We start from the raw sequence: 57,671 nt of genomic DNA, 5'->3' as shown, positions 1-57,671 counted from the left end.
TGGGGGCTGTGGGGTGGCGACGTCGCCATCCAGATCGCCGCCGGCTCGTTCTTCGTGATCTGCCTGCTCAACTTCATCTGGTGGCTGCTGCGACGATTCGGACTGGTGCGAGCACACGGTCCGCAGCCGGAGGACGGGCTGGTCGACGCCGCCGTCCGGACGCCGGCCGCCGAGGCGAGCTGACCGCCTACTCTGGACTGTCGTGACTGCTTTCACCGACCAAGCCAAGGCCGCGCGCGTCGCCGCCCGAGCGTTGGCCCTCGCCGACCGTGCCCGCAAGGACCAGGCCCTCAACGCCATGGCCGATGCCCTGCTCGAACACACCGCGATGGTGCTCAGCGCCAACACTGCCGACGTCGAGGCCGCGGAGGACACCGGCGTCGCCCCCTCGCAGATCGACAGGCTGCGGCTCACTGTCGACCGCGTCGCCGGTATGGCGCAGGGGCTGCGCGACCTCGCTGGGTTGCCCGACCCCGTGGGCGAAGTCGCTAGACAGTGGACGACCACCACTGGCCTGCGCATCAGCCAGCAGCGGGTGCCGTTCGGGGTGGTCGGCATCATCTACGAGGCCAGGCCGAACGTCACCGCCGATGCCGCGGGGATCTGCCTGAAGTCCGGCAACGCCGCACTGCTCCGGGGCTCCTCGTCCGCTCTGCGCAGCAACCGAGTAGTCGTCGAAGCGCTGCGGGCGGGGCTGTCAGCCAGCGGGATCGACCCGAACTCCATCCAGTTGGTGGAGGGGGGTCGTGAGGTCACCACCGAGATGATGACGGCCCGCGGTCTGGTCGACCTGCTCATCCCGCGTGGGGGAGCGGGCTTGATCGAGGCGGTGGTCACTGGTTCCACCGTGCCCGTGATCGAGACCGGCACCGGCAACTGTCACCTCTACGTCGATCGCGACGCGGATCTCGAGGTGGCCGCCAGGATCACCATCAACGCCAAGGCGCAGCGCCCCAGCGTCTGCAATGCGCTGGAAACGGTGCTGGTGCACCACGACGTTGCCCGTGACTACTGGCAGGCCCTCGCTCCTCTGCTCGCGGAGGCCGGGGTCACCGTCCACGGCGACAAGGCCACCCTCACCCTCGTTCCGGGTGCGGTCCCGGCCACCGATGCGGAGTATGACGCCGAGTACCTGAGCCTCGACCTCGCTGCCCGCGTGGTCGACGACATGGACGAGGCAATCGAACACATCCAGACCCACAGCAGCGGTCACTCCGAGACCATCGTGACCACAGACCAAGCGGCTGCCGCCGAGTTCGCCCGACGCATCGATGCGGCCGCGGTGCTGGTGAACGCCTCGTCGAGGTTCGTCGACGGTGGCGAGTTCGGTTTCGGCGCCGAGATCGGCATCTCGACGCAGAAACTGCACGCCCGCGGTCCCATGGGGTTGGCCGAGCTGACCTCGACCAAGTACGTGGTGGTGGGGCAGGGCCAGACGCGCTCATGAGAAACACACCAGTGCCACCGACCCGGCTAGGCTGTCCGCCATGATCGCGCTCGTCACAGCATCCTCTCTCATCGTCGGCGGCATCGCCCTTGCGTTGCTGCTCGGTGCCCTCGTCCTCGTGAAGACTTTCGGGGACTCACGTCCCCACAGCTGATGAGCGCCGTCCCCACCAGCCCCGTCACGCCCCCGTCGACCCGCACGTCCGGTTCAACCCCGGGGATCAACCGCCAACCGGGTCATCGACACCGGTTGGGCGTCATGGGCGGCACGTTCGACCCCATCCACCACGGGCACCTGGTGGCAGCGAGCGAGGTGGCAGCGCGCTTCCTGTTGGACGAGGTCGTCTTCGTCCCCACCGGGATCCCGTGGCAGAAGGCGGGACGGATCGTCTCCCTCCCCGAGGACCGTTACCTGATGACCGTCATCGCCACCGCTTCGAACCCCTCGTTCTCGACGAGCCGGGTCGACATCGAACGGGCCGGTGACACCTACACCGTCGACACCCTCAAGGACCTGCGAGCCGAGCGCGGGGACGACACCGACCTGTTCTTCATCACCGGCGCCGATGCCCTCGCCAAGATCCTGACGTGGCGAGGCGCCGAGGAACTGTTCGACCTGGCGCATTTCGTGGGAGTCTCCAGGCCCGGGGTGCCGCTGGGTCCGCAGGACATCGCACACCTGCCCAAGGACAAGGTCACCCTGCTGGAGGTGCCCGCCATGGCGATCTCGTCGACCGCCTGCCGTGAGCGCGTCTCCGAAGGCCTCCCGATCTGGTACCTCGTGCCCGACGGAATCGTGCAGTACATCAACAAGCGCGGCTTGTACGCGCAGGGGTTCGCGAACGCCGAAAACGACGCCGAATTCCCCACGGACTTCCCACCCATCCCTCTCTCAGGAGCGCAGTGACTGCCACCGACATCGCCATCCACACCACCCAACTCGCCGCCCAGGCGGCTTCCGACAAGCGCGGCAAACGGATCGTGGCCTTCGACGTCTCTGACCACCTCGCCATCACCGACGTCTTCCTCGTGATCGGCGCCTCGTCCGACCGTCAGGTGGGAGCCATCGTCGACAACATCGAGGAGCAGCTTCTCGAGGCCGGCCTGAAGCCCGTGCGGCGGGAGGGCGAGCGCGAGAACCGGTGGGTGCTGCTCGACTACATCGACGTGGTCGTGCACGTGCAACACGACGAGGAGCGCGAGTTGTACTCCTTGGAGCGCCTGTGGAAGGACTGTCCCCGGATCGACCTGGTGCTCGACGAGCCGCCAGCCGACGCCGAGACCTTCGAGGACGACGACCGGGGCTGGTGATGGAGGCACGGTCGGGTACGACGGTGACCACCACGCTCCTGCTGTGGCGCCACGGTAGAACGGCATGGAACGCGGGTGGCCGCTTCCAGGGCCAGAACGATGTCGAGTTGGACGAGGTGGGCCTTGACCAGGCCGAGACTTCCGCGGGGGCGCTCGCGGCCCTGCACCCGCAGGTGCTCTACTCGTCCCCGTTGTCTCGCGCCCGCCAGACTGCTGCGGCCCTGACCCGGCTCACGGGCCTCGAGGCGACGCTCGTGGACGAACTGGCCGAGATCAATGTGGGGTCCTGGGTCGGTCTGACCCCTGCCGACCTCGGGCACGATCCCGAGTACGTCAAGGCGGCTCGGGGAGTCGACTTCCGCCGCTCACCCACCGGTGAGACGGCAACCGAGGTGGGGCAGCGGATGGCCGGCGCGGTGCGCGGCATCGCCGACACCCACGTCGGCAAGCGGGTCGTCGTGGCCTCGCACGGCTTGGCGATCCGGATGGGGGTGGGCGCCCTGCTCGGCTGGGACTTCGAGTCCACCTGGTGGCTGGGAGCCCTGCGCAACTGTCACTGGGTCGAACTCACCGTCAGTGAACCGTTGCAGGAGCACGGCCGTCGTCGATGGCGACTGCAGGCCTACAACGTCGGGGTCTGAATCCGGCCCCGGCTCGTCCGCGGATGCCGCAGACTCTCGCCTCCGGCGCAGACTTCACCGTTGGAACCATGCAGTTCGGTCCCGAAGGCGAGAGTGTGCGGGCCTGTGGGGCTGAACGAGTGATGGCGAGCGAGAACGCTGGGTGATGGTCAGCGGGGGGTGAGAGCGAGCGATGGTCAGCGGGCGATGGTCTGCAGCGAGCGTCGCAGGGTGTCCGCGGAGGCATGGAGTTTGGTGGTCTCGTAGGGATCCATCGCCGGGGTGAGCACCTGCTCCACACCCGCGGCCGAGACCACGCAGGGAAGGCTCAGGGCGACGTCATGGATGCCGTACTGGCCGTCCAGCACCGTCGACAGCGGCAGGATCGAACGCGCGGGAGCCAGCAGCGCCTCCACCAGTCGCGCGCCCGCGATGCCGATGGCGTAGTTGGTCGATCCCTTGCCCTCGATGATGCGGTAGGCGGCCGTTGCCGCCTCGTGGGCGAGTTCGGTGAGGTAGGAGTCGGTGAAGATCTTCTGCCCGTCGACGGACCACTGGCGCAGGGGGACCTCGCCGATCGTGGCGGAGCTCCACAGGGGGAACTCGGTGTCGCCGTGCTCGCCTGCGATGGTCACGTGCACGTTGCGCTGACTGATGTTGAGTCGACGTCCGACCATCCAGCGAAGCCGAGAGGTGTCGAGCATGGTGCCGGTGGAGAACACTCGTCCGCGGGGGAGGCCCGACAGGCGTTGTGCCACGACGGTGAGCACGTCGCAGGGATTGGTGACCAGGACGAACAACGCCTCGGGGGCCTGCTGGATCAGCTTGGGCAGCAGATCGGCCAGGATGCGCGCGTTCGTCTCGGCCAGGTCGAGCCGGGACTGGCCTGGGTGCTGCTTGGCTCCCGCAGTCACCACCACCACGTTGGAATCCTTGACGGCGGAGATGTCGGCACCGCCCATCACGATGGACGAGGTGAACTGCGTGCCGTGCGCGAGGTCGGCCACTTCTGCCTCGACCTTGGCACGGTCGATGTCGTAGAGGGCGATCACGTCGGCTGAACCCCTGATCAGGGCCGCATAGGCCAGCGAGGTTCCAACGGCGCCCGCTCCGACGACGGCCAGCTTCGAGTTCATCCTGCTCATGCTCTGAGGGTACTGGCAGGCGCGATGTGACAAGGGTGCGGTGGGTGCGCTAATGTTTCGGAGTCCCAAGCGGCAACGTACGGGATCCCACAAGGGGCTATGGCGCAGTTGGTAGCGCGCTTCCATGGCATGGAAGAGGTCAGGGGTTCGAATCCCCTTAGCTCCACCACAGCGGTGACGTTGGCCGAGCAGTGATGCTCGTGGCGTCCGGCGCACCGGCCACCCCGTCGCTGACACGTCACCCCACGCAACGTGGGTCAGCCTCCCACTGCTCGGGGCGCAGGGTCTCGAGGAAGCTGACCAGATCCGGCGCTCGTGCGCCGAGCGCTGGCTTGTGTCGGAGCGTGTTAACTCTGTTGCATGAAGCAACCGCCGCTCGACTCGGTCAGCACCGGCTCTGACCACACGTTGCTCGACCGGACCTTCCGAGTCAGCCTGCTGCTGAAGGGGCTCAATGGTGTGCTGGAGTTGGTGGGCGGTCTGGCGCTGCTCCTGGTGGGCCCCGGTCAACTCCACGCGATTGCGACCGCGCTCACCCACCGTGAGCTGATGGAGGACCCCGGCGACTTCCTGGCGAATACGCTCGTGCGGCTCGCCTCCCGGCTCGACCTGTCGGCCCAGCTGTTCGCCGCCATCTATCTGCTGGTGCACGGGGTCGTGAAGGTCGTGCTCGTGCTGGCCGTGCTCCGAGACCGGCTCTGGGCGTACCCGTGGCTGATCGCCACCCTGATCGCCTTCATCGGCTACCAGACCTTTGAGCTGTTCCGTTCGTTCGGCTGGGGCCTTCTCCTGCTGACGGCATTCGACATCTTCATCGTGGTGCTGACGTTCCGCGAGTACGGACTGCACAAGCAGCGCGTGGAGGTCCCGGACACGGGGCCCGATCCCTCACCCTGAGTCGCCGGGAGTGCCCTGGAGGCGGGTAGCAGAGTCTCGCTTGCATACCCCCCCGGGTATGACATACTTGAGACGTGAAGACCTCAGACCAGCAGCTCGGTGTCTCGCCCGGACTCATTCGACGCACCAACGCGACCCCCGTGGGCCGCGTGGCGGTGCCGGCGTCGGGGCCGAGGTACTGGAAGTCGGTGTGGTCGTCGCGACACACCGTCGCTGCGGTGATGGCCTTCCTCGTGCTGGCTCTCGCGCTGTTCTCAGTCCGGTCCACGGCTCTGGCCGGACAGCTCCCCAGCGCGTTCGACCTGTTGTTGCTCGCGCCCGCCGCTGCCCTGGGGGCGGTCACGTTGGCCACGTACGTCCCTCCCGCCGGGGTGAGCATCTCGCCGGAGGATCCTGCGCCATCGTCCCGATCGCGCTCGTCGTCGGATCGCCACTCCTGGTGGCCCAGTCGGCTGGGACGACCTACCCGCTGGTGCTGCTGCTGGTCTTCCTGGTGGCGGCGGCCGGCAAACGGATCACCGATCACGCGTCCTGCTGAGCACCCTCGCCCCCGGACCAATCCGAACAAGCCCGTCCGAACACCCCCTATCCGAACAACCCCGTCCGAACCCACCCACACCAACCATCGACAGGAGTCCCCGTGCCCACCCTTGAACTGACCCACGACAACTTCGAGTCCACCGTCACCGCCGAAGGCATCACCTTCGTCGACTTCTGGGCGGAATGGTGCATGCCCTGCCGCGCCTTCGCCCCCGTCTTCGAGAAGGCGGCGCAAGCACACCCGGACGTCCGCTTCGGCAAGGTCGACACCGAGGCACAGCCCCAGCTGGCGGGAGCGGCCGAGATCTCGGCCATCCCGACGTTGATGGCGTTCCGAGACGGGGTGCTGGTCTTCCGCCAGTCCGGAGCCCTGCCGGCCAAGGCACTGGAAGAAGTGCTCACCGCCATCCGGGAGCTCGACATGGACGAGGTCCGGCAGCAACTGGCCGAGTCTCCCCAGGCACAGAACCGCTGATCACATCGTGGGGCCGGGGCATGTCCCGGCCCCTCGCTGGCACGGCCACCTGTCAGAGGCGGGCGCCGAACCACCATCCTGCAGCGGCTGCCGCAGCAGCTCCGACCACCGTGCCGCTCGCCTTGGCGAGTGCGGTTCCCGGGCGCCCCTCCTGGGCGAGGCGGACGGTCTCGAAGCTGGCCGTGGAGAACGTGGTGTACCCGCCGAGGAGGCCCGTTCCCAGCACGGTCTGCCAGTGCTCGGGGAGAACGCGGGCTCCGGCCAGTCCTGCCAGGACGCCGAGCAGGAACGATCCGGACAGGTTGATGAACACGGTGCCCCAAGGCACCACCCCGTCCACCCTGGAGCGGATCAGGCCGTCGACCACCAAGCGGGTGGCAGCCCCGAACCCGCCAGCCACGGACAGGGCGAGGAACAGCGCCGGCGTCATGCACCCTCCCCGGACCCGGCGAGCCGCGTGAGCCGGCCCGCGTGGGAGTGCAGCCGGGCGGCGACGGTGATCCCGGACCACGTCGCCATCACCCCCAGCACGGCGGTACCCACCGCGAACGCCACCGCGCGCGCGACGGCCCCTGCGTCGAGGAGGCGGACGATGTCGAGCGCGAAGGTGCTGTAGGTCGTGAAACCGCCCAGGACGCCGGTTCCCAGCAGCAGTCTGACCACGCGGCGTCCCCCTCGGTCAGGGCCGAGCCGATGCAACACCTCGAGCAGCACACCCAACAGGAATGCCCCGACCACATTGACGGTGACGATGGCGACGGGTAGGTCGGCGACCGAGGGCACGACCAGCGAGACGCCCTCACGCAGGGCAGTCCCCACCATGCCCCCGGCCGCGACGACGGCCACCAATCCGGGTCTCATATGGGCCGGCCGATGCTGGGGGACCGTGGGCTCGTCCGGATCTGACTCGCTGTCATCGATCGGGTCGGGGTCGACGGGCAGATCGTCGAAATCGGCCTGGCGGGCACGCCACCGGCCGAGGGCGCGAAGTCCGCTGGTCTCAGGTTTCGTCACGAGGGATCTCCCACCGTCAGGGCCTTCCCATCATCAGGGCAGGGGTGCCGTTCGGGTAGGGACTGTTGTCGGATGTCCGAGGTTGGGAACGGCGAGCCCCACCGCCGCGAGGAGCCCGGGGGCTTCTCGCGCACCAGTGTGGCACAGGGCCGTCGTCCCGCCACGGCAGGTCCATCGGCGAGCTGGGCGGGTATCGTGGATCCTCGTGCACCACCTGCCTCGCGACGTCTGGACGGCCCGGGCGGCCGAACACCGCGAGCGGGCGCTGGCGGTGCTCGCCCCCACGATCGAGCGTCGGCAGAGGGGGGAGCGGCACCCCGTCTGGGACTTCCTGTTCGACTACTACCGGCTGCGCCCGGCCGAACTGGTCGCGTGGAGTCCGGGGGCGGGGGTGGTTCTCGATGACGCCCCCGAGTTCGCCGAGCGGCGTCACTTCCGGATGGACGAGGACGGTTCGGCCTCGGTCGACGCGGCTGCCCTGGTGGCTGCGCGCCGGACCACCCTCGAGTTCACCGGCCGGCTGCTGTCGGCCGTGTCGCAGCGTCCTGCGCAGTTCGGGTGTTTCGGGCTCCACGAATGGGCCATGGTGTATCGCCAACCGGCAGATCGGGTGCGCCACGGGATCGCCCTGAGGTTCTCGACCGACGAGACCGCCGCCATCGTCGAATCCCACGAGCTTCGTTGCACCCATTTCGATGCCTTCAGGTTCTTCACCCCGCCAGCCGTACCCCTGAACCACGTGGCACTGACGCGTGACGATCAGGTCGACAGCGACCAGGGTGGCTGCCTGCACGCCAACATGGACCTCTACAAGTGGGCCGGCAAACTGCATCCGCTCACCTCGTCGACGCTGCTGTTCGACTGCTTCGAACTGGCGCGGGACGTGCGGGAGCTGGACATGCGCGCCAGCCCCTACGACCTGCGCCCGTGGGGGTTCGAGCCCGTTGCGGTCGAGACCGCAGCAGGGAAGGCCGACCACGTCCGCCAACAGCGCGGCTTCGCCGAGCGCGCACAGCTGTTGCGTGAGCGGCTCCGGGACGAGATCGACGTGTCAGGCCTGACCGGCTCCCGTCGATCGTGAACCCAGGACCCTCGGGCCGAAGTAGCACAATCCCGCAGTCGTGACGCTGGCGCCCAGAGCCGCCAGGAAGGCCACCGGGAACATGGCGGTGCCGCTCATGCCCAGCACCGCCAGCAGCAGGATGGTGCAGACCAGGGCCGACACGCTCACGAACCCGAACAGGGCGATCGCCATCGAGCGGGCCGGTTCACTGGTCGACGCCCGGGAGGGGGAATGGGCTGACGCGGCCCCGGCGACGGCGGCCGGAGCGTTCGACCCCACACCGGGCAGGTCGGCGCACAGCGCTGCCAATTCTCGGGCGGTGCGTGCCCGGACGGCGAGGTCGGTTCGTTCGTCCACCTCGGCGGCGGTCAGGCGACCGGCTGCGTAGTGCTCCGCCAGACAGGCGCAGGTGCGGTCACGCTCGGCGTCCCCGATGCGCAGTGACCCGTCATCCCAGCGTCGACGTGGGCCATCGGCCTGCACGGGGCGGAGCGCGGGGCGCTGGTTCAGCTGCATGATCGGGTCCATGGCCCGACTCTGACGTCCGGTGCCCACAAGAGGGAAGTGGTGCGACCCGATCTCGGCCCCCCGGCGTGGTGCGAGGGACCAGGGTGTGGTCCCGGATGGGTAGGAGGTCGGTCGCAAGTCGCAGGGGAGCCCTCGGCGGACTTCTCAGGGAGTTCTTGGTCACGATCAGGCAACCAGCCGTGGGCCACTGCGCGTATCCGAGATGACCGCAGTTATGGTGTTCCAGCGGTCCATACCCCAGATCGCCCTTCCGTGAGGATCCGCCGCCATGAAGACCGCCTTCCACCGCGCTGCCGCCGCCACTGCCGTACTCGCCCTCGCCCTGACGGCAGGATGTGCCAAGGACATCGGTGCCGCGCACCCCTCGAGCCTGCCCACCCTGCAGAGCAGCGTCCCGTCGTCGCCGGCAGCGCCCAGTTCGACGGCCACCCCTGACGACCAGCCCAGCGACACCCCCACGCCGTCCGTCGAGCCGAGCAGTCCGTCCGCGCCGGCCGTCCCGTCCTCGCCCGCCAGTGCTCCGACGCCGTCGGCGGTACCAGCGCTTCTGAAGTCCGGTGACAGCGGCGACAAGGTGCGCGAACTCAACCACCGACTGCTGCAGCTCGACTGGTACGCGGGCAAGATCCAGGCCGTCTACGACGCCGCCACCGTCGAGGGCGTCTCGGGCTTCCAGCGCAAGCGCGGGTTCCCGGTCACAGGGGAACTCGACCAGCAGACCTGGGACAAGCTGGTCTCGATGACCTCGACGCCCACGCACGACCAGATGTACAACATCCTGCGACCCGGTCCGGCGCTCTACCGACAAGGATCGAACGGCGACGCGGTGCGGCGTATCCAGGTGCGGCTGAAGGAGATCGCCTGGTACGAGGAGAAGCTGATCACCGGCACCTACGGCTCGGCGACGGTGGCCGCGGTGAAGGGCTTCCAGGACAAGCGTGGCATCCCGGTGACCGGTGAGGTCGACCAGCGCACTCTCGACCTGCTGGTCGCGATGACCTCCACTCCGACCCAGGAGCAGATGTACAACAAGCCGCCCAAGCCGGTGGCTGCGGCGAAGCTCGACCCGCGTTGCCTCACCGGGCGCGCCATGTGCATCGACAAGAACACCCGTCGTCTGGTCTGGGTGGTCGACGGCAAGTCTCAACTGACCGTCGACGTGCGCTTCGGCTCGGAGCTGACCCCGACCCGCGAAGGATCGTTCTCGGTCGGCTGGAAGTCGCGCAACCACGTCTCGAGCATCTACCACACCTCCATGCCGTACGCGATGTTCTTCTCGGGCGGCCAGGCCGTGCACTACTCCTCGGACTTCGCAGCCCGCGGCTACAACGGCGCCTCCCACGGGTGTGTCAACGTTCGCGACCTGCAGGGGATCAGCTGGTTGTTCGACCAGGTGCACGTCGGCGACAAGGTGATCGTCTACCGTTCCTGACCCGGACGACCGCGACGCCCGGCTCCCGTCAAGGGGGCCGGGCGTCTCCGTGTCCGGGCTCAGCCGCGTACCACCAACGCCGTGACCTGGCGTCCGCTCCCGGCAAGGTAGACGGTGGTGTCGCTCTGGGGTTTGTCGAAGATCACCACGCCGGTGACCTTCTCACCCTCACTGGCGGTGCCGTGCGACAGGGTCTCGGTGCTGCCGGGCGCCGGGTCGTAGTCCTGGGTGGTCGCGTTGTCGAGCGCGAAGAATGAGTAGTCCATGGTGCCGGAGGTGATGGTCAGTTCCATGGTGAGTTCCAGCCCGGAGCTCGACCACCGCTGGCTCGTGATCGTCCAGTAACCGTCGGCATTGTCTCGTTCTGAGTGGAAGGGCACACCGTTGCTGGACGCCGCGGTCGGCCCTTGGGGGCTCGACACCGGCGGCGTCGGGGAAGGGGTGGTCACCGCCTGGGGAGGCCGTCCCACGGAGAAGGCGGCGGCGACCAGCCCGGCGACCACCACGGCCACGGCCGCCGCCACGCACCACACGGCCCGGCTGCGGGGCTCGCGGAACTGGTCGATCGAGACGCTCTCGGGGCGTTGCCTGCCCAAGGGGATGCTCCCTGGCGTGGGCGGGGGAGCCGGAGGCAGGGGACGCTGGTAGGGGTTCGTCTGGTGGAAGGCGCCCGGCGCCTGGCCTGGTGGCGGGCTCCCCTGCGGACCAGTCGGCGGGCGCCACTGGTTCTGCGGGGGCTGGTTCGTCTGGCTCATCGTTCCCCATCGTACGTGCGCTCTCCCACAGGAGACCGCCACCCAGCGCCACGGTCCTCATCCACAAGGCGGCGATGGCGCAAGCGGTTGTCCACAGATCCAGCCGGGGCCGGAGCATGGTCGCATCGGCTCCGCACAGTGCAGACATGAAGAAGACACGTCTGCGCGCCGGGAGCCCCGCCGAGCTGCTCGCCCTCGGGCCCTACCTGCTCGGATTCGAGCCGACCGAGTCGATCGTGGTCGTCGCCGTCTCCGAGGGCGAATCCGCAGGCGTCGCCCGCGCGGACCTGGAGGCTTTCGAGTCCGATCCCCAGTTGGCCCGGCGCACCTGGCAGACGCTGAGCCGGCCCACCCCCGACGCGCACGCCCTGATCCTCGGCTATGGCGCCGACCATGAGCGGATGGTGGCAGCCCTCAGGTCGGTGGCCTGCTCGATCGAGGAATGGACGGGATCACTGTTGGTCGACCACGTCTGTTTCACCGACGGTCACCTGTGGTGGCCGCTGTGGGAGGACTGGGAGTTCGATCCGGATGCTGGTCAGCCGTATGACCCCGCCCCTCCGGCGGTCGTGCAAGCGGTCTGCGAGGGATTGTCGGTGACCGGCGACAGGGCTCAGCTGGAGCGATCGGTCGATGGGCCAGGCGGGAAACAGGCCGCGTCCTTCGCCGCGAAGGTGCGGCGTCAGCTTCGGCTGGTGGCTTCGATGACCGATGCCGACGCCACCACCTGCGTGCTCGACCTGCTGATGCGAGGGCTGGAGGCGCCCGCCGGGATGGACGACCTCGACCAGGCCCGGCTGGTCGCCCTGGTGCAGAAGATCCACCCGCGCGACGACGTCTGGTTGAGTCAGACGAGGGCCAGTGCCGAACAGCACCAAGTGCTGTGGCACCACCTGGCTCAGCGGACCCCGGTGGAGTTCGCCGTGCCGGTGCTGTCCTTGCTGGGGTTCGCCGCGTGGCTGTCCGGACACGGAGCGCTGGCCAACATCGCCTGCCTGCGAGCTCTGAGCCTCGATCCCTGCTACCGGATGGCCCGGTTGCTCGATGAGGCGCTGGTGAACGGGGCGCACCCCGACCTGTGGAACGACATGCCTGATGTCAGTGCCTGAGCCGGGGGCGCCCCGACGATCACAGCTTGACGGCCTCGCCCGACTCGGCAGAGCGGTACATCGCGTCGACGATGCGAGTCACCTGCAGGGCCTGCGAGGGCTTGGTGACGACCGTGCCACCGGTGCGGACCGCGTTCACGAACTCAGCGGCCTGGTGGGCGCCGGGGTCGAGCTTGGCGTCCGCGATCCAGTCCGGCTTCCACGTGGTCAGCATCTCGTGGTCGGCCTTGTTGACGCTCAGCGGGAAGACCTCGAGTCCCGCCCTCGTGCCCGACAGTGAGATGTTCTCGCGCGACTCGGGGATGTTGATGGCCCACGAGCACTCGAGCATCATCGTCACGCCGTTCTCGAAGCGGACGAACGCGGCCACCTGGTCCTCGACGGTGAACTCCTGGTAGTTCCAGTCGCCCCAAGTGTTGACGTTGGGCGACTTGCCCAGGCGCTGCGACAGGCTCGCGGTCACCTCGATCGCCTTGGGATTGCCCATCAGCCACAAGGCCGAGTCGAGCAGGTGGACGCCGAAGTCGATCATCGCGCCGCCACCCTGGATGTGCTTGTGGACGAAGGTGCCCCAGCTCGGGATGCCCCGCCGGCGCAGTGCCTGCACCCGCACCATGTAGACGTCACCCAACTCGCCCGAGTCGACCACTCGGCGGGCGGCCATCACCTCGGGCATGTGGCGGTAGTGGAAGCCGAAGGTCAGCAGCTTGCCTGACTTCTCGGCTGCCGCGAGCATGGCCTCGCCCTCGGTCGGGTCGAGGGCCATCGGCTTCTCGCAGAGCACGTTGATGCCCCGCTCGAGTGCCGCGATGGTCGCCGGGGCGTGCACGTCATTGGGGGTGCAGACCACCACGGCGTCGAGATTCTCGTTGTCGTACATCTCGAGGTAGTCGGTGTAGCGGGCAGCGACGTCGAAGTCGTCTCCCGCCTTCTTCAACACGTCTGGCTTGATGTCGCACAGGGCGACCAGCTCGGCTGACTCGTTCTCGGTCAAACAGGGCAGATGACGTGCGCGGGCGATACCGCCGGTGCCGACGATGCCGACCCTGACCTTGGCAGTCATGAAAGATTTCCTCCGGGGGGATGGGGGGTCTGGTGGAGGACGCCGGGTCGGCGCCCTTGCCACCCCCAGTCAATCAGAGGTGAGTTGCGAGGCTCCACGGGAGTACACTTCTGGCATGCAGATGGAGTCGCTCCTTCCGTAGCCGCACCACCGATGGTGGAGCGGCTGTCCTCGATGCCCATGGGGCCTCGGGGACTTTTCATGTGAGGACGGCTGTGACTCGACCCGGGGTTCGGGGCGAGTGGAGACGAGGCGCCGATGGTGCCGGTGGGAGGACACGACGTGAGCGAGCATCACGGCAGCGGGCACGAGGAGCGCCGCGGCTATGTGGCGGCTGAGGCCGAACGCAAGTGGCAGGCCTTCTGGGAGGCCGACAACACCTTCGGCACGCTCGATGACGGATCGAAGCCACGGCGCTATGTGCTCGACATGTTCCCCTATCCGTCGGGTGACCTGCACATGGGCCATGCCGAGGCCTTCGCGATGGGCGACGTGCCCGCTCGGTTCTGGCGCATGCAGGGCTACGACGTCATGCATCCCCTGGGGTGGGACTCGTTCGGACTGCCTGCCGAGAACGCCGCCATCGCCAGGAATGCCCATCCCTCGGAGTGGACCTACGCCAACATCGAGACCCAGGCGCGTTCCTTCAAGCGGTACGGCGTCTCGGTCGACTGGAGCCGGCGACTGCACACCTCCGACGCGGAGTACTACAGGTGGACCCAGTGGCTGTTCCTGCGCTTCTTCGAGCGAGGCTTGGCCTATCGCAAGAACTCCTACGTGAACTGGTGCCCGGTCGACCAGACGGTGCTGGCGAACGAGCAGGTCGTCCAGGGGCTGTGTGAGCGCTGCCACAACCCGGTGACCAAGCGGCAGCTGAACCAGTGGTACTTCAAGATCACCGATTACGCCCAGCAGTTGCTCGACGACATGCAGCAGCTGGAAGGGGGATGGCCCGACCGGGTTCTGGCGATGCAGCGCAACTGGATCGGTCGCTCCGAGGGTGCCTACGTGAAGTTCGCCATCGAGGGCCGCGAGGAGCCGGTGACGGTGTTCACCACACGTCCCGACACCTTGTACGGCGCCACGTTCATGGTGGTGGCGCCCGACGGCGCACTGGCCTCCGAGATCGTGTCGGACGCGGCTCGTCCGGCGTTCGAGGAGTACCTGGAGAAGACCAAGCGCGCCTCGGAGATCGAGCGGCAGTCCACCGACCGTGAGAAGACCGGCGTCGACCTGGGGGTCTTCGCGACCAACCCCGTCAATGGTGCGCGCGTGCCCGTCTGGGCTGCCGACTACGTGCTGGCCGAGTACGGCACCGGCGCCATCATGTCGGTGCCCGCCCACGACTCCCGCGACCTGGAGTTCGCGCGGACCTTCGGACTGCCCGTCGTGCAGGTCATCGACACCGGTGACGGGGACCCGGCCCAGACCGGGGTCGCCACCAGCGGTGACGGCACCTACGTCAACTCAGGCGTTCTGGACGGCCTGGAGGGCAAGGCCGCAGGTGTCGCCCGCATGGTCGAGAAGTTGAACGCCGACGGCACCGGCGAGGCGACCGTGACCTTCCGGTTGCGCGACTGGCTCCTGAGCCGCCAGCGGTTCTGGGGTTGCCCCATCCCGATCATCCACTGTCCGGCGTGCGGTGAGGTGCCGGTACCCGAGGACCAGTTGCCGGTTGAATTGCCCGACCTGCGTGGTTCCGACCTGGCACCCAAGGGGACCTCCCCCCTCGCCGGCGAGGCAGCAGCCGAATGGCGCCACGTGGAGTGCCCACGCTGCGGCGGTGAGGCCGAGCGTGACACCGACACGATGGACACCTTCGTGGACTCCTCGTGGTACTACTTCCGCTACTGCTCGCCCGGTTTCCAGGATGGACCCTTCCGCGTGGAGGATGTCCGGAACTGGATGCCCGTCGCCCAGTACGTCGGTGGTGTCGAACACGCAATCCTGCACCTGCTGTACATGCGCTTCTTCACCAAGGTGCTGCGCGATCTGGGGATGGTCGACTTCGATGAGCCGATGCAACGTCTGCTGAACCAGGGCCAGGTGATCAACCAGGGCCGGGCCATGTCGAAGTCCTTGGGCAATGGCGTCGACCTCGGCAAGCAGATGGACGAGTTCGGGGTGGATGCCGTACGCCTGACCGTGGTCTTCGCGGGACCCCCCGAGGACGACATCGACTGGGCCGACATGTCCCCAGCCTCATCGCTGAAGTTCCTGCAGCGGGCTCACCGTCTGGCCACCGACGTCGTCTCTCCCGTCGACGCCGATCGCGAAAGTGGCGACCGTTCCCTGCGCCAGACGACCCATCGCACCATCGCCGAGGTGACCGAACTGCTCAACGGGCAACGGTTCAACGTCGTCGTGGCCCGGGTGATGGAGTTGGTCAACGCCACCCGCAAGGCGGTCGACAGCGGACCGGGAGCGGCTGACCCGGCCGTGCGTGAGGCCGCCGAGTTCGTGGCCCAGGCACTCAGCTTGGTCGCGCCCTACGTCGCCGAGGAGATGTGGGAGGCGTTGGGTCGTCCCGCTTCGGTGGCCAATTCGGTGTGGCCCGAGGCTGACCCAACCCTGCTGGTGGCCGAATCGGTCACGATGGTGGTGCAGGTGGCGGGGAAGATCCGGGCCAAGTTGGAGGTCTCGCCCGAGATCACCGAGGCCGAGGCCACCGAGATGGCGGTCAACGACCCCGGGGTGCAGCGCGCACTGGACGGTCGTCCGGTCGCGAAGGTGATCTGCCGGCTGCCGAAGATGGTCTCGATCGTCCCCGGGACGTGACACCGGAGGCGAGGGTCGCGGCTCCCGGGGCTGGGTTCTCCACAGGCCGCGGAGCGGTCGAACCGTTGTCCACAGACGGCTGCTTGCCGCGGGACTGAACGGCGGGTGGTGAGCACAGTCAGGGCGTGACCGAGACACCTCGCACGCCGCCGGACCGTCCCACCCCCGCCGAGAGGTTGTGGCGTGTGCTGGGCGGTGGCCCGCCCACCACCACCCCCCCCCGCCCAGACCCCGCCACCGAACCCGTGCCCGCGCCCCCACCGCCCCCCGACGCCCCCCGACCCCACNCCGCCGGGGGGGGGGGGGGGGGGGGGGGGGGGCCCCCCCCCCCCACCACCGCGACCGGCCCTGACCCGTCCTCGGAACCGGTGCCGGCGCGCCATCGGCCGCAGGAGGACGACGTCCGCGACTTCGCCGACCTCCCTGACCTGCCTGATCCCGACGAGCCACGTTCGACCGAACGGCGCTCCCAACCGGTGCTGGCCAGGGTCCGTCGATTCGGCGCCCGCCACCTGGGCGCCGTCGGCGTGTTCGTGGTGGTGGCCCTCGTGTTCTGTTCGGTCCAATTGCTGCGCGCCCGCACCGATGAGGTGCCACTCGCGGTCCAGGCGTCTCACGAGGCCAGCGGCTCGGTGGGTGCCGACCCGAGCGCCTCAGGCCGGACGAGTTCTGGCATCCCCACTTCCACGCCCGCCCCCCTGGTGGTTCATGTCGTGGGACGGGTGTCCCACCCGGGTGTGATCCGGCTCCCACCGGGTTCCCGCGTCGCGGATGCCATCGCTGCCGCCGGGGGACTGGCGACTGGCGCCCAGACCGGACGGCTCAATCTGGCCGAGCCGCTGGCCGACGGCAGCCAGGTCGTGGTGGGTCCCCACGCCGGAGAGGAGTCCACTGTGAGGGGTCCGGGTTCGTCCGGGGGTGGTGGAGTGGGCGCGCCCGCTGACGGCCAGTCGTCGGCCCAGCTGGACCTCAACGCAGCGACCGCGGAGCAGTTCGAGGCGCTGCCGGGGATCGGCCCGGTCACCGCCCGCAGCATCGTCGACTGGCGCACGCAGCACCAGCGGTTCACCAGCGTCGATGAGTTGCAGGAAGTCGACGGCATCGGGCCCAAGACCTTCCAGAAGCTGGCCCCAATGGTGCGGGTCTGAGATGGGTGCTGCCGATCGTCCCGCTGAGCGACCCGACCTGCGCATGGTGGCCACAGCCGCGATCGGTTGGGCCGTCACCTTCTTCTGTCTGACCGCCACCAGCCCATCGATCGTCCTCGTCGCCGGTGGGGGAGCCGTGCTGGCGATGGCCGCCGCCGCACGAGGACGGTGGCAGCTGTCGGCCGTCGCAGTCGTGGGGTGCTGCTTGGCAGTCACCACCTCCCTGCGCGTGGGCCTCGTCCATGACAGCCCGACGGCCGATCTCGCCGCCCAGCGAGCGGCGGGCACCCTCACCTGTGTCGTGACCAGCGACGTCCGGCTCCGACCCGCCCAAGGGGTTCGCCCCGAGGTCGCCACGGTCGTCGTCCGCGTCGTCAGCCTGGATGCCCGGGGCAGGCAGCTACGGGGTGGACCTCACCTGACGGCCCGGGCCTCGGGCGAGCTCGCGGAGGCCCTCTCACACCAGCCCGCGGGCGCCACCGTCGTCCTGCAGGGACGGCTGGGGGCGGCCGAACCGGACGACCCGACCGCTGGCTCGTTCACCGTCCGCGCCCCGCCGGTGCTCGTCAGGGGACCGGGGTGGGCAGATCGAACCGTGAACCGCATGCGGGCTGCCCTCGTGCACGCAACTCGCCACTCGCCGCCCGACCAGGCCGCCCTTCTGCCCTCGCTGGTGGTGGGCGACACGTCTCGACTGCCCGTGGACGTCGTCGAGCAGTTCAAGGCAACCGGCCTCACCCATCTGACGGCCGTCTCCGGGTCGAACCTGGTGCTGTTGCTGGGGTTCGGCACGATGGTCGCGACCCGTCTGGGGGCCCGCGGAACCGTGTTGCGCATGGTGCAGGTGGGTGCCGTCCTCGGTTTCGTGGTGCTCTGCCGGGTGGAGCCCTCGGTCGTGCGTGCGGCCGCGATGGGGCTGGTCGCCCTCGCCGCCCTGGGACGCTCCGGGGTCGGGCGGGCCAAGGAGCGTTCCCGGGGCATGAGGCACCTGGCGGTGGCGGTGCTTGCCCTGATGGTGGTCGACCCGTGGCTGTCGCGCTCCTGGGGGTTCGCGTTGTCCGCCGGTGCCACCGCCGGCCTGATCGCCTGCGCCCCGGCCTTCCAACGGGCCATGGAGTGGGCACCTGCGTGGTTGGCCGAGGCGGTCGCTGTCCCGCTCGCGGCGCAACTGGCCACCCAACCCCTCGTCACTGCCCTCTCGGGCACCCTGAGCGTGTCTGGTCTGGTCGCGAACGCGCTGGCTGGCCCGTTCGTGGGACCGGCGACCGTCCTGGGCATGCTGGCTGCCTTCACGTCGCTGCTCCCCGGGCGTCCGGGCGAACTGGTGGGCGGTGGCTTCGGATGGCTGGGTGGGTGGACGGTCGAGCCACTGTTGCGGATCGCACGACTGGGCGCTGCCCTGCCCGGCGGGTCGCTGACCTGGCCGGCGAGCCCTGCGGGACTGACAGTGATCTCGGTCCTGAGCCTGGCGCTGTGTTGGCTCGCTCCGATGCTGCTGAGGCGCCGTTGGCTGCTGCTCGCCCTCGGTCTCGTGCTCCTGCTGGCCCTCGGTCGTGCCCCGGCCAGTCCCGGCTGGCCCGGCCGATGGCAGGTGACCTTCTGCTCGGTGGGGCAGGGTGATGCGGCGGTGCTGCGCGCCGGACGGGGGCAGGCCGTGGTCGTCGATGTGGGCCCGGACCCCAAGCCCGTGGTCACCTGCCTGCGACAGCTGGGTCTGGTGGCGCTCCCGGTGGTGGTGATCACCCACTTCCACGCCGACCACCTCGCGGGGCTCGGCCAGGTGCTCGACACCTTCAGGGTGGGACGCATCGTCATCTCCCGCGAGGACCCCTCGTCCGCCTCCGCTCGGGAGGTCCACCTGCTGGCGGCCAGCCATGGGGTCCCGGTCGTATCGGCGCATGCGGGTGAACAGTGGCGGGTGGGCTCGGTGACGTGGGAGACCATCCGCACCGGTCCCGTCGCCGGTGATGTGCCAGCAACGGGCAGTCAGCGGGTGGATCCCGAGAACTCGTCGGAGAACGACGCATCCGTGATGGGGGTGGCCACGGTCGGCGCGGTCGGTGACCCCCGGGGCGGACCCGTCCGCGTGCTCCTGGCCGGTGACTCGGAACCGGACGCGCAACGCGCGGCGTTGCGGGCGTTGACCGACGACTCCGTCTTGAGGGTCGATGTGATGGCCATGCCCCACCACGGGTCCTCCCGGCAGGAGAAGAGGTTCTGGCAGGCGGCAGGGGCGCAGGTGGCGGTCTCCTCGTCCGGCGTCGACAACGACTACGGGCATCCGGCGGTCAAGGCGGTCGACCTGGCCCACTCCCTGGGGATGCGCGTGGCGCAGACGAATGAACTGGGCTCGATTGCGATCCGTCGCGAGGATGGCTCGCTGGTCCTGGTCAGCAACCGTGGACCCCAGCGGTGAGCACAGCGCTGGGGTGCTGGCCCGGGTACGGGCAGACTGGGACTCGTGCGCATCCGCAGAGTGGCCCTCGCCCTGACCTCCGTCGCAGCCATCGGTCTGGCTCCCACGGCCATCGTGCACGCCTTGGCCTGGGGCCACCAGGCGGGCAGTACCAATGCCGCCCCCCACCGCGACGTGCTGCTGGTGCTGGGGGCCGGGGTGCTGCCCGACGGGCAGCCGGGCGCCTACCTGAAGGCTCGGCTCGATCTCGCCGCCGACCTCTACGCCTCCGGGAAGGCCTCCGTGATCCTGGTCTCGGGCGACAACCGGGAGGCGAACTACAACGAACCGTTGGCCATGCAGCGCTACCTGGTCAGGCACGGGGTGCCCGCGGGTCGCATCGTCCGCGACCCTGCCGGGTTCGACACCTACGACTCCTGCGTACGCGCCAAGCGCATCTACGGCGTCAGCCGGCTCACGCTCGTCACGCAGGGCTATCACCTGCCGCGGGCGGTCGCGACCTGTCGGATGGTGGGGGTCGACACCTTCGGCGTGGGCGACCACAGCGCCAAGGCTGCCAGCCCCGGCCAGTGGCGCTACGGAGTGGTGCGTGAACTCCCGGCCGCCTGGAAGACCATGTACGACGTCGTCTCGCGACGTACCCCCACCCTTGGGCAACCCGATCCGAGCGTCCAGCAGGCGCTAGGCTCCTGAACAATGCGCATCCCGGCGAGCACGTACCGACTCCAGATCACCGAGGACTTCGACCTGCTCGAAGCAGCGAAACGCCTCACCTACCTCCACGCCCTCGGCATCGACTGGGTCTACCTGTCTCCCCTGCTGTCGGCGGGCACCGGCTCGACCCACGGCTACGACGTCTCGGACCACTCAGCAATCGACCCCACCCGCGGACGGGGTGCCGGCCTTGCCGCCCTGGCGAACGAGGCCCACCGTCTTGGCATGGGGGTTCTGGTCGACATCGTCCCGAACCACGTCGGGGTGGCTCGTCCGTGGGAGAACCCCTGGTGGTGGCACGTCCTCACCCACGGCCAGTCCTCACCGTGGGCGAGCGCCTTCGACATCGACTGGGAGGCATCCGGGGGGAAGGTCCGCATCCCCGTCGTCGGCGACGACGACCTGAATCCCGACGGCACCGTCGCCAACCTGCGGGTGCTGGCCGGAGAACTGCACTACCACGACAACCGTTACCCCCTCGCACCCGACTCCGGGGGACCCGACGATGACCCCTCCGCCGTCCACGGTCGGCAGCACTACGAACTGGTCAGCTGGCGCCGGGCCGACACCGACCTCAACTACCGACGCTTCTTCGCCGTCAACGACCTGGTCGCGATCCGGGTGGAGGACCCGGAGTGGTTCGCCCGCAGCCACGAGGAGATCCGACGGTGGTTCACCGAGGGCCAGGTCGACGGACTGCGGGTCGACCATCCCGACGGGCTCCGCGACCCGGTGCGCTACCTCGACGACCTGGCCGCGCTGACCACCACCGAGCGATCGCCCGAGGGTGCCTACGTGCTCGTCGAGAAGATCCTCGAGCCGGGCGAGGAACTGCCCACCGGTTGGGCCACCGCAGGAACCACCGGCTACGACCTGCTCGGTCTGGTCGACCGGGTGCTGGTCGACCCCCAGGGCATGCAACCCCTCAGCGACCTCGAGGACGAGCTCCGCGGTCACCCCACCGACTGGCCGTCCCTGATCCATGACACCAAACGAACCGTGGCCGACACGATCCTCAACTCCGAGGTACGTCGCATCGCGCGCGACTCCGGTCTGCTCCACGCCCCTGACGGGCAGCACCAGGCGCCGGTCGACGAGGGTGAACTCATCGACGCCGTGGCCGAGCTGCTCGCCTGCTTCCCGGTCTACCGCAGCTACCTGCCGGAGGGGCGCGAACACCTCGAGCAGTGCTTCACCTCGGCTCGCGGCCGGCGCCCTGAGTTGGCCGACCTGTTCGACCGGTTGTCCGTGGTTCTCTTCGACGGGGCCTCCGGTGCCGCGCAGCGCTTCCAGCAGACCAGTGGCATGGTGATGGCCAAGGGTGTGGAGGACTGCGCCTTCTACCGGTGGGCGCGCCTCACGTCACTGAACGAGGTCGGCGGCGACCCCAGCGTGTTCGATGTCAGCCCCGACGACTTCCACGCTGCCCTGGCCTCACGCCAGCAGCTCTGGCCGCACGCCATGAACGCCGGCACCACCCATGACACCAAGCGCGGTGAGGACGTGAGGGCACGCATCAGCGTGCTGGCCGAACGGCCACAGTGGTGGGCCGAGGTCGTGCGACGGCTCGACGGCCTGGCACCCATCCCCGACCAGGGGATGGCGAACCTGGTGTGGCAGGCCATCATCGGCGCGTGGCCAGCCACCCCTGACCCCACCTGGCGTGAGCGCCTGCACGGGTACGCCATGAAGGCCATGCGTGAGGCTGGGGAGCACACCACGTGGACCGCACCTGACGAGGCCTTCGAGTCAGCCGTTCACGCAGCAGTGGATGCCTGCTTCGACAACGGCGAGGTGGCCGACCTGCTGCGGGAGGCGGTCTCGCAGTTGGCCATCCCCGGGTTCAGCAATGCCCTGGCCGCCAAGCTGCTGACCATCTTCGCCCCTGGTGTCCCCGACGTGTACCAGGGGTCGGAACTGTGGGAGCAGTCGCTCGTCGACCCCGACAACCGTCGACCTGTCGACTTCGACCAGCGTGAGAACGTGCTCGCGGGCATCCGGCTCGGTGACCGTCCCCGGCTCGCGGAACCAGCTGGCGACACCGACGCTGGTGAGGATGGCGCCGGCGACCCCGGGGCCGTCAAACTGCTCGTCAGCCACGTCGCCCTGACCACCCGCCGCGATCGTCCTGAACTGTTCACCGACTACTCGCCCCTGCACGCCGAGGGGGAGGCGAGTGAGCACGTGCTCGCGTTCAACCGTGGCGGGGCGGTGGCCGTGGTCACCCGACTGCCGCACGGTCTGCGCGAGCGCGGCGGGTTCGGCGACACCACCCTGCAGCTTCCCGGTGGCATGTGGGTCGACCTGCTCACCCACCGCACCGTCTCGGGCACGGTGGCGGTGGCTGACCTGCTCGACCAGCACCCGGTCGCGGTGCTGGTGCGGCCGCTGCCGCAACAGCTCAAGGACGGTCGGGGACGATTCGACGTGTGGGCACCCCGCGCCGAACGGGTGCGGCTCAGCGTCGGCGATCGGGTGCTCCCGATGACCCGTGGCAGTGACGACTGGTGGCGACTCGACGGTCCGGAACCCCAGGGGGAGGTCGACTACGGCTACCTGCTGGACGACGATCCGACGCCCCGTCCCGACCCGCGTTCCCGGCGTCAACCCGAGGGCGTGCACGGTCGCTCGCGCACCTTCGACGCCGCCAGTTTCGCCTGGTCGGACGACCACTGGCACGGACGCCCACTGGCGGGGTCCTCGGTGTACGAGTTGCACATCGGCACGTTCACCCTCGAGGGCACGCTCGACGCGGCCATCGGCCGGCTCGACCACCTGGTCGACCTGGGCATCGACATGGTCGAACTGATGCCCGTCAGCGCCTTCAACGGTGTGCACAACTGGGGCTACGACGGGGTGGCGTGGACGGCGGTCCATGAACCCTACGGTGGCCCGGTCGCCTACCAACGGTTCGTCGACGCTGCCCACGAGCGCGGGCTGGCGGTCGTGCAGGACGTGGTGCACAACCACTTCGGACCCTCAGGCAACTACCTGCCCCTGTTCGGCCCGTACCTGAAGGAGGGCGAGAGCCCGTGGGGTGCCCTGGTCAACCTCGACTCGGAAGGCTCCGACCAGGTGCGCCGGTTCATCCTGGACGGGGTGCGCATGTGGTTCACCGACATGCACGTCGACGGCCTGCGGCTCGATGCCGTGCACGCCCTCTCCGACGAATCCGAGGTGCACCTGCTCGAGGAGTTGGCCCTCGAGGCCGCGAACCTGTCGGCGCACCTGGGTCGTCCGCTCACCCTCATTGCCGAGTCGGACCTCAACGACGTCACGCTGGTGACACCGCGTGAGGCCGGGGGAATGGGCGTCGACGCGCAGTGGTCCGATGACTTCCACCACGCGCTGCACGTCGCTCTGACCCGCGAGACCGACGGGTACTACGCCGATTTCGAACCGTTGGCGGCCCTGCAGAAGGTGCTCACCGGGGGCTTCTTCCACGACGGCTCGTTCTCGAGTTTCCGTGGACGTGAGCACGGCGCACCGATCGACACCTCCCGTGTGCCGGGGTGGCGACTCGTGGTCTGCAGCCAGAACCATGACCAGGTCGGCAACCGCGCCCACGGCGACCGCCTGACCGAGGCGCTCGACGACGACCAGTTGGCCGTCGCCGCCCTGGTGACCTTGGCCGGCCCCTTCACCCCCATGCTCTTCCAGGGGGAGGAGTGGGCGGCCAGCAGTCCCTTCCAGTTCTTCACCGACCACCCCGAGGACGACCTGGGACGAGCCGTGAGCGAGGGCCGACTCTCGGAGTTCTCGCGCATGGACTGGGACACCAAGCAGGTGCCCGACCCGCAGGACCCGGACACGTTCCTGCGGTCGAAGCTCGACTGGGACGAGGTGGGCGAGGGACGCCACGCCCGGATCCTCGAGTGTTACCGCAGGCTGCTCGGGCTGCGGCGGGCCCTGCCCGAGCTCACCGACCCCGACCTGCGCCACACGAGTTGCGAGATCGACGAGGACACGAGGGTGCTGCACCTGCGGCGTGGCGGGGTGAGTGTGGTCGTCAACTTCGGCGACCAGCCCGTGACGCTGCCCGTCGGTCGGGTGGGGGCCCTGCTCTTCAGCACGCCGGCGGGTGCCGAACTCGAGGGCGACGACGAGCATGGCGCCACGGTGCACCTGCCTGCCCACGCGGGCGCGATGCTCGCGTGAGCCCGACCGTCGGGCACCTGTGTCCATGGTCAGCCGGCATGTCGGAGGCGACTGGCAGGATGAAGCCATGACGATGGGACGAGCGCTGCTGGTGACCGGGCCCGAGGCCCTGCTGGCCGAACGGCATGTGGCCGCCCGGGTGCGTTCGGCCCGCAAGCAGGCGCCGGAGGCCGACCTGCACCAGGTCGAGGCGAGCTCGGTCGACGCGGGCACGTTCGCGGAACTGACGGGCGGTTCGCTGTTCGCCTCCGCGTCGATCGTGGTGCTCAACGACGTCTCTGGTCTGGACCAGTCATTGTTCGACCTGGTCGCTGCCACCGCAGCCGACCCGTCCGAGGAGTTGTGCCTGGTCATGACCCACCCGGGCGGGGTCAAGGGCAAGGGACTGCTCGACAAACTGAAGAAGGCCAAGGTCGAGACGATCGAGGCACCCGCGATCAAGACCTGGGAGTTGGGCAAGTTCGTCGAGAACGAGGCCAGACACGCGAAGTTGAGGCTCGAGGCCGGTGCGGCGCAGGCGCTGGTCGACGCCATCGGCAACGACCCGAGAGCGCTCGCCGCCGCAGTCGTGCAGTTGTGCGACGACCTCGTCGACCAGACGTTGACCGTCGAGGCCGTGCAGACCTACTTCGGCGGTCGAGCCGAGGTCACCAGTTTCGCCGTCGCCGACGACGTCATGGCCGGACGAACCGGTGACGCCCTCGAGAAGCTGCGGTGGGCCCTGGCGACCGGAGTGGCGCCCGTCTTGGTGACCAGTGCCGTGGCGAACTCGCTGCGGGGGCTGGGGAAGTACCACGACCTGCGCTCGTCCCGCCTCAACGACGGGGAGGTCGCCCGCCAGATCGGTGTGCCGCCGTGGAAGGTGAAGGACCTGACCCGACTGTCACGCAGTTGGAGCCCGCGTGCCATCGCCCAGGCCGTGGTCGCGGTGGCCGAGGCTGACGGTGCGGTCAAGGGGATGGCTGCTGACGCCGATTTCGCCCTCGAGCAGATGCTGCTGGCGCTCGACCGGGCACGCACCGCTCGCTAGTGCACCGGCCGGGTTCGGACACGCAGAACGCCCCCCGATCACCCAGAAGGATCGGGGGGCGTTCTGCGTGTGAGAGGTACGACTGGCGGCCGTCAGCTGCCTGAAGGCGCGCGGCCTGCCGTCGAACCCGGGGTGCTCAGGAGAGCTTGGCGGCAGCCGTCGAGATGGACGACTTGCGGTTGGCGGCCTGGTTGGCGTGGATGACGCCCTTGCTGGCTGCCTTGTCCAGCGCGCGGTTCGCGGCCTGGGCGAGGGTCTGGGCCTTCTCGGAGTCGCCGGCCTCGACAGCGTCACGGAAGCGGCGCACGTGGGTCTTGAGGGCCGACTTGACGGCCTTGTTGCGCTGACGCGCCTTCTCGTTGGTCTTGATGCGCTTCATCTGGGACTTGATGTTTGCCATCGGGCAGGCTCCAACTTTCGTGGTTCAGTGATCTGGGTGTGTGCGTGTCGCCGAGGCACACGCGCGAACAACAAAGTTACCAGTCCGGCCCTCCGCCCCCAAATCGAGACCCCCCGTGGGTGCCCTCACCCGGGCCGCCACCGTCCGCCGGTGCAGCGGCGCCAGGTGGCAGGGGTCCCGGGTACAGGGGAGCCCGGTGTCAGGGGCGCCATGTGAGAGACTGGGGAGCCGCGCCACTGGGCGCGTCCGTGTCTCGACTTCGACTGGATCTGCTGCATGCCCGCCTCCACCCACGTTCCGGCACCCGGCGCCACCCCGTCGGAGGTGATCAGGAACTTCTGCATCATCGCCCACATCGACCACGGCAAGTCCACGCTGGCCGACCGCATGCTGCAGTTGACCGAGGTCGTCGACGCCCGCAGCGCCCGTGCCCAGTACCTCGACCGGATGGACATCGAGCGCGAACGTGGGATCACCATCAAGTCGCAGGCCGTTCGGATGCCCTGGGATGTCGACGGGCGCACCCACGTGCTGAACATGATCGACACCCCGGGCCACGTCGACTTCACCTATGAGGTGTCCCGCTCACTGGCTGCCTGCGAGGGTGCCGTGCTGCTGGTCGACGCCGCCCAGGGCATTGAGGCCCAGACGTTGGCGAACCTGTACCTGGCCATCGAGGCCGACCTGCACATCATCCCGGTGCTCAACAAGATCGACCTGCCCAGTGCCAACCCCGACAAGTTCGCCGCGGAACTGGCCGGGATCATCGGCTGCGACCCCTCCGACGTGCTGCGGGTCTCGGCCAAGACCGGGGCGGGGGTGGCCGACCTGCTCGACGAGATCGTCCGACAGATCCCGGCACCGGTCGGCGATCCCACCGCTCCCGCCCGCGCCCTCATCTTCGACTCCGTCTACGACACCTACCGTGGGGTCGTCACCTATGTCCGCGTCGTCGACGGCGAACTCTCCCACCGTGAGCGCATCCTGATGATGTCGACCAAGGCCACCCACGAGGTGCTCGAGGTCGGCGTCATCTCGCCCGAGCCGATCAAGTCCCAGGCCATCGGGGTCGGCGAGGTGGGTTACCTGATCACCGGTGTGAAGGACGTGCGCCAGTCCCGCGTCGGCGACACCGTCACCCTGTCGACCCGTCCCGCCACCCAGGACCTCGGAGGGTACAAGCACCCCAATCCGATGGTCTTCGCCGGGCTCTACCCCATCGACGGGGACGACTTCCCCGAACTGCGCGAGGCCCTCGACAAGCTGCAGCTCAACGATGCCGCGCTCACCTACGAGCCGGAGACCTCCGGGGCGCTGGGGTTCGGGTTCCGGGTCGGGTTCCTGGGCCTGCTGCACATGGAGATCGTCCGCGAACGACTCGAACGTGAGTTCAACCTCGACCTGATCTCGACCGCCCCCAACGTCGTCTACCGCGTGGTGATGGAGGACGGCACCGAGCACACCGTCACCAACCCCTCGGAATACCCCGAGGGCAAGATCGCCGAGGTGTACGAGCCGATGATCCGGGCCACCCTGTTGGCGCCGGCGGAGTACATCGGCACCATCCTGGAGCTGTGCCAGACCCGGCGCGGCATCCAGTTGGGTCTGGACTACCTGTCGGAGGACCGAGTCGAGATCCGCTACCGCCTGCCGTTGGGTGAGATCGTCTTCGACTTCTTCGACGCGCTGAAGTCGCGGACGAAGGGCTACGCCTCCCTCGACTACGACGCCGACGGGGAGGCCTCGTCCGACCTGGTGAAGGTCGACATCCTGCTGCACGGTGACCCGGTCGACGCGTTCTCGGCCATCGTCCACAAGGACAAGGCCTACGCCTACGGGGTGGCCATGGCCGCCAAGCTGAAGGAGCTCATCCCGCGCCAGCAGTTCGAGGTGCCCATCCAGGCCGCCATCGGTGCCCGGGTCATCGCCCGCGAGACGATCCGTGCCATGCGCAAGGACGTGCTCGCCAAGTGCTACGGCGGCGACATCAGCCGCAAGCGCAAGCTCCTGGAGAAGCAGAAGGAGGGCAAGAAGCGGATGAAGATGGTCGGACGCGTCGAGGTGCCCCAGGAGGCCTTCGTGGCCGCCCTGCAGACCGGCGAGGGCAGCGGCAAGGACAAGGACAAGAAGCAGGGCTGATGGCCCGCTCGTGGCTGCCGGTGACTACTTGATGCCCGAGGTCTCGACCCCGGCCACCAACCAGCGCTGCAGGAAGAGGAACACCACCACCACCGGTACGACGGCGACGAGCGCCCCGGCGAACAGTTCGGGGTACTTCACCCCCTGCGAGGTCATGAACTGACTCAGGGTCAGCTGGATGGTGCGGGTGTTGTCGCGAGCGATCAGCAGGGGCCACAGGAACGCGTTCCACGCCCCGATGAACGTGATCGTGCCCACCGCCCCGATGATGCCCATCGAGTTCGGCACCACCACTCGCCAGAAGGTCGACCACGGGTTCGCGCCGTCGATGGCGGCGGCTTCCTCGAGTTCCGCGGGGAAGGTGAGGAAGCTCTGCCGGAACAGGTAGACCGCGAAGGCCGAGAACATCACCGGGACGACCAGACCGGGCAGCGAGTCGACCCAGCCGAGCTGGGAGGTCATCACGAAGGTGGGCAGGAAGGTGACCGCCGCAGGCACCATCAGGGTGAACAGGGTCACGCCCGTCAGCACCCGACCGAGCCGGTTGTCGAGTCGGGCCAGGGCGTAGCCGGCCAACAGGGCGATCACCACGGTGAGCACCGTCTGCCCGACCGACTGCAGGGCCGAGTGCCACAACGACCCCACGATGTCGAGTTGCTCGTCGGCGAACATTCGGCCCAGCACCCCGACGTCCCAGTTCTTGGGGATCCACTGCCAGCGGGCAGCGACGATCGTCGAGTTGTCACTGAACGCGTTGCGCACGATCACGTAGAACGGCAGCAGGAACAGCACCGCGAGCACCACCAACAGCAGGTAGCGCAGGCCGCGGGTGAGACGTGAGCTGCGCGAGCCGACCATGCTCATGGTCGCGACCCCCTCATCGTCCCGGACTCCTTGCGCTCGCTTCGGCCCAGCAGCCAGTTCTGCGCCAGACCGAAGATCACGATCAGGGCGGTGACGATCATGGTGCCCGCCCCGCCAAGGCCCAGATCTGCCTGCGAACCGCCCAGGCTGAGCAGGTAGAGGTGCACCAGCGGGGGCCGCGCGAAGGTCGGGTAGGACCCGATCGCCCCGAACAGGTTGAAGAACTCGTCGAACGCCTGGAAGGCGCTGATCAGCAGCAGCATCAGCACGGCCACCGTGGTCGTCCGCAACTGCGGCAAGGTGATCCAGCGCAGCTTGCGCCAACCCGTGGCGCCATCGATGGCGGCCGCCTCGTAGGTGTCCTGGGGGATGCGGTTGAGTCCGGCGATGATCAGGATCATGTAGAAGCCGACCTGCAGCCACAATCGCAGGCTGATCACCACGAACCAGTACCAGTAGTTGTCGCCGCCCAGCAGCCACGCCTTGTTCTCACCGCCGACGCTGCGCAGCAGCGAGTTGGCCAACCCGAACCGCGCGCCGTTGAAGAAGCTCAACCGCCACACCATGGCTGCCACGACGTACGAGACCGCCGTCGGGATGAAGAAGACGGAGCGGAAGAAGGCTCGTCCGACCCTGACACCGTCGAGCAGCAGGGCGAGGCCGAGCGAGCAGACATAGGTGACGGGCACGATGAAGGCTGCGAACAGCACGAAGGTGCCGATCGACGAGCGGAACATCGGGTCGCCCAGCAGGTAGCGATAGTTGGCCAGCCCCACGAACTTCGTCGGGTGCACCGTCGCGCGCGCGTCGAAGAACGACAGGTAGGCCGACCAACCGATGGGGATGTAGACGAAGATCAACAACCCGGCCACGAAGGGGAGCGCGAAGGCCAGGAACCAGAGGTTGCGTCCCTGGTTCCCGGCAATCCTGTTCCACGCAGTGACCGGACGGGGCCGCTGCCCGTTCGGCAGCAGCCCCGTCTGCGGTCGACCGTCGCTGGTCAGCTCGCTCATCAGCCCTTGAGGCGCTTGAGTTCGTCCTTGGCCTTCTGGGCGACCGAGGCGAACTCCTTGGCCGGGTCCGCACCCTTGGTGATGACGTTCGACACCGCCGCACCGTAGGCCTCGCCCAAGGCCCCCGACCACATGATGTCGTTGGTGAATCCGTTGTCCGCCACGAACTTCGCAGCGTCGGCGCCGGGACCCGAGGCCAGCTTGTCGGCCTTGGCGACCAGCGAGAGCTTGGCCGGGATGTGGGTGCCGTAGGAGTTGGCGAAGTCGACCTGGTCGTCGTCGTTGTCGATCCACAGCCACTTGACGAACGCCTTGGCCGCGTCGATGTTCTTGCCCTTGGCCGCGACGCACGAGCCGAACGCGCCGAACGGCACCGCGGGCCGACCGGACGAACCGATGGCGGGGAAGGCGATCACGCCGAAGTCGTCACCCAGCGCCTTCTGGATGTCGGGCATCGACCACAGGCCACCCCACTGCATGGCCGTCTCGCCCTGCGCGAAGGGGGTGCCGTCGTACCAGTCCTTCGAGGCGGCCTTCAACAGTCCCTTGCCGTTCTTGTAGAAGTCGCCGTAGGCCTTCAGCCCGTCGTAGAAGTTCTGGTTGATGAACGTGGCCTCGGTGCGATCGGCGTTGAGCTGCTCGTTGCCAGAGGCCCAGATGAAGATGGTGCCCAGCACACCCAGACCGCCGTCGTTGCCGGCGAAGAAGCCACCCATGTCGCCGGTGGCGACGGCGTTCGCCACGTCGACCAGTTCGGTGAGGGTCTTGGGGGGCTGCTTGCCGGCCTTCTCGAGCACTGACTTGCGGTAGTAGAGCAACTGCATGTCGATGACCTGCGGGATGCCGTAGATCTTGCCCTCGAAGGTGAAGCGGTCGACAACCTTGGGGTTGAACTGGTCCTTGACCGAGTCGAAGATGTCGTTGAGGTCGACGATCTGCTTGCCCTGGATCATGTCGAGTGATCCACCCTGCTCGGCCTCGAAGACGTCTGGCACGTCGTTGGTCAGCAGTGTCGCGGACAGCTTCTTGTTGTAGTCACCGACGTTCCAGGTGACCTTCACGGTGGCATCGGGGTAGGCGGCCGCGTACTTCTGGACTGCCTCCTTCACCCCGGCCTCGCCGTACTCGTGGTACCACTGCTGCAGGGTGACCTTGGCGCCGCCCGAGCTGGCTCCCGAGGCAGCCGACGTGCCCGCCGACGAGGGAGCGGTCGAGGAGCCGATGCCGCCGGAGTTGCTTCCGCAGGCGGCGAGGGTGGCCAGGGCGGCGATTCCGCCAGTGGCGCCGAGAATGGAGCGACGAGACAGGTTCATGAGGCCCACCTTAGGACTCGGTTGTGACAGTTGCTCCCCTGTTCGCTGTGGGAGTGCCGATCGTGACCTCGCCGAGACCGGGGGCGGGCCCTCACGCGGTGAAGGTCATCACCCGAGTTCGGTGGTTCGTCCGACCAGCACCATGCCCCATTGGTGCCCGAACCCCCCCGCCGCAAGGTCTCTACAGTTGACCCCATGCCCTCCTCGCTGCCTGACGGTGAACCCGTCCCCTCCGACGGATCGCTCCCGGCGGAGGCGCTCGCCGAACTGGGCGAGGGTGCGCACGGGTTGTCGTTCTACCTGCACGTGCCGTTCTGCTCGTCGCGCTGCGGCTACTGCGATTTCAACACCTACACGCCCTCCGAGCTGGGTGGGCTGTCGATGGCCGACTACTTGGTCGCCGCTCACCGCGAGATCGACCTGGCGGCCCGGGTGCTGCCGGACGACCGTCCGAGGTTGCAGTCGGTCTTCATCGGCGGCGGCACTCCGTCACTGCTCTCGTCCGACCAGTACGGCGAGTTGCTGGGGCATCTGCGTGACGTCTTCGGGTTCGCGGATGGGTGTGAGGTCACGAGCGAGGCCAATCCCGAGTCCGCCAGCCCTGGCCTGCTGGAAGCCATGCTCGAGGCAGGCGTCAACCGGCTCAGCCTGGGCATGCAGTCCGCTCGACCGCACGTCCTTCAGGTGTTGGAGCGGGTGCACACTCCCGGACGCGCGCTCGAGGTGGTGGCCGATGCCCGGGCCGCCGGGTTCCAAGACATCTCCCTCGACCTGATCATGGGCACACCGGGGGAGTCACTCGACGACTGGCGAGCCTCGCTCGAGGCTGTCCTCGGGGCCGGGGTCGACCATGTCAGCGCGTACTCGCTGATCGTCGAACCCGGCACCCGCTTCGCCAGGCAGGTCGAGCAGGGCAACCTCCCGCTCCCCGACGAGGACGACCTCGCCGACAAGTACTTGCTCACCGAGCACCTGCTCACCGGTGCCGGTTTCGAGAACTACGAGGTCTCGAACTGGGCCCGCCCCCGCGCAGGACGATTGCACCGCTCCGAACACAACCTCGCCTACTGGCGTGGCGACCACTGGTGGGGCATCGGGCCGGGCGCGCACTCCCACGTGGGCGGGGTGCGCTGGTGGAACGTCAAACATCCGCGCACCTACGCCAAGGCCCTGCACGAGGGAAGATCCCCGGGCGCAGGCCGGGAGCTGCTGACTCCTGAGGAGCGTCGCACCGAGCGGGTGCTACTGGAACTGCGGATCGCCGACGGACTGCCTCTGTCGGTGCTGACCGCTGCCGAGCGCGAACGCGTGGCCGACCCGCTGGCGCGAGGGCTCGCGATCGTCCGGTCAGGCGCGGGGCCTGAGGCGGAGGATCGGTTGGTGCTCACCCTGCAGGGCCGACTGCTCGCCGACGCGGTGATCCGGGACCTGCTCGACTGAGCGGCGGCCGGTAGGCTCGGGAAGCGTGACTTCCCCCACGTCCCACCCCTTTGACCGCTACGGCAACGACGTGCTCGCCGCACCCCGCGAGAAGCCCAAGCCGCGTGAACTGCCGCTGGCCCGCGACCTGGTGCTCGAGGTGCCCGGCTCCTTCACGGGTGCAGTGGTGGGGTGGGAGAACGGGCTCGTGCTGCTCGAGGACCGCAAGGGGAAGCAGCGGGCCTTCCCCGTCGGGGGCACCTTCTGGGTCGACGGCAAGCCTGTCGCGGTGCGCATCCCCCCTCGGGTGGGGACATCGAAGCCCACCCACACGGCGTCGGGATCGCGGGCCAGTGTGACCACGGCGAAGGTTGCCCTGCCCAGCCGCATCTACGTCGAGGGCCGCCACGACGCCGAACTCGTCGAGAAGGTCTGGGGTGACGACCTGCGCCACGTCGGCGTTGTGGTCGAGTACCTGGGCGGCATCGACGACCTGCCCGGCATCATCGGTGAGTTCCGACCCGAGTCCGGACGACGCCTCGGCGTGCTCGTCGACCACCTGGTGGCCGGGTCGAAGGAGTCACGGATCGCCAGGGAGTGCATGAAGTCGGGTTACGGGGACTTCCTGATGATCACCGGTCACGCCTACATCGACATCTGGCAGGCGATCAAGCCCAGCAGTCTGGGGTTCAAGGCCTGGCCCGCCGTTCCCATGGACGAGGACTGGAAGAAGGGGACGCTCAAGCGACTCGGCCAACCGCATGCCGAACAGGCCGACGTGGCCCGCGCCTGGCAGGCGATGCTGGCCAGGGTCAGTTCCTTCCGGGACCTCGACTCCCGGCTCAACACCGAGGTCGAGAAGTTGATCGACTTCGTGACCGCCGATCACCTCGGCACCCTCGACCAGTGACCACCCCCTCCACAGGCGATGAGCCCTCGACGAGTGATCAGAAGGAAGCAGAGAAAGAGCGCATGACGATCCCCAGCACCCAGGCCGTACTCGAGCAGATCCGGCAGGTGGCTGACGAGGTGATCCGCCCCCGGTGGCGCAACCTCGGCGCTGGCGAGGTGGACGAGAAGCGCCCCGGTGACCTGGTCACCATCGCCGACCGGGAGTCCGAGGAACGGCTCACGGCCTGGCTGCGGGAGGTTGCACCGGGCGCGCTGGTGGTGGGGGAGGAGGCCGTCTTCGCCAACCCCGACCTACCTCGTGGTCTGGTGGATGCCGACCTGGCCTACACCGTCGACCCGGTCGACGGCACCCGCAACTTTGCCGCCGGCAGTCCCGACTACGCCGTGATGGTCGCCGAGGTGCGCCGTGGTGTCACCACCCGGTCGTGGATCCTGCAACCCGAACACGGGCGAGCCTTCGTCGCCGAACTGGGTGCCGGGGCCACCCTCAACGGGCAGCCGCTCACCGCGCTCAGGGCGAGCGACCAGCCCAGTGGGATGTCGTCGCGGCGCGAACTCCATGGCATCTCCGTCGCCGAGGGTTGGCCCGAGGTCACCGAGACAGCCCTGTGTTGCGGCATCGACTACCCGATGCTCGCCCTCGGCGAGATCGACTTCATCTGCTACTGGAACCTCAACCCGTGGGACCACCTGCCCGGCGCCCTGTTGATCCGTGAGTTGGGCGGCAGCGTGAGCCTGCTGGACGGATCCGACTACGGCATCGAACTCGACCAGCACGGGCTGGTGGTGGCAGCCTCGTCGGACGTGGCGGCCACCGTGCTCGCCCGGTGGCGCCCGCGGGCCTGACGGTCCCTGACGCCAGCCAGCCCCAGGTCAACCAGCCCCAGGTCAACCAGCCCCAGATCAGCCAAGCGCGACGGTCAGCCAGCCAGGTGCGACCAGCGGGTCGACAGTTCTTCCCACGGTCCCTCGGCGGCGATCTCCCCGTCGACCATGACCACCACCCGGTCGGCCCGGGCGAGGGCTGCTCGCTTCGAGGTGGCGCCGACCACGGTCGCCGAGCGGTGGCGGAGCGCCTCCCACAGTTCGACCTCCGTCCTCGCGTCGAGGGCGGACGAGACGTCGTCGGCCAGCAGCAGTTCCGCGTCGGCAGCCAGAGCCCGTGCCAGCGCCAGTCGCTGCACCTGGCCACCCGACAACCGGACGCCACGGTGACCCACCATGGCGGTGGGGCCACCCGCGTCCTCCACGTCGGGCGTCAGCCGGGCGTCGGAGACAGGCGCGTCGAACGCGCGGGTGAAGCCCAACTGCACGTTGTCGGCGAACGTGCCCGACATGACGCGCGGCACCTGGGCCACGTAGGCGACCTGGCCGGGGCGCATGAACAACTCTGCGTCGCCCACGACCTGCCCGTTCCAGAGCACCTCTCCGGAGTAGTCAATCAGGCCGGCGAGAGTGCGCAGCAGGCTCGACTTGCCCGAACCCACCTGACCCAGCAGCAACACCAGTTCGCCGCGACGCACGGTCAGTGAGACGTTCTCGACGCCGACCGTACCGTCCTCATGGATGGCGGTGACGTCGCGGACACTGAGCACCTCGAGTGGGATCTGCTCGACCGGGGGAGCGGCCGGTGCCTCCCCCGTCTCGAGGTCGACACCATCGGGCAGCGTCATCAGGTCGACACCGCCGGCCATCTTCTGGGTCGCCACCTGCCAGGAACGGGTACCGGGTGCCTCGGTGACGACGGCGCCGGCGACTCGTCCGAACCACTCGAATCCGTTGAGGGCGTTGACCACCAGCAGGGCAGTCGCCAGCCCCCACCAGCCGCCGACCACGGCAGCCCACACGACCACCACGCCGACCTTGATCATCACCACGGGCACCGCGTCCAGCACAGCCTGCACGTGGTGCTCGCGGACGGCCGCGTCGACACGCCCGGAGTCCACCTTGAGCAGGTGGGCGTGCACCTCGGGGGTGCGTCCCGCCAGCTTCACGGTGCGAGCCGACTCGAGGGTCGAGACGAGGGCTCGCCCGAAGGTGGCCCGCATGGCCGACGCCCTGGTCGCCGTACGCCCCGCGATCGGACGACCGATGGCCGAGGCCAGGGTGGCCGCAACCACGACAGCGAACAGCACCAGCCCGGCAACCGGGTTGGAGGCTGCGATCGCGGTCACGACCACCACCACCAGGCCGTTGATGAAGTCGACCCAACGGTCGGCATAGCGGGCGTACCGGTCGGAGTCCATGGCACGCGCGACGACCTCACCGGCGGGCACCTTCTCGAGTCGGTGCTGGGCGGTCTGGCCCACGAGCACCGCCAACCGGACCCGCAACAGCACCTCGATCCACCAGCGCGGATAACGGGCGATCCCCTCGGAGAGCATGACCGGGCCGGCGAAGACCATCACGACGAGTGCTGCCAGCCACCACCACGGCTGCTGGCCAGCCGCGACCTGCTCGACGGCGTGTCCCCAGGCGAAGCCAGTGAGGGCGCCAGCCGACCCGGTCAGGGACACCCCAAGGAACAGCCCCACCGAGAGAAGGCCCCACTCTGGGCGCACCGTGAGCGCACTCCAGATGCCGCGGGCCAGGCTCGGGCCCGTCTCGACCGCTGCCCGCGCGAGCACCTCGCGGCGTCGGCGTGCCGACCCGACGGACTCCACCAGCGACCCGTTGGCGTGGGCGGCAGCGTGTTCGGCCCCCGCCTGGGGCAGGGCCACCGGGCGGGCATCGTCCGGCTCGTCGACGCCGACGCCAGCGCTACCGGCCGATCGCAACAGGTCACGGAAGGGGCCCTCGGTGCGGCTGAGGGCAGTCTGTGACCCGAACTGGACGAGTTCGCCCGCCCTCATCACCGCCACCAGGTCGGCGCGGGCGATGGTCGACAGACGGTGGGCCACGAGCAGACCGGTGCGTCCGCGCAGCAGTCGGTCGCTGGCGGCGACGACGCGGTGCTCGGTGAGGGGGTCCATGCGGGCGGTTGCCTCGTCCAGCACGACCACGTGCACGTCGCGGATCAGCAGCCGCGCGAACGCCACCAGTTGTTCCTCACCGGCCGACAGGGTGGTGCCGCCCGGCCCGAGCAGGGTGTCGAGTCCTTGGTCGAGTCCGGCCACCCAGTCGGTGAGCCCGAGTTCGTCGATCACCTCGACGACACGTCGGCGGGGCAGGTCGGCGAACAGGGTGATGTTCTCGGCGAGCGTGCCCGCGAGGATCTCGGTGCGTTGGGTGACCACACCCACCTGGCGGCGAAGGTTCTGCAGATCCAGGTCGAGCACGTCCACACCGCCCAGCAGCACCATGCCGGGGCTGGGTTCCACCGCCCTCGAGATCAGCGAGGCGAGGGTTGACTTGCCCGATCCGGAGCGTCCCACGAGCGCGAGGGTCTGGCCCGCAGGCACGTGCAGGTCGATGTCGCGCAGCGCGAACGTGCCCTCGTCATAGGCGAAGGTGAGATGGCGGAACTCGAGGTCGACCTCGTCGGACTCGATCTGGCGACCACCCACGGGCTCGGGCTGCAGGGCCATCATCTGCCGCAGCCGTGCGACGGCACCCAGCCCGGCCTGGATGTCGGGCATCTGCTCGGCGACGAACCCCACCACGCCCACGAACTGGGTGGTGATCAGGAACAGGGTGACCAGCTGGGCCACCGAGGTGTGGCCCCGGGTGGCCATCGTCGCGCCGATCACCGCCACGGCCGCGAGCAGCGCGTTGAGCAGGATGATGCCGCGCAGCAGGATCTTCTTCTCCAGGTCGAGCACGGCCTTGAACTTGCGGTGCACGTCGGCCGAGAGCTGCGCGAGTCGGCGGATGGCGAACGACTGACCCAGGCTGGTGCGCAGGTCGTCCCGACCCGCGATGCCCTCCTCGAGGGCGGCGGCATGGTCGGTCCACGCGGCCTCCTCGACGATCTTGCGTTCCTGGATGGGCTTGAGCAGTGAGCGCATGCCCAGCCAGGTGAGCGCCGCGAAGCCGGGGAACATGAACCAGGCCGGCCACCACGTGAGTCCGGCGATGATCCACATCGGCACGGCCCCGAAGAGGGCACGCAGCACCATCCACGACTGCCAGCGCATCAGGTTGCCGACCTCGCGGGTGTCGTCGTCGACACGGTCGAGCACCTCACCGACGGCCTGCTCGCCGAGGTGGGCCAGCGGCTGGTTGAGGGCAGCATCGAGGAGGTCTCGACGAAGCCCGCCCTCGACCCGGTCGATCTCGCCGAACCACAGGTATCGACCGGACATGTCGAGGATCGAGCCGCCGATCATGGCGATGGCGAGCCAGCGGACGACCTGCCAGCTGGGCTGCTGGGCCACCTGGCCGGCGAAGACATTGCCGAGGACCATCGCGAGCGAGCCGATGGCGAGCACGATCAGCGCCACGGTGTTCACCGGCGTGACGAGGCGCCGCCAGTCGACGGTGCGGGTGGTGGAATCGGTGACGATCGCCGCGATGGGCGCGGTGCTGGTGCTGGTGCTCATGGCGCCGACCAGCCTAGGTCCAGGGACTGACGAATTGCGCGCCAATTATCGCTGGACGGTCCTCCTCAGAGGCGTCCCAGCAGCGGCAGGGAGGTGCGGGGCTCGAGGCCCTTGGCAGCCAGTTCGGCATAGGCCAGGGGAAGGGCGGTGCGGATCGTCCGAGCTGAGTACGGCCAGTCCCACTGAGAGGCCCCCGGGTGGGGTCGTCCGTCGATCTCCGGGGTGTCGAGTGCCTCGAGGGCCTGATCGAGTCTGATGCCCCGACCGACGAGTTGTTCGGCCTGGCCGTAGATGGTCGAGACGTTGGCGCGCTGCTCGAAGACGACCTGCTTGTCGACGACGGAACCGTGGCCGGGCACGAAACGGGTCGAGTCCAGGGTGGCGCCCAGCATGCCGTCGAGGGTGGCGGCCCAGGTCTCGACGGTGCTGTCGGGCCCGAAACTGGGTTCGGCGCCGACCTCGACGAGGTCTCCGGTGAACACGACGTCCCGCTCGGGCAGGTGCACCACCAGGTCGCCCTGGGTGTGACCACGCCCGTGGTGGATGATCTCTGCCCTGGCCCCGCCCAGGTCGATCGCCTTCACCATGGCGACGGTCGTCGTGGCGGCCGCCAGGCCCTCCGGGACGGCGGGTGTCGGCTCGCCAGGGCCGTCAGGAACCTCACGCCCATCGCCTGTGGGCAGGTGCGCGGACTCGTGCGCGATCGAGACCACCTCGGACCCGAAGCCGGCCAACCCCCAGAAGTGGTCGAAGTGGTCGTGCGTGACAACCACGTGCGTGACGGGTCGTCCGGCATGTTCGGCGGCGGATGCGGCGATCATCGCGCCCTGCTCGGGCGAGGATCCGGTGTCGACCACCAGTACGGCGCGGTCGCCGACCACGAGCCCGATGTTGACCGAGGCGGGCTCCGCCACGGCGACCCAGACGCGGTCGGCCACGGGCTGCCACTGACCCAGAGAGAACTCCATGTCCGCGAGCCTAGCGTTACACTGGCACTCGGCCTGGCGGAGTGCCAGCGCCACCGGCCGGCAGGAGGTGACCATGGACGACCGCAAACTCGAGGTGCTCCGCGCCATCGTCACCGACTACGTCGAGTCGCGCGAGCCAGTCGGGTCGAAGGCCCTGGTGGATCGCCACCAGCTCAACGTCTCGCCCGCCACCGTGCGCAACGACATGGCGGTGCTGGAGGAGGAGGGCTACATCACGCAGCCCCACACCAGCGCCGGACGAATCCCCACCGACAAGGGCTATCGCATCTTCGTCGACCGCTTGGCCAGCATCAAGCCGCTGTCGGCGGCCGAACGGCGAGCCATCCAGACGTTCCTCTCCGGTGCGGTCGACGTCGACGACATCGTGCTGAGGACGGTGCGCCTGCTGGCGCAGATCACCCAGCAGGTGGCGATCGTGCAGTACCCGGCGTCGAACTCGGCGATCGTCCGCCACGTCGAACTCGTCAGCCTCACCGTTGACCGGGTGATGGTGGTGCTGATCACGTCGACCGGGCGTATCGAGCAGCAGGTGATCGAGCTGCCTGATCACGACGAGGCCCTGTTGGCGCGGTTGCGCGAGAAGCTGAACGGCAGCATCGTCGGCCTCGCCACCTCGCAGGCCGCCCAGCAGTTGACGGCCCTCTTGGCCGACATCTCACCCGACGACGCCATGCCCGCGGCCGCCCTCGTGGCCACGGTGCTCGAACTGTTGGCCGTCGACCGGGCCTCGGCCCGCGTGGCGGTCGCCGGAGTGCCATACCTCACCCGTTTCACCGACCAGTTCGAGAGCACCGTCAAGCCGGTGCTCGAGGCGCTCGAGGAGCAGGTGGTGTTGCTCCGCCTGCTTGGTGAGACAGTGCAGGGCCACGAGATCGGGGTGAGGATCGGGCACGAGAACTCCGTCGAACAGCTGCGTTCGACGTCCATGGTGGCCAGCGCCTACGGCCCACAGGCCTCGGCATGGGCCAGCCTCGGGGTCGTCGGCCCCACCCGCATGGACTACCCCCAGACGATGGCCTCGGTGAGTGCCGTCGCGCGATATCTCGGCCGTTTCCTGTCAGAAGGTTGACCAACCCCAGAAGGATGTCCCAACGCAGATGAGCCCCTCCCAGACCGACTACTACGAGGTTCTCGGCGTCGCCCGCGACGCCACCCCCGAGCAGATCAAGAAGGCCTATCGCCGGATGGCGATGAAGGTGCATCCCGACGTCGCAGCCGATGCCGATTCGGCAGAGAAGTTCAAGCAGGTGCAAGAGGCCTACGAGGTGTTGCACGACCCGAACAAGCGGGCCGTCTACGACCGCGGCGGAGACCCGATGGGGTCGGGTTTCAGCGGCTTCGGCGGCGGCCAGGGGTTCGACGGGTTCGGCGGCAACTTCGGTGGTGCCGGGTTCGACTTCACCAACCTGGTCGACGCCATGTTCGGGGCCCAGTCCTCGAGAGGACCCCGCAGCCGGGTGCGGCGTGGTCAGGACGCGCTGGTGCGCGCCCAGCTGACCCTCGCCGAGGCGGCCTTCGGTCTCACCAAGCCGATCAGCATCGACACGGCGGTCGTCTGCCCCACCTGTGCCGGCAAGGGTTCCGAGGACGGCCAGGAGCCGGTCACCTGCACCGTCTGTGACGGGCACGGCGAGATCACCCAGATCCAGCGATCCTTCCTCGGCGACATCCGCACCTCCCAGGCCTGCCCCAACTGCCGCGGCTTCGGCTCGATCATCGCCCATCCCTGCACCGAGTGCTCGGGGGAGGGTCGGGTCCGGCACAAGCGCACCATCAACGTGAAGATCCCCGCCGGGGTCAAGTCGGGCAACCGCATCCACCTCGAGGCTCAGGGTGAGGTGGGTCCCGGTGGTGGCCAGGCCGGTGACCTCTACGTCGAACTGATCGTGGCCAACCACGAGACCTTCACCCGCGAGGACGACAACCTCGAGACGGTGATCCGGGTACCGATGACCGCCGCCGCGCTGGGCACCACGGTGCAGATCGCCACCCTGGAATCCGAACGCGAGGAGACCGACGAGGCCGACCGCTGGGTCGACGTCGAGATCCCCACCGGTACCCAGTCGGGCACGCGGTTGGTGGTCGAGGGACGCGGCGTGCCCAACCTTCGCAGCGGACGACGGGGCGAACTCGGTGTCACCCTGCTGGTGCAGACCCCCACCAAGCTCGACGACGAGCAGCGAGAACTGCTGCTCCGACTGGCCGAACTGCGCGACGAGACCTCGGTGGTGCCCAAGATGACCAAGCACGGCAAGGGAGTCTTCGGACGCCTGAAGGAAGCCTTCGGCGGATGACCGACGCGCTCTTCCTCGGGGAGATCGACGGCGCGGTTCCCGGCTCGGTGGTCGAACTGACCGGCGACGAGGGACGCCACGCGGCCGTGGTCAAGCGGATCCGGGTGGGGGAGTCGGTACTCGTCTCCGACGGCCGGGGACGCGCCGTCCACGGCCCGGTGGTCGAGGTCACCAAGCAGGGGATCCGGATGCGGGTGGACGAGGTGCTCAGCTCCGCGGAGGGCTCCCTCCGCTTCCGGGCGGTGCAGGCCCTGGCCAAGGGCGACCGCAGCGACCTGGCGGTCGAACTGCTCACCGAGATCGGCTGTTCCGAGATCGTTGCCTGGCAGTCGCACCGGTCGATCGTCCGGTGGGACGCCAAGGCCGACAAGGGACTGGCCAAGTGGGCGGCCACCGCCCGTGAGGCCACCAAGCAGTCCCGTCGGTTCCGCGTGCCCGTGGTCGATCGACTGGTGACGACTCCCCAGCTGGTGAAGCAGGTGGTGGCCGACGAGGGCCTGGTGCTGGTGCTGCACGAGGACGCCACCGAACCGCTCAGTTCGCTCGACCTGCCCCACTCCGGCACGGTGACCGTGGTGGTCGGGCCCGAGGGCGGCATCGCCCCCGAGGAACTGCTGCAGCTGACCGAGGCGGGGGCTCGTCCGGTCGTCATCAGCGACGGAGTGCTCCGCTCCTCGACGGCGGCCGCCATCGCCGTCACCCAGCTGCAGACCCTGGCCGCGGTGCGGCCGTGAGCGAGTTCGGCTTCGTGCCCGATGCCGTGCTCGACAACGGGCTCGGGCGGGCCGGGGTGATCCACACCCCACACGGACAGATCGAGACCCCCGCGTTCGTCGTGGTCGGCACCAAGGCGACCGTCAAGGCCGTGCTGCCCGAGACGGTGGCCCAGGTCGGGACGCAGGCGGTGCTCGCCAACGCGTACCACCTCTACCTGCAGCCCGGATCCGATCTGGTCGACGAGGCAGGCGGGTTGGGGCGGTTCATGAACTGGCCGGGCCCCACCTTCACCGATTCCGGCGGCTTCCAGGTGATGAGCCTGGGTGCCGGGTTCAAGAAGGTGCTGGCGATGGACGCCTCGCGCGTCTCCAGTGACGAGGTGATCGCCGAGGGCAAGGAGCGGATGGCCCACGTCGACGAAGACGGGGTCACCTTCAAGAGCCACCTCGACGGTTCGAGGCACCGGTTCACCCCCGAGGTGAGCATGAGGGTGCAGCACGAGTTGGGTGCCGACATCATGTTCGCCTTCGACGAGCTGACCACGCTGATGAACACGCGTGCCTACCAGGAGGAGTCCCTCGAACGGACGAGGCTGTGGGCCGAGCGCTGCCTGGCGGCCCATGCCACCCTGACCCGCGAACGCGCCGACAAGCCGTACCAGGCGCTCTTCGGGGTGCTGCAGGGAGCCCAGTACGAAGACCTGCGACGCAAGGCGGCGCGCGACCTGGCGGCCATGGAGGTCGACGGGCAGTCCTTCGACGGTTTCGGCATCGGTGGTGCGCTCGAGAAGGAGAACCTGGGCACCATCATCGGCTGGGTCTGCGAGGAACTTCCCTTCGACAAGCCCCGTCACCTGCTGGGCATCTCGGAGCCGGAGGACTTCTTCGCCGCCGTCGAGGCGGGCGCCGACACCTTTGACTGCGTCAACCCTTCGCGGGTGGCCCGCAACGCCGCCATCTACACGGTCGACGGACGGTTCAACGTCAACACCGCGGCCTCACGCCGGGCCTTCGTGCCCTTGGACGAGGAGTGCGACTGCTACACCTGCGCCCACTACACGCGTGCCTACCTGCACCACCTGTTCAAGGCCAAGGAGATGCTCGCCTCGACGCTGGCGACCATCCACAACGAGCGGTTCACGGTGCGACTGGTCGACCAGATCCGGGCCTCGGTGAGGTCGGGCGACTTCGACGACCTGCGCACGGAATTCCTGGGTCGGTTCCACGCCCGCAGGCGGTCCACCGAGCTCTGAGGGCCGGGTCCCGGTGGACGAGCGGCTCAGCGGGGACGGTAGCTGGGCTCGTGGCGCTTCAGCCACTTGATCAGCCAGGCGGTGGCCGGCATGACGGCGTACTGCACCGCCACCTTGTAGACGAATCCGAAGAGGGTGTAGTTGGCCCACTGGCCGACGGTGGTGATACCGATCGCGGTCGCTGCCACGGTGCAGAAGACCAGGGTGTCGACCAACTCGCCCAGACCGGTGGACGAGGCGAGTCGCGCGAACAGCCCCCGCTCGAGGGTGCGCCTCTTCATCAGCACCATCACGGTCGAGTTGAGCGTCTGCCCCGCTGCGTAGCCCAGCAGCCCCGCGAGCACGATCTGCCAGACGGGGCCCAGGGCCGTCTCGAGGGCTGACTGCTTCGCGATGCCGTAGTCGTCGTTGAACCCGGGCAGCACGATGATGATGGCGTAACAGATCACCGAGACGACCGCGGCGATGAATCCCATCACGATCGCCCGGCGGGCCGCCCTCGCGCCGTACAACTCGGTGATGACGTCGCCGAGGATGTAGGCCAGCGGGAACAGGAAGAAGCCACCGTCTGTGATGATCGGTCCGAACTGCACCCCCTTGGAGCCGCCGATGTTCGACAGGATCACGACCACGCTGATGCTGGCCAGCAGCACCGCGTAGTGGCCGGACCCCGGGTCGGCCCACGCGGGGCCGGCGGTGTCGGGCTGGGTGCGGGACGTGGGGGAGGTCTCGATCACGATCGGTCAGTGTATGCGGAGTCGGTTGGCTCACTCGTACATGACATAGACGGGGTCGAGCGCGAGTACCTCTGCCGGGGTCATCAGTCGGCCCCCGGTCTTGACGTCCTCCTGGTAGAAGAGCTTGAAGCCCAACCGCACGAAGTCGGGAGTGGTGGCGGTCACACGCTTCCACGTCGCCACCTTCGCTCCCGGGCTGCCGATGCCGTCGACGGATTTCACCCAGGCCATGCCGGGGTAGGGGCGCAGCGTGGATTCCTGGCGGACGACCCCGGGGTTGAGCTGGTGGAAGACGGCCACCTTCTCGGGCAGACCACGACGGGAGACCAGCGCCGACAGGTACTGCCCCACCAGGTTGAGCTCCGCTCCGGTGGTGTGTCCGAAGACCCGCCCGGGCACCTGTCCCGGTTGGACCGACCATTCCGGGTCGAGGGCCACGCCGACGTCGGGCTCCTCCAACCAGCGTTCGTAGGCCCTGACCTCATCGATGAAGCGCGCCCGGCCGGGCTGGATGTTGAGCAGCAGCAGCGCCCGCCGGCGTCTGGCCATGGCCAGCCACTGGTCGATGACGGCCCCGTCGATGCGGGTGCGGTACGTGCCGTCGGCGCCCGGCGTGGCGTGCACGGTGGTGACGATGAGTTCCATCACCGGGACGACGGGCTTCGCCCCGGCGTACTGACGGGTCAGGGCAAGCATCTCGGTCGTGCGGGCGGCCAGGTCGTTCCCGACCCCGAGGCGTCCCTGCCCCGGTGCGCCGGGATGGCCGCACCAACCGACCAGCCGGGCACCGCTGGAGAGGGGCGTCATTCCTCCCGGCGTGTCGAACGAGGGGGTACTCGCAGGGCTCGAGGGGGCTGAGGGCGAGGAGGGAGGGGCCGGGCTGGCGGTGGGCACCGGTGACCGCGTGGCGGTGGAGCGCCCCTTCACGGACGATCCGTGTTCGGGCGTGGAGGAGCCGCCGCAGCCCGCCAGGGCGGCAGCGGCTCCCAGTGCGGAACTGCCGGTCAGGGTCAGGAGGTGGCGACGATCCATGTGTCCATCGTCGCCGATCGGCGTGCCGCGGGGCACATCACTGCTCGGCGAGCAGGCCGTAGAGCTGCTTTCGAGTGCTGGTCACCAGCTCGGCGGCCCGCTTGGCGAGCTCGTCGTCACCGGTCTGTGCGACGGCCTTGGTGGCGTGGGCGAGTCCGCCGAGTGCCTTGAACAGTTGGGCCTGGGCGTTGTCGTCCGAGCCATCACTGGTCTGCTCCCAAGGAGCGGGACGCTCGGCGGCCCGCTCGGACTCGACTCGGCCCTCCTCGGTGATCTCGTAGAGGCGGCGGCCGCCGGACTCGGTCTCGCGGATCAGGCCCTCGTCGGTCAGTTGGCTGAGGGCGGGGTAGATGGCGCCGGGGCTTGGCTTCCATGCTCCCTCGGAGCGTTCACCGAGTTCCTGGATGATCTGGTAGCCGTTTCGCGGTTCCTCGGCGATCAGCAGCAGGGCCGCCAGTCGCACGTCCCCACGTCGGGCCCTGCCGCCGCGGCCACGAGGGCCGCCGAAGCCGGGACCGAAGCCGGGCCCGAAGCCGGGACCGAACCCGAAACCCCGGCCGAATCCCGGGCCGCCGAAGGGTGGATTGAAGCCCGGAGCCTCCGGACCTGGCCCGAAGCCCTCATGGCGCCGGTGGCGTCCACGCGGGCCGCGCCCGTCACCGTCGGGGCCCTCGGGTTCGGGGCGGTGGTTGTGGGGGTGCTCGCGGCGCCCGCTGAATGGGGGAGTGAAGTCGAAGCTCTTCATGATTGCTGTCTCGTTTCGTGTCGGTCGGTGGGCCCCGGGGGGCGCCACGCTGGAGTTGTGGAGGTGGGCACGACGTCTCGGGCTCACGAGATCAACTGTGATGGTCAGATCGCGATATGTCAACGATATATCTAGAACTGTCGCGAACTGCTCTGATCTGTGCCGGCTGGAACCTCGGCGTTCCGGCTTGCCTGGACGTGAGTCAGTGGCAGAATCGGGTCATGGAAGGCTCATTCAGCACCGACGAAGTGGTCCCCGAGGACTCCGAGCAGCTCGACCAGCTCGACCAGGTCGACACCCTGATCGACCGGGGGGTGAACGATCCCCTCGACGAGGGCTGGATCGCTCCCGACCACTGGTCCGCGGCCCAGGGCTTCGGCAACACGGCCACCGAACAGCGCGAGGGCGAGACCCTCGAGATGCGGATCAGCCAGGAGGAGCCGGAGGTCGTCCGTCGCCACGAGGACTGGAATCCCGACCACGAGAAGCGCGAGGTCGGACGCCAACGCGCCGGCCGACTGGTCGATGCCAAGCTCGGCGAGGACGGCGTCGACACCGAGAAGGACGAGGTCGGCGTCGACGTCGGCTTCGCGGGTGGTGCGGCCTCCGCGGAAGAAGCGGCCATGCACATCTACGATCCCGACCACGACGATCCCGACGAGGAATGGGACGGCGAGGAGTGGGACGAGCCGGTGGCCCCCGAGGTCGCCCGCTGACAGCCCACCGCCCTTGGTGGGATCAGGTGGTTCTGAGCGCCGTCACCTCAGGGGCCCGGTAATCGCGGAAGGATCGCCCGAACACCGCGCACGCCGCCACGCCGAGCACCACCAACACACCGCCCCACAGGGACGCCCAACCCGCGCCGATCCTCGCGGCCGCCAAGCCGTGCGCCACGTCGGCGACCCGGGGTCCGCCGACCACCACGACGAAGAACACCCCTTGCAGCCGTCCCCGCACGTCATCGTCGGCCGCCTGCATCAACATCGTCGAACGAAACGCGGACGAGGCCGTGTCGGACGCACCGCCGACCGCCATGGCGGCAACGGCCACCACCAGCCAGGGCAGCATCGTGCCTCCCGCCAGCACGCAGGCGAGGCCGAAGGCGATGACGCACAGACCCCAGCAGAGGACGCACACCAGCACCGCGACCCCGTGGTGGCGCACCCGGGAGACCCAGCCGGAGAACACACCACCGAGGAAGCCGCCGAAGGGGATCGCCGCGAACAGCACGGCCAGGGCCACGCCGCCATCGGAGGGTCCGCCGAAGTTGACGTCGGCCAGCTGGGGGAACAGCACCCGCGGCATGCCGAAGACCATCGCCACCAGGTCGACCACGAAACTCATCAACAGCACCGGCGACCCCTTCAGGTAGCCCAGGCCGTCGGCAATGGAGCGCAGTCCGGGTCGACGATGCGTTGCCGCGCCCTCGGAGCGGCGGGGGAGCATCGGCGGCAACTTCCAGACCGCGTAGACCGTGCTCAGCAGGAAGAGCGCATCGGCGAGGTAGAGCCAACTGAAGCCCAGCACCGGGATCAACATGCCACCGACGAGCGGCCCCGCGATGCCACCGAAGAGGAAGACGGTGGTGTTCAGGGCATTGGCGGCGGCCAGTTCGTCCGGTTCGACCAAGCTGGGGAGCATGGCCGTGCGCGCCGGTGAGGTGATGGCGAAGAAGGCCTGCTGCACCGAGAACAGGCCGAGGATCAGCCACACGTTGTGCAGCCCCGCGAACGCCTGCACGGCGAACAGGCTGCTGGCTGCGACCAGACCGACCCCGGCGAGCAGGGCGAGTTGGCGCCGGTCGAAGTGGTCGGCCAGCGCCCCGCCCCACAGCCCGAACACGAGCAGGGGCACCAGTCCGAAGACACCGGTCAGACCGACGATCGCGGAATCGTGGGTGAGTTGCCACAGCTGCGCCGGCACGCTGACGACGGTGAGTTGGGCGCCGATCGTGGTGACGATCTGCGCGGTCCACAGGCGCCGGTAGTCGGGGTGTCTGAGCGGCCGCGTGTCGGCGAACAGTCGGGGAGCCACCGGGGAACCCTAGTCCTCGGACGGGAGCAGCGGGGCCCCACATCCACGCGAGAAGAGGCAGTTGAGGGGCCTTTCCGTCACCCTGCGTGACGAGAAGCCCTCCCACGTGCCCCGATTGGCGCGGATCCGGTGGGAGGATTTCGCCTCGAGCCGATGCCGACCCCAGCACGGTCAATGGGGTCGATCACGCGGGCGCGCGCGCCTAGAATGGTGCCGTCCACCCCATCGGTTCTGCCCCGGAGGCCCTCCTGAGTACCGTCACGCCGCTCCCAGCCGAGCGCATCGTGCAGATTCCTGCGTCCATCCCCATGGTCAACGTGCTCGGCCCGCGCGATGAGTTCCTGCGCATCCTCGAATGTGAACTCGAGGCTGACCTGCACGTGCGCGGCAACGAGGTGACCCTGCGTGGCACCCCCGACCAGGTGGTCTTCGCCCAAGAGGTGCTGACCGAGTTGATCACCATCCTGCGCACCGGTCAGGGGCTGACTGCCGAGACCGTCGAGCGCGTGGTGACGATGAGCGAGGCCCACGAGCAGGTGGCGCCCGCCGAGGTGCTCACCCAGAACATCCTCTCGAACCGCGGCAAGACGATCCGCCCGAAGACGCTCAACCAGAAGCGCTATGTCGACGCCATCGACCAGCACACGGTCGTGTTCGGCATCGGCCCCGCTGGCACGGGCAAGACCTATCTGGCGATGGCCAAGGCCGTGCAGGCGTTGCAGGCCAAGCAGGTCAACCGCATCATCCTGACCCGCCCCGCGATCGAGGCGGGCGAGAAGTTGGGCTTCCTGCCCGGCACCCTCAACGACAAGATCGACCCTTATCTTCGTCCGCTCTACGACGCCCTGCACGACATGGTCGACCCCGAGTCGGTGCCCAAGCTGTTGACGGCGGGCACCATCGAGGTGGCGCCGCTCGCCTACATGCGCGGGCGCAGCCTCAACGACGCGTTCATCATCCTCGACGAGGCGCAGAACACGTCGATGGAGCAGATGAAGATGTTCCTCACCCGCTTGGGGTTCGGTTCGAAGATGGTGGTGACCGGTGACGTCACCCAGGTCGACCTTCCCGGTGGGCAGCTGTCGGGTCTGCGCGCGGTGCAGCACATCCTCGACGGGGTCGCCGACATCACCTTCTGCCAGTTGACCAACCACGACGTGGTGCGGCACAAGCTGGTCGGACGCATCGTGGCCGCCTACGACCGCTACGAGACGGCACAGCCCCACGAGGACGAACGCGGTCAACGTCACGACCGGTTCCGTCGATGATCGACCTCAACAACGAGTCGGGTGAGCCTGCCGACGAGCAGGGCCTGATCGCGCTGGCGTCGTTCGCACTCGACCACCTGCGCATCAACCCCCAGTCGGAGTTGTCCATCCTGCTCGTCGACGAGGACACCATGGCCGGCTACCACGAACGGTTCATGGACCTGCCCGGACCGACGGACGTGATGAGCTTCCCGATGGACGAGATGCGGGCGCCCTCCGACGACCAGGACCCCCCGCGCGGGCTGCTGGGTGACATCGTGCTCTGCCCGACCGTGACCGCCAGACAGGCCGCCGAGAACGGACGATCCGCCGACGACGAGGCGGAGTACCTGCTGATCCACGGGCTGCTGCACCTGCTGGGGCATGACCATGCGGAACCGCAGGAGAAGGCAGTGATGTTCGGTCTCAACGACCGCATCATCGCCGCCTGGCAGTCGCGCAAACCGGGGGCCTGAGTGGGCACCACCGACTGGGTGATGCTCGGTTTCGCCCTGGCGTCGGCCATCCTCGCCAGCATCCTGGTGGCGACCGATGCCGCCCTGCAGTCGTTCAGCCGTTCACGCTCCGACCAGTTGGTCGAGGACGGTCGTCCCGGGTCGGCCCGCCTGCAACGGATCGTCGTCGACCCCGCCCCCTACGTCAACGCGTCGATGTTCGTGCGCATCCTGGCCGAGATCGTCTCGATCGTGCTGGTGGCCTTCGTGGTCTACGGGCAGCTCGAGCCGACCTGGCAGCGGATCCTGATTGCCGCCGGCTCGATGGTGGTGACCTCGTTCATCTTCTGGGGGGTCGCGCCCCGCACGATCGGGCGCCAGCGCGCCGACCAGGTCGCCCTCGCGATGTCGGGCCCCGTGACCTTCCTCGACGCCATCCTCGGCCCCATTCCGCAGCTGATGATCCTGATCGGCAACGCACTCACCCCCGGGCGAGGGTTCGCCGACGGACCCTTCTCGAGCGAGGCCGAGTTGAGGGAGATGGTCGACCTGGCCCAGGCCAACGAGGTGATCGAGGCAGGTCAGGTCAAGATGATCCACTCGGTCTTCGAACTGGGTGCCACCTATGTCAAGGAAGTGATGGTGCCCCGCACCGACGTGGTGTGGGTCTCCGCCGACAAGACCTTGCGCCAGGGCCAGGCGCTCTGCCTGCGCTCGGGCATCAGCCGCATCCCCGTGGTGGGCGCCGGCGGTCTCGACGACGTGCAGGGCATCCTGTTCCTCAAGGACGCCACCCGCCGCATCTTCGACCACCCCGACGCCGGACGCCACGAGACCGTGGCGCAGGTGATGCGACCGGTCACCTTCGTGCCCGACTCCAAGCCGGTCGACGAGGTGCTGCGTGACATGCAGCGCACCCGCACCCACCTGGTGATGGTGGTCGACGAGTTCGGTGGCACGGCTGGCCTGTTGTCGATCGAGGACATCCTCGAGGAGATCGTCGGCGAGATCGTGGACGAGTACGACGCCGACCCGACCCTGGCCGAGGAGATCGGCGACGGCACTTGGCGGATCAGCGCCCGGATGCCGATCGACGACCTGGGCGACCTGTTCGGGCTGCACCTCGACGACGACGACGTCGAGACGGTCGGCGGCCTGATGGCCAAGCAACTGTCGGTGGTGCCGATCCCGGGCTCGATGATCGTCTACGAGGGCCTGGTGATCACCGCCGAGAAGGAAGTGGGTCGCCGCCACCAGATCGACACCTGTCTGGTGCGCCGCGCCGAGGACGACGAACCGACCGAGGAGAACGCCCATGCCTGATCACACCCCGACCGCCGAGCGGGGGACCGAGACGCCCTTCGTGTCGGGCTTCGCCTGTTTCGTGGGTCGCCCCAATGCCGGCAAGTCCACCCTCACCAACGCGCTGGTGGGCCAGAAGGTCGCGATCGCCTCGTCGAAGCCGCAGACGACCAGGCACGCCGTGCGTGGCATCGTGAACCGTCCCTCCGCCCAGTTGGTGCTGATCGACACCCCCGGGCTGCACAAGCCCCGCACCCTGCTGGGGGAGCGCCTCAACGACATCGTGCGCGCCACCTGGACCGAGGTCGACGTCGTCGGTGTGGTGCTGCCGGCGAACCAGAAGATCGGCGCCGGCGACACCTACCTGGTCTCGGAATTGGCCAAGTTGCCCCGTCGACCCAAGCTGGTGGCGATTGCCTCGAAGATCGACCTGGTCAGGCCGGAGCAGTTGCGCCAGCACCTGCTCGACATCACTGCCCTCGAGGATGCCCACCAGGTGCGCTTCGAGCACATCGTCCCGGTCTCGGCGATGTCGGGGGAGCAGGTCGACGAGGTCGCCGACGTGCTGATCTCGATGCTGGAACCCGGCCCGGCGTTCTACCCCGACGGTGAGGCCACCGACGAACCGACAGAGACCCTGGTGGCGGAGCTGATCCGCGAGGCAGCCCTCGAGGGGGTGCGCGACGAACTGCCTCACTCCATCACCGTCGTGATCGACGAGATGGGGTTGCGCAAGGATCGTCCCCAGGACAAGCCGCTGCTCGACATCTACGCCTCGATGGTGCTCGAGCGCGACTCGCAGAAGGGCATCATGATCGGCCACCAGGGGTCACACCTGCGCGAGGTCGGCACGAAGGCCCGCGAGCAGATCACCGCGCTGCTCGGCACCCCTGTCCACCTTGACCTCAAGGTCAAGGTGATGAAGGACTGGCAGCGCGACCCCAAGTTCCTCAACCGGCTGGGCTTCTGACACCACCCGACTGCGGCCACGTCCGCCCCAACCCGCTCACAGACCGGAGTGGGTGATCCGTCCGTCCAACATGGTCAACGACGGACGAGTGGCCGCCAACCGCTGCGGAGCCACGTCGAACGGGTTCTCGTCGAGCAACAACAGGTCGGCCTCCGCCCCGGGCACGAGGCTGGCCACGCCGCGGGTGGACGACAACAGGGCCTGTGAGACGTTGAGCGACTGCTCGGCGTGCCACGCCTCCCGGATGCCGTCGCTGCGGGTCACCGCCGCCTGGATCGCCAGCCACGGGTCGAGCGGTGCCACGGGTGCATCGGAGCCGAACGTCATCGCCACCCCGGCCTCGGCCATCGACGCGCAGGCGAACGCGCTGGCCGTGCGGTCGGCCCACAGGTCGTCCATCGCATCGCGGTCGTCGAGCAGGTGGGCGGGTTGCACACTGGCGCGGATGCCCAGCTGGGCCATCCGGGTGATGTCGGAGGGACGCACCAACTGTGCGTGCTCGATGCTGCCGCGGGCGCCGGTCGCGGCGAAGGCGTCGAGCACCTGCGAGACGGCCTGGTCACCGATGGCGTGGATGGCCGACTCGATGCCGTTCGCCCATGCCCTCGACATCAGGTGGGCGAGGTCGCCGGTGGAGATGTTCACCACCCCGCGATCGCGGTCGGGATCGACCCGACCCAGTTCGGACGAGGTGTACGGCTCGCAGCAGTAGGCGGTGCGCGCGGTCAGTGAACCGTCGGAGACCACCTTCAGTGGGCCGGCGATCAGCAGCCCCGAGGGATCGAGCAGGTCACCGGAGTGCAGCCCCTCGTCGATGGCTCGTTCCAGCCACTGCGGGTAGATGGCGGGCCTCACGCACAGGGTCTGGAATCCCTCGGCGAAGCGGCGCCGCCACTCGTCCATGGTCCAGCTCATCTCCATGTCGACGATGCCCACGACACCACGGGAGGCAGCCTGTTTGGCGGTCTCGTTGATCCGGCGGTCGAGGGCTGCGGTGGGCAGGTGGTTGAGCTGGCGGGTGAGCGCGAACGCTTCCTCCTCGACCAGGTGGCCGGAGCCTGTCACGCCGTGGCGTGCCATGGCGGCGGAGTTGAGCCAGGCGGAGTGCAGGTCGCCCGAGAGCAGCACCGTGGGGTGCTGACCGGTGGCCTCGTCCAGCACCTCGAGGGTCGGCGGCTCTGGCCAGCGGGAGTCCCGGAAGCCGAATCCGACCAGGGTGTCGGCCTCCAGCGTCCGTCGGGAGCGGTCGAGGTGGGCGCGGACGATCGAGGCGGCCTCCGCGGCCGACGCGGAGTCCGCGACGCTCACCCAGCGCGAACACATCGCCCACTGCGCCATGTGCACGTGGGCATCCCACAGGCCGGGGATGACGAAACGTCCGTCGGCGTCGACCTCCTCGACCTGGCTCGGTCCCGGACGACGGCTGATCCGGCGCTGCACGATGTGCAGGTCGGTCGGCGAGGAGGCTCGGCCCGTGGCCAGGTCGAGCACTCGGGCGTCCCGGATCACCAGGTCTGGGGCGTCGCCCGTGTGCGTCGCGAGGGCCGGGCTGATGGCTGTCACGGCAGTCATTCAAACCCACCGGGATCAGCGCCGATGACCTCGTCCAGAGGGTGGGCCGATGTGGTCGAGCGGCCCGCACCGGTCACCCGCCGGGTGCATACCCCTGCCCGTACTGCTTCACGTAGGCAGCGGGATCGGCGGTGCGCATCGCCTCGCCGAGGGCCCGCATGCGGGCGGCGTTGACCCGGTTGACCGACGCCCCGTTCACCATGGCGAAACCCTCGATCGGTACCTGCAGCGAGATCATCGTCCGCTCGTCGACCCGCCGCAGCGCCGGCAGCAACCCCAGCACGTTCTGCTCGGAGATGCCGCCGCTGACCTTGGTGTTCTTCAGCAGCATGCGCAACAACATCGGCAGCTGCGTCGGTTCGGTGGCGGCGTGCTGCTTGAGTCGACTGATCATGCCCTGCAGCAGGGCCCGGTGGCGCTCTGCCCGGTCGAGGTCCCCCAGCGGCAGGGTCTTGCGTTCGCGCGCGTAGATCAGCCCGTCGGTGCCCTCGAGGGTGATCCGACCCTTCTTGAACGAGACCACCCGCCCTGTCGAGATCACCTTGGCGGTGGTGGCATGACGGTTCGTCACCGTGATGCCCTTCAACCAGCGGGTGATCGCGATGAAGCCGGCGAACCCGGTCTGGGCGACGTAGTGGATCTGCAGCCCACCGAACAACGTCGACACGGTCTTGACCATGCCGGCGGTGCCACCTCGGGTCTGCGCGGCGTTGATCTTGCCCGAGCCCCCGCCGGCGTACGACACGAAGGTGTCCCGGGGAATCGAGACGACCGCCAGCTTGGTGCGGTCGGCCGAGAGCTGGGCGACCATGATCACGTCGGGACGACCCGACCAGTTGTCGGTGCGTGAGTCATTGCCGAGGAAGAGCACGTTGACCACCCCGGGACGCAACACGTCGGCGATGCTCGCGGTGGCGGTGGGTGTCGGGCTGGGTGTGGGGGTCGCGCTGGCCGAGGAACTCGACTGGCTGGGTGTGGCAGTGCCGCTGGAGGTTGCCGGGGGAGCGCTGGGTGAGGGGGTCTCGGTCTGGGAGCCGCGTCGGCTGCAGGCGCTGAGCAGCGCTGCGGCCGCTCCGAGCAGGCCTCGTCTGGTCCATCGATGGGAGGGCGGCATCGTCATGCACTCATTCAATCGCGGCGAGGGTCGAGTCGCGCGGTGCTCGCCGCAGCTGGGCCGGGAACCACCGGTCGTCCCGGGCAGAGCCTCGCGGGCAGAGGGTTCGCGGTCTGACGGGTCGCGGGCAAACAGGCCACTGGCAGACGCGGGGTGTAGGGTCGGCACCGTGACGTGCGTGCGGCTCCTCCTTCACTGCCGCAGCGAGGCCCGGTAATCGTCCGGCGGACCCTCTCGCTGCGGAGTTGTGACGTGCCCGCCCCACACGACGAACCCAGTGAGGACTCATGAACACCACCCCTTCGGCTGCGTCCGAGCAGCCAGCCGCCACCGCTCCGACTCGTTTCGGGACGCTGCGCCAGCCCGTACCGGTGCAGCAACCCAGCCCGATGCCCGTCGGCCGGTACACCCCCTTCGTGCCCATCGCCCTGCCCGACCGCACCTGGCCCGACAACAAGGTGACCCGGGCCCCGCGGTGGCTGTCGACCGACCTGCGCGACGGCAACCAGGCCCTGATCGACCCGATGACGCCCGCCCGCAAGCGCACCATGTTCGACCTGTTGGTGAAGTTGGGCTACAAGGAGATCGAGATCGGTTTCCCGTCGGCCTCGCAGACCGACTTCGACTTCGTCCGCCATCTCATCGAGGACGACGTCGTGCCCGACGACGTGACCATCTCGGTGCTCACCCAGGCCCGCGAAGACCTGATCGAGCGCACGGCCCAGTCGCTGGTGGGCGCTCGGCGAGCAACCATCCACATGTACAACGCGACCGCCGAACTCTTCCGCCGGGTGGTGTTCAACATCAGCGCCGAGGAGTGCATCGCCATGGCGACCCGGGGCACCCAGATGGTGATGAAGCATGCGGAGTCACACCTGGGCGATGTCGAGTTCGGCTACCAGTACAGCCCCGAGATCTTCACCCAGACACCGACCGATTTCGCGGTCGAGGTCTGCAACGCGGTCTCCGACGTGTGGCAGCCCGACGCAGGCCGCGAGATCATCTTCAACCTGCCGGCCACCGTGGAGCGTTCGACGCCCAACACCTACGCCGACCAGATCGAGTACTTCATCCGCAACGTCCGCGACCGCGAGAACGTGGCCGTGTCGTTGCACCCCCACAACGACCGGGGCACGGCGGTCGCCGCGACCGAGTTGGCGATGATGGCCGGGGCTGACCGGGTCGAGGGTTGCCTGTTCGGCCACGGCGAGCGCACCGGCAACGTCGACCTGGTGACGCTGGCACTGAACCTGTTCAGCCAGGGCATCGACCCCCAGGTCGACTTCTCCGACATCGACGAGGTGCGCCGCACGGTGGAGTACTGCACGGGTCTGCCCGTGCATCCCCGTCACCCCTATGCGGGCGACCTGGTCTACACGGCGTTCTCCGGCTCCCACCAGGACGCCATCAAGAAGGGCCTGGAGGCGCTCGAGAAGCAGGCCGCCGCCGAGGGTGTGGGGCTGCACGAGGTGGCCTGGGAGGCCCCCTACCTGCCCATCGACCCCCACGACGTCGGGCGAACCTACGAGGCCGTGATCCGGGTCAACAGCCAGTCCGGCAAGGGCGGCATGGCGTACATCATGAAGACCGAGCACAAGCTCAACCTGCCGCGGAGACTGCAGATCGAGTTCTCTCGCGCGGTGCAGTCGCACGCCGACGCCGACGGCGGTGAGGTCAACGCCGCCCAGATGTGGGACTACTTCGACAACGAGTACCTCACCGGCGGCAAGTACAAGCTGGTCAAGGCGAGTTCCTCGTCCCAGGACGGCGAGCACGAGATCCATGCCGTGGTCGAGGTCGCGGGTGAGCGGCGAGAGGTGAGCGGACGAGGCAATGGTCCGCTGTCGGCCTTCATCGACGCCATCACCGAGCGCGGTCTGGTGGTGAGGGTCCTCGACTACTCCGAGCACGCGCTCACCACCGGGGGTGACGCGCAGGCGGCCGCCTATGTCGAGGCGGAGGTGGGCGAGGGTGACGATGCCCAGGTGCTGTGGGGCGTCGGCATCGACTCCGACATCGTCACGGCCACGATCAAGGCCGTGCTGAGCGCCGTCAACCGTTCGGTGCGCTGACCGGGGGACGAAGTCCACACCGACCCCACACGACACCACGAAGCTGGCAGGGGCGACGGCCACACGGGCGACGGGGGTGCGGAGCCAGTGGCTCCGCACCCCCGTCGTGGTGTTCGGATGACGACCGGACTGGATCAGCCCTTGGTCAGCGGGGCGAGCGTCTTGTCGTCCTTGTAGACCTCGGCGGCGTTGTCCTTGGTGACGATCTTCGGCTCGAGCAGGTAGGCCGGAACCACCTTGACGCCGTTGTCGTACGACTTCTCGTCGTTGACCTCGGGCTTCTTGCCCTGCTGCAGGTCATCGACCATCACGATCGAGTGCTGCACCAGCGCGGTGGTGTCCTTGTAGATGGTCGAGTACTGGGCGCCCTCCATGATCGACTTCACCGACTCCACCTCGGAGTCCTGTCCGGTGACCACGGGGACGTCCTTGCCGGCCTGCTTGACGGAGGTCATCGCGGCGCGGGCAAGGGTGTCATTGGGGGAGAGGATGCCGTCGAGCTTGGTCGAGCCGGCGTAGGTGCCCGACATGATGGTGTCCATGCGCTTCTGGGCGTTCTCGGCCTTCCATCCCTGGGTGGCCACCTGCTGGAACGTGGTCTGACCCGAGCCGACGGTGAGCGTCTTGTCGTCGATCTTGGGCTTGAGCACGCTCATGGCACCGTCGAAGAAGACCTGCGAGTTGGCGTCGTCGGGCGAACCGGCGATCAGTTCGATGGTGTAGGGGCCGCTGCCCTTGCGCGCCTTGAGCCCGTCGAGCAGGGCCTGGCCCTGCAGCTGGCCGACCTTGAAGTTGTCGTAGGCGACGTAGTAGTCGACCGCGTCGGTGTTCTTCACCAGGCGGTCATAGGCGATCACCGTGACGCCGGCATCCTTGGCGGCCTTGAGCTGGGTGCCCAACTGGGAGCCGTCGATGGCACCCACGATGATCACCTTGGCGCCCTTGGTGACCATGGC

49 protein-coding genes and 1 tRNA gene (2 of these 50 cut by a window edge) are annotated in these 57,671 nt (G+C 68.6%); 31 read left to right on the top strand and 19 right to left on the bottom strand.

The window, feature by feature from the left end; genetic code table 11:
• From QQZ11_RS13240 to QQZ11_RS13220, 5 genes are all read left to right on the top strand, one after another.
• On the top strand, positions 1-183 hold the final stretch of the coding sequence (locus QQZ11_RS13240) for a SemiSWEET family sugar transporter (protein WP_022910586.1). The gene continues 474 nt to the left of window position 1, outside the view; only the last 183 of its 657 coding nucleotides appear in the window; its start codon lies beyond the left edge, outside the window; it ends in the stop codon at positions 181-183.
• Positions 184-202: 19 nt separating this feature from the next.
• Positions 203-1,447, top strand: coding sequence for a glutamate-5-semialdehyde dehydrogenase (locus QQZ11_RS13235; protein WP_284550747.1), 1,245 nt, complete (start codon positions 203-205; stop codon positions 1,445-1,447).
• 153 nt (positions 1,448-1,600) lie between these two features.
• On the top strand, positions 1,601-2,353 hold the full coding sequence (nadD, locus tag QQZ11_RS13230; protein ID WP_284550746.1) for a nicotinate-nucleotide adenylyltransferase: 753 nt from the start codon (positions 1,601-1,603) through the stop codon (positions 2,351-2,353).
• Entirely contained in the window at positions 2,350-2,757 is a 408-nt protein-coding gene (gene rsfS, locus QQZ11_RS13225; protein ID WP_040438073.1) for a ribosome silencing factor, read from the top strand. Before nadD ends, rsfS begins: the two co-directional genes overlap by 4 nt.
• Positions 2,758-2,780: 23 nt before the next feature.
• Positions 2,781-3,398 (top strand): histidine phosphatase family protein, encoded by a 618-nt coding sequence (locus QQZ11_RS13220; RefSeq protein WP_284550745.1) that lies wholly within the window; start codon positions 2,781-2,783, stop codon positions 3,396-3,398.
• 176 nt (positions 3,399-3,574) lie between these two features.
• On the opposite strand, the gene QQZ11_RS13215 is transcribed toward QQZ11_RS13220, so the two are convergent.
• Positions 3,575-4,522, bottom strand: a complete 948-nt coding sequence (locus QQZ11_RS13215) for an L-lactate dehydrogenase (RefSeq protein WP_284550744.1) — start codon at positions 4,520-4,522, stop codon at positions 3,575-3,577.
• 93 nt (positions 4,523-4,615) lie between these two features.
• Between QQZ11_RS13215 and QQZ11_RS13210 the strand changes: the two genes are divergently transcribed.
• From QQZ11_RS13210 to trxA, 3 genes are all read left to right on the top strand, one after another.
• A tRNA-Ala gene (locus QQZ11_RS13210) sits at positions 4,616-4,691 on the top strand.
• Between the two features lie 191 nt (positions 4,692-4,882).
• Positions 4,883-5,419 carry a DUF2127 domain-containing protein gene (locus QQZ11_RS13205; protein WP_284550743.1) on the top strand — a complete coding sequence of 179 codons (537 nt, stop codon included), beginning with the start codon at positions 4,883-4,885 and terminating at the stop codon, positions 5,417-5,419.
• Between the two features lie 640 nt (positions 5,420-6,059).
• The gene (gene trxA / locus QQZ11_RS13200) at positions 6,060-6,434 is read left to right on the top strand and encodes a thioredoxin (protein ID WP_022910579.1); all 375 of its coding nucleotides are present in this window, start codon (positions 6,060-6,062) and stop codon (positions 6,432-6,434) included.
• A 52-nt stretch (positions 6,435-6,486) separates the two neighbouring features.
• Here trxA and crcB read toward each other — a convergent pair whose 3' ends face one another.
• On the bottom strand, positions 6,487-6,864 hold the full coding sequence (gene crcB, locus QQZ11_RS13195) for a fluoride efflux transporter CrcB (protein WP_022910578.1): 378 nt from the start codon (positions 6,862-6,864) through the stop codon (positions 6,487-6,489).
• Positions 6,861-7,448: a fluoride efflux transporter FluC gene (locus QQZ11_RS13190; protein WP_284550742.1), complete on the bottom strand. Its 588-nt coding sequence runs from the start codon at positions 7,446-7,448 to the stop codon at positions 6,861-6,863. The genes crcB and QQZ11_RS13190 overlap by 4 nt, the downstream gene beginning before the upstream one ends.
• A gap of 205 nt (positions 7,449-7,653) precedes the next feature.
• Here QQZ11_RS13190 and QQZ11_RS13185 point away from each other — a divergent pair, with 205 nt between their 5' ends.
• Positions 7,654-8,529, top strand: a complete 876-nt coding sequence (locus QQZ11_RS13185; protein ID WP_284550741.1) for a 3-methyladenine DNA glycosylase — start codon at positions 7,654-7,656, stop codon at positions 8,527-8,529.
• Here QQZ11_RS13185 and QQZ11_RS13180 read toward each other — a convergent pair.
• On the bottom strand, positions 8,500-9,039 hold the full coding sequence (locus tag QQZ11_RS13180; RefSeq protein ID WP_284550740.1) for a DUF1707 SHOCT-like domain-containing protein: 540 nt from the start codon (positions 9,037-9,039) through the stop codon (positions 8,500-8,502). The genes QQZ11_RS13185 and QQZ11_RS13180 overlap by 30 nt on opposite strands.
• A gap of 268 nt (positions 9,040-9,307) precedes the next feature.
• Here QQZ11_RS13180 and QQZ11_RS13175 point away from each other — a divergent pair, with 268 nt between their 5' ends.
• Positions 9,308-10,471: a peptidoglycan-binding protein gene (locus tag QQZ11_RS13175; RefSeq protein ID WP_284550739.1), complete on the top strand. Its 1,164-nt coding sequence runs from the start codon at positions 9,308-9,310 to the stop codon at positions 10,469-10,471.
• 59 nt (positions 10,472-10,530) lie between these two features.
• Here the strand turns inward: QQZ11_RS13175 and QQZ11_RS13170 are convergent, their stop codons facing one another.
• Positions 10,531-11,226: a hypothetical protein gene (locus tag QQZ11_RS13170; protein WP_284550738.1), complete on the bottom strand. Its 696-nt coding sequence runs from the start codon at positions 11,224-11,226 to the stop codon at positions 10,531-10,533.
• 146 nt (positions 11,227-11,372) lie between these two features.
• Here QQZ11_RS13170 and QQZ11_RS13165 point away from each other — a divergent pair, with 146 nt between their 5' ends.
• Complete coding sequence (locus QQZ11_RS13165; RefSeq protein ID WP_284550737.1) at positions 11,373-12,335, top strand: DUF4192 domain-containing protein; 963 nt, start codon at positions 11,373-11,375, stop codon at positions 12,333-12,335.
• 19 nt (positions 12,336-12,354) lie between these two features.
• On the opposite strand, the gene QQZ11_RS13160 is transcribed toward QQZ11_RS13165, so the two are convergent.
• The gene (locus QQZ11_RS13160; RefSeq protein ID WP_284550736.1) at positions 12,355-13,398 is read right to left on the bottom strand and encodes a Gfo/Idh/MocA family protein; all 1,044 of its coding nucleotides are present in this window, start codon (positions 13,396-13,398) and stop codon (positions 12,355-12,357) included.
• Positions 13,399-13,656: 258 nt separating this feature from the next.
• Here QQZ11_RS13160 and leuS point away from each other — a divergent pair, with 258 nt between their 5' ends.
• The 6 genes from leuS (at position 13,657) to holA (ending at position 25,642) form a co-directional block, all read left to right on the top strand.
• Positions 13,657-16,176 (top strand): leucine--tRNA ligase, encoded by a 2,520-nt coding sequence (leuS, locus tag QQZ11_RS13155; protein ID WP_446698861.1) that lies wholly within the window; start codon positions 13,657-13,659, stop codon positions 16,174-16,176.
• A 368-nt stretch (positions 16,177-16,544) separates the two neighbouring features.
• Positions 16,545-17,324 (top strand): ComEA family DNA-binding protein, encoded by a 780-nt coding sequence (locus tag QQZ11_RS13150; protein WP_284550734.1) that lies wholly within the window; start codon positions 16,545-16,547, stop codon positions 17,322-17,324.
• A 1-nt stretch (position 17,325) separates the two neighbouring features.
• Complete coding sequence (locus tag QQZ11_RS13145; protein ID WP_284550733.1) at positions 17,326-19,740, top strand: ComEC/Rec2 family competence protein; 2,415 nt, start codon at positions 17,326-17,328, stop codon at positions 19,738-19,740.
• Positions 19,741-19,785: 45 nt separating this feature from the next.
• A complete protein-coding gene (locus tag QQZ11_RS13140) occupies positions 19,786-20,433 on the top strand; it encodes a SanA/YdcF family protein (protein WP_446698860.1) in 648 nt (215 codons plus the stop codon).
• A gap of 3 nt (positions 20,434-20,436) precedes the next feature.
• A complete protein-coding gene (gene treY / locus QQZ11_RS13135; RefSeq protein ID WP_284550732.1) occupies positions 20,437-24,612 on the top strand; it encodes a malto-oligosyltrehalose synthase in 4,176 nt (1,391 codons plus the stop codon).
• Between the two features lie 67 nt (positions 24,613-24,679).
• Positions 24,680-25,642, top strand: coding sequence for a DNA polymerase III subunit delta (gene holA, locus QQZ11_RS13130; protein ID WP_284550731.1), 963 nt, complete (start codon positions 24,680-24,682; stop codon positions 25,640-25,642).
• Positions 25,643-25,778: 136 nt separating this feature from the next.
• On the opposite strand, the gene rpsT is transcribed toward holA, so the two are convergent.
• The gene (gene rpsT / locus QQZ11_RS13125; RefSeq protein ID WP_022910566.1) at positions 25,779-26,042 is read right to left on the bottom strand and encodes a 30S ribosomal protein S20; all 264 of its coding nucleotides are present in this window, start codon (positions 26,040-26,042) and stop codon (positions 25,779-25,781) included.
• Between the two features lie 276 nt (positions 26,043-26,318).
• Between rpsT and lepA the strand changes: the two genes are divergently transcribed.
• Complete coding sequence (gene lepA / locus QQZ11_RS13120) at positions 26,319-28,181, top strand: translation elongation factor 4 (RefSeq protein WP_022910565.1); 1,863 nt, start codon at positions 26,319-26,321, stop codon at positions 28,179-28,181.
• A 24-nt stretch (positions 28,182-28,205) separates the two neighbouring features.
• Here the strand turns inward: lepA and QQZ11_RS13115 are convergent, their stop codons facing one another.
• Genes QQZ11_RS13115 through QQZ11_RS13105 form a run of 3 tightly spaced genes read right to left on the bottom strand, consistent with a single transcriptional unit; the run spans position 28,206 to position 31,371 of the window.
• The gene (locus QQZ11_RS13115; RefSeq protein ID WP_026378066.1) at positions 28,206-29,039 is read right to left on the bottom strand and encodes a carbohydrate ABC transporter permease; all 834 of its coding nucleotides are present in this window, start codon (positions 29,037-29,039) and stop codon (positions 28,206-28,208) included.
• A 2-nt stretch (positions 29,040-29,041) separates the two neighbouring features.
• Entirely contained in the window at positions 29,042-30,058 is a 1,017-nt protein-coding gene (locus QQZ11_RS13110; RefSeq protein ID WP_284550730.1) for a carbohydrate ABC transporter permease, read from the bottom strand.
• Positions 30,058-31,371 carry an ABC transporter substrate-binding protein gene (locus QQZ11_RS13105; protein ID WP_022910562.1) on the bottom strand — a complete coding sequence of 438 codons (1,314 nt, stop codon included), beginning with the start codon at positions 31,369-31,371 and terminating at the stop codon, positions 30,058-30,060. The genes QQZ11_RS13110 and QQZ11_RS13105 overlap by 1 nt, the downstream gene beginning before the upstream one ends.
• Positions 31,372-31,566: 195 nt before the next feature.
• Here QQZ11_RS13105 and hemW point away from each other — a divergent pair, with 195 nt between their 5' ends.
• The 3 genes from hemW (at position 31,567) to QQZ11_RS13090 (ending at position 34,548) form a co-directional block, all read left to right on the top strand.
• Positions 31,567-32,811 carry a radical SAM family heme chaperone HemW gene (hemW, locus tag QQZ11_RS13100; protein WP_022910561.1) on the top strand — a complete coding sequence of 415 codons (1,245 nt, stop codon included), beginning with the start codon at positions 31,567-31,569 and terminating at the stop codon, positions 32,809-32,811.
• Between the two features lie 25 nt (positions 32,812-32,836).
• Positions 32,837-33,700, top strand: a complete 864-nt coding sequence (locus QQZ11_RS13095; RefSeq protein ID WP_026378064.1) for a DUF3097 family protein — start codon at positions 32,837-32,839, stop codon at positions 33,698-33,700.
• 62 nt (positions 33,701-33,762) lie between these two features.
• Positions 33,763-34,548: an inositol monophosphatase family protein gene (locus QQZ11_RS13090; protein WP_022910559.1), complete on the top strand. Its 786-nt coding sequence runs from the start codon at positions 33,763-33,765 to the stop codon at positions 34,546-34,548.
• Positions 34,549-34,622: 74 nt separating this feature from the next.
• Here QQZ11_RS13090 and QQZ11_RS13085 read toward each other — a convergent pair whose 3' ends face one another.
• Positions 34,623-38,183 (bottom strand): ATP-binding cassette domain-containing protein, encoded by a 3,561-nt coding sequence (locus QQZ11_RS13085; RefSeq protein WP_284550729.1) that lies wholly within the window; start codon positions 38,181-38,183, stop codon positions 34,623-34,625.
• Between the two features lie 65 nt (positions 38,184-38,248).
• Positions 38,249-39,151, bottom strand: coding sequence for an MBL fold metallo-hydrolase (locus QQZ11_RS13080; protein WP_022910557.1), 903 nt, complete (start codon positions 39,149-39,151; stop codon positions 38,249-38,251).
• 73 nt (positions 39,152-39,224) lie between these two features.
• On the opposite strand from QQZ11_RS13080, the gene hrcA reads away from it, so the two are divergent.
• The 4 genes from hrcA to tgt are packed head-to-tail and all read left to right on the top strand — an operon-like array spanning position 39,225 to position 43,435.
• On the top strand, positions 39,225-40,241 hold the full coding sequence (gene hrcA / locus QQZ11_RS13075; RefSeq protein ID WP_022910556.1) for a heat-inducible transcriptional repressor HrcA: 1,017 nt from the start codon (positions 39,225-39,227) through the stop codon (positions 40,239-40,241).
• Between the two features lie 28 nt (positions 40,242-40,269).
• On the top strand, positions 40,270-41,466 hold the full coding sequence (gene dnaJ, locus QQZ11_RS13070; protein ID WP_284550728.1) for a molecular chaperone DnaJ: 1,197 nt from the start codon (positions 40,270-40,272) through the stop codon (positions 41,464-41,466).
• The gene (locus QQZ11_RS13065; protein ID WP_284550727.1) at positions 41,463-42,200 is read left to right on the top strand and encodes a 16S rRNA (uracil(1498)-N(3))-methyltransferase; all 738 of its coding nucleotides are present in this window, start codon (positions 41,463-41,465) and stop codon (positions 42,198-42,200) included. The genes dnaJ and QQZ11_RS13065 overlap by 4 nt, the downstream gene beginning before the upstream one ends.
• Positions 42,197-43,435, top strand: coding sequence for a tRNA guanosine(34) transglycosylase Tgt (gene tgt / locus QQZ11_RS13060; RefSeq protein ID WP_284550726.1), 1,239 nt, complete (start codon positions 42,197-42,199; stop codon positions 43,433-43,435). The genes QQZ11_RS13065 and tgt overlap by 4 nt, the downstream gene beginning before the upstream one ends.
• 26 nt (positions 43,436-43,461) lie before the next feature.
• On the opposite strand, the gene QQZ11_RS13055 is transcribed toward tgt, so the two are convergent.
• Genes QQZ11_RS13055 through QQZ11_RS13045 form a run of 3 tightly spaced genes read right to left on the bottom strand, consistent with a single transcriptional unit; the run spans position 43,462 to position 45,949 of the window.
• Entirely contained in the window at positions 43,462-44,169 is a 708-nt protein-coding gene (locus QQZ11_RS13055; RefSeq protein WP_446698871.1) for a queuosine precursor transporter, read from the bottom strand.
• 33 nt (positions 44,170-44,202) lie between these two features.
• Complete coding sequence (locus QQZ11_RS13050; protein ID WP_284550724.1) at positions 44,203-45,204, bottom strand: hypothetical protein; 1,002 nt, start codon at positions 45,202-45,204, stop codon at positions 44,203-44,205.
• Positions 45,205-45,241: 37 nt separating this feature from the next.
• Positions 45,242-45,949 (bottom strand): PadR family transcriptional regulator, encoded by a 708-nt coding sequence (locus tag QQZ11_RS13045; protein WP_284550723.1) that lies wholly within the window; start codon positions 45,947-45,949, stop codon positions 45,242-45,244.
• 221 nt (positions 45,950-46,170) lie between these two features.
• Here QQZ11_RS13045 and QQZ11_RS13040 point away from each other — a divergent pair, with 221 nt between their 5' ends.
• A complete protein-coding gene (locus QQZ11_RS13040; protein ID WP_284550722.1) occupies positions 46,171-46,665 on the top strand; it encodes a DUF5709 domain-containing protein in 495 nt (164 codons plus the stop codon).
• A 22-nt stretch (positions 46,666-46,687) separates the two neighbouring features.
• On the opposite strand, the gene QQZ11_RS13035 is transcribed toward QQZ11_RS13040, so the two are convergent.
• Positions 46,688-47,983 carry an MFS transporter gene (locus QQZ11_RS13035; protein WP_284550721.1) on the bottom strand — a complete coding sequence of 432 codons (1,296 nt, stop codon included), beginning with the start codon at positions 47,981-47,983 and terminating at the stop codon, positions 46,688-46,690.
• 308 nt (positions 47,984-48,291) lie between these two features.
• Between QQZ11_RS13035 and QQZ11_RS13030 the strand changes: the two genes are divergently transcribed.
• The 4 genes from QQZ11_RS13030 to era are packed head-to-tail and all read left to right on the top strand — an operon-like array spanning position 48,292 to position 51,957.
• A complete protein-coding gene (locus QQZ11_RS13030) occupies positions 48,292-49,251 on the top strand; it encodes a PhoH family protein (RefSeq protein ID WP_284550787.1) in 960 nt (319 codons plus the stop codon).
• The gene (gene ybeY, locus QQZ11_RS13025; RefSeq protein WP_022910546.1) at positions 49,248-49,706 is read left to right on the top strand and encodes an rRNA maturation RNase YbeY; all 459 of its coding nucleotides are present in this window, start codon (positions 49,248-49,250) and stop codon (positions 49,704-49,706) included. Before QQZ11_RS13030 ends, ybeY begins: the two co-directional genes overlap by 4 nt.
• Positions 49,707-51,008: a hemolysin family protein gene (locus QQZ11_RS13020; protein WP_022910545.1), complete on the top strand. Its 1,302-nt coding sequence runs from the start codon at positions 49,707-49,709 to the stop codon at positions 51,006-51,008.
• A complete protein-coding gene (era, locus tag QQZ11_RS13015; protein WP_284550720.1) occupies positions 51,001-51,957 on the top strand; it encodes a GTPase Era in 957 nt (318 codons plus the stop codon). The genes QQZ11_RS13020 and era overlap by 8 nt, the downstream gene beginning before the upstream one ends.
• 36 nt (positions 51,958-51,993) lie before the next feature.
• Here the strand turns inward: era and QQZ11_RS13010 are convergent, their stop codons facing one another.
• Both QQZ11_RS13010 and QQZ11_RS13005 read right to left on the bottom strand, forming a co-directional pair.
• Positions 51,994-53,520, bottom strand: a complete 1,527-nt coding sequence (locus tag QQZ11_RS13010; RefSeq protein WP_284550719.1) for an amidohydrolase — start codon at positions 53,518-53,520, stop codon at positions 51,994-51,996.
• 82 nt (positions 53,521-53,602) lie between these two features.
• Positions 53,603-54,649, bottom strand: a complete 1,047-nt coding sequence (locus QQZ11_RS13005) for an LCP family protein (RefSeq protein ID WP_284550718.1) — start codon at positions 54,647-54,649, stop codon at positions 53,603-53,605.
• A 383-nt stretch (positions 54,650-55,032) separates the two neighbouring features.
• Between QQZ11_RS13005 and leuA the strand changes: the two genes are divergently transcribed.
• Entirely contained in the window at positions 55,033-56,715 is a 1,683-nt protein-coding gene (gene leuA / locus QQZ11_RS13000; protein ID WP_284550786.1) for a 2-isopropylmalate synthase, read from the top strand.
• Between the two features lie 134 nt (positions 56,716-56,849).
• Here the strand turns inward: leuA and QQZ11_RS12995 are convergent, their stop codons facing one another.
• On the bottom strand, positions 56,850-57,671 hold the 3' portion of the coding sequence (locus tag QQZ11_RS12995) for a substrate-binding domain-containing protein (RefSeq protein ID WP_022910539.1). The gene runs 273 nt beyond the window's last position; the window shows 822 of its 1,095 coding nt (coding positions 274-1,095); its start codon lies beyond the right edge, outside the window; the stop codon is at positions 56,850-56,852.

This window comes from Aestuariimicrobium sp. T2.26MG-19.2B (assembly GCF_950101875.1).
GTDB lineage: Bacteria > Actinomycetota > Actinomycetes > Propionibacteriales > Propionibacteriaceae > Aestuariimicrobium > Aestuariimicrobium kwangyangense.
This window is presented reverse-complemented; position numbering and strand designations above follow the sequence as displayed.

Excerpts from the sequence above, each read along its gene's own strand:
- QQZ11_RS13045 (WP_284550723.1), bottom strand. The coding sequence starts at position 45,949 with ATGAAGAGCTTCGACTTCACTCCCCCATTCAGCGGGCGCCGCGAGCAC.
- lepA (WP_022910565.1), top strand. The coding sequence starts at position 26,319 with ATGCCCGCCTCCACCCACGTTCCGGCACCCGGCGCCACCCCGTCGGAG.
- leuS (WP_446698861.1), top strand. The coding sequence starts at position 13,657 with ATGGTGCCGGTGGGAGGACACGACGTGAGCGAGCATCACGGCAGCGGG.
- rpsT (WP_022910566.1), bottom strand. The coding sequence starts at position 26,042 with ATGGCAAACATCAAGTCCCAGATGAAGCGCATCAAGACCAACGAGAAG.
- QQZ11_RS13175 (WP_284550739.1), top strand. The coding sequence starts at position 9,308 with ATGAAGACCGCCTTCCACCGCGCTGCCGCCGCCACTGCCGTACTCGCC.
- QQZ11_RS13040 (WP_284550722.1), top strand. The coding sequence starts at position 46,171 with ATGGAAGGCTCATTCAGCACCGACGAAGTGGTCCCCGAGGACTCCGAG.
- nadD (WP_284550746.1), top strand. The coding sequence starts at position 1,601 with ATGAGCGCCGTCCCCACCAGCCCCGTCACGCCCCCGTCGACCCGCACG.
- QQZ11_RS13145 (WP_284550733.1), top strand. The coding sequence starts at position 17,326 with ATGGGTGCTGCCGATCGTCCCGCTGAGCGACCCGACCTGCGCATGGTG.
- QQZ11_RS13080 (WP_022910557.1), bottom strand. The coding sequence starts at position 39,151 with ATGGAGTTCTCTCTGGGTCAGTGGCAGCCCGTGGCCGACCGCGTCTGG.
- treY (WP_284550732.1), top strand. The coding sequence starts at position 20,437 with ATGCGCATCCCGGCGAGCACGTACCGACTCCAGATCACCGAGGACTTC.
- holA (WP_284550731.1), top strand. The coding sequence starts at position 24,680 with ATGACGATGGGACGAGCGCTGCTGGTGACCGGGCCCGAGGCCCTGCTG.
- crcB (WP_022910578.1), bottom strand. The coding sequence starts at position 6,864 with ATGACGCCGGCGCTGTTCCTCGCCCTGTCCGTGGCTGGCGGGTTCGGG.
- QQZ11_RS13160 (WP_284550736.1), bottom strand. The coding sequence starts at position 13,398 with ATGACTGCCAAGGTCAGGGTCGGCATCGTCGGCACCGGCGGTATCGCC.
- QQZ11_RS13005 (WP_284550718.1), bottom strand. The coding sequence starts at position 54,649 with ATGACGATGCCGCCCTCCCATCGATGGACCAGACGAGGCCTGCTCGGA.
- QQZ11_RS13165 (WP_284550737.1), top strand. The coding sequence starts at position 11,373 with ATGAAGAAGACACGTCTGCGCGCCGGGAGCCCCGCCGAGCTGCTCGCC.
- QQZ11_RS13030 (WP_284550787.1), top strand. The coding sequence starts at position 48,292 with ATGGTCAACGTGCTCGGCCCGCGCGATGAGTTCCTGCGCATCCTCGAA.
- era (WP_284550720.1), top strand. The coding sequence starts at position 51,001 with ATGCCTGATCACACCCCGACCGCCGAGCGGGGGACCGAGACGCCCTTC.
- QQZ11_RS13105 (WP_022910562.1), bottom strand. The coding sequence starts at position 31,371 with ATGAACCTGTCTCGTCGCTCCATTCTCGGCGCCACTGGCGGAATCGCC.
- QQZ11_RS13180 (WP_284550740.1), bottom strand. The coding sequence starts at position 9,039 with ATGGACCCGATCATGCAGCTGAACCAGCGCCCCGCGCTCCGCCCCGTG.
- dnaJ (WP_284550728.1), top strand. The coding sequence starts at position 40,270 with ATGAGCCCCTCCCAGACCGACTACTACGAGGTTCTCGGCGTCGCCCGC.
- QQZ11_RS13205 (WP_284550743.1), top strand. The coding sequence starts at position 4,883 with ATGAAGCAACCGCCGCTCGACTCGGTCAGCACCGGCTCTGACCACACG.
- QQZ11_RS13050 (WP_284550724.1), bottom strand. The coding sequence starts at position 45,204 with ATGGATCGTCGCCACCTCCTGACCCTGACCGGCAGTTCCGCACTGGGA.
- QQZ11_RS13170 (WP_284550738.1), bottom strand. The coding sequence starts at position 11,226 with ATGAGCCAGACGAACCAGCCCCCGCAGAACCAGTGGCGCCCGCCGACT.
- leuA (WP_284550786.1), top strand. The coding sequence starts at position 55,033 with ATGCCCGTCGGCCGGTACACCCCCTTCGTGCCCATCGCCCTGCCCGAC.
- QQZ11_RS13065 (WP_284550727.1), top strand. The coding sequence starts at position 41,463 with ATGACCGACGCGCTCTTCCTCGGGGAGATCGACGGCGCGGTTCCCGGC.
- ybeY (WP_022910546.1), top strand. The coding sequence starts at position 49,248 with ATGATCGACCTCAACAACGAGTCGGGTGAGCCTGCCGACGAGCAGGGC.
- QQZ11_RS13110 (WP_284550730.1), bottom strand. The coding sequence starts at position 30,058 with ATGAGCGAGCTGACCAGCGACGGTCGACCGCAGACGGGGCTGCTGCCG.
- QQZ11_RS13115 (WP_026378066.1), bottom strand. The coding sequence starts at position 29,039 with ATGGTCGGCTCGCGCAGCTCACGTCTCACCCGCGGCCTGCGCTACCTG.
- hemW (WP_022910561.1), top strand. The coding sequence starts at position 31,567 with ATGCCCTCCTCGCTGCCTGACGGTGAACCCGTCCCCTCCGACGGATCG.
- QQZ11_RS13090 (WP_022910559.1), top strand. The coding sequence starts at position 33,763 with ATGACGATCCCCAGCACCCAGGCCGTACTCGAGCAGATCCGGCAGGTG.
- QQZ11_RS13085 (WP_284550729.1), bottom strand. The coding sequence starts at position 38,183 with ATGAGCACCAGCACCAGCACCGCGCCCATCGCGGCGATCGTCACCGAT.
- hrcA (WP_022910556.1), top strand. The coding sequence starts at position 39,225 with ATGGACGACCGCAAACTCGAGGTGCTCCGCGCCATCGTCACCGACTAC.
- QQZ11_RS13215 (WP_284550744.1), bottom strand. The coding sequence starts at position 4,522 with ATGAGCAGGATGAACTCGAAGCTGGCCGTCGTCGGAGCGGGCGCCGTT.